The organism is Streptomyces sp. NPDC015131, from assembly GCF_043079975.1.
GTDB lineage: Bacteria > Actinomycetota > Actinomycetes > Streptomycetales > Streptomycetaceae > Streptomyces.
Window position 1 is genome coordinate 870,995 of the sequence record NZ_JBIBVB010000003.1, and the last position, 56,018, is coordinate 927,012.

At 72.5% G+C, this 56,018-nt stretch carries 54 protein-coding genes and 1 tRNA gene (1 of these 55 cut by a window edge); 18 read left to right on the forward strand and 37 right to left on the reverse strand.

Annotated features, from left to right (window positions below; genetic code table 11):
• The 3 genes in view from ACF08D_RS15245 to ACF08D_RS15255 are tightly spaced (at most 46 nt apart) and all read left to right on the forward strand, a layout consistent with a single transcriptional unit that may run on beyond the window.
• On the forward strand, window positions 1-600 hold the 3' portion of the coding sequence (locus ACF08D_RS15245; RefSeq protein WP_392223041.1) for an amidohydrolase family protein. 633 nt of this gene lie to the left of the window's left edge; 600 of the gene's 1,233 nt are visible here — the last part of the coding sequence; its start codon lies beyond the left edge, outside the window; it ends in the stop codon at window positions 598-600.
• Between the two features lie 46 nt (window positions 601-646).
• Entirely contained in the window at window positions 647-1,303 is a 657-nt protein-coding gene (locus ACF08D_RS15250; protein WP_392223042.1) for an SDR family oxidoreductase, read from the forward strand.
• A complete protein-coding gene (locus ACF08D_RS15255) occupies window positions 1,303-1,815 on the forward strand; it encodes a GyrI-like domain-containing protein (RefSeq protein WP_392223043.1) in 513 nt (170 codons plus the stop codon). Before ACF08D_RS15250 ends, ACF08D_RS15255 begins: the two co-directional genes overlap by 1 nt.
• Window positions 1,816-1,905: 90 nt before the next feature.
• On the opposite strand, the gene ACF08D_RS15260 is transcribed toward ACF08D_RS15255, so the two are convergent.
• Window positions 1,906-1,987 (reverse strand) — tRNA-Tyr (locus ACF08D_RS15260).
• Window positions 1,988-2,155: 168 nt separating this feature from the next.
• On the opposite strand from ACF08D_RS15260, the gene ACF08D_RS15265 reads away from it, so the two are divergent.
• From ACF08D_RS15265 to ACF08D_RS15275, 3 genes are all read left to right on the forward strand, one after another.
• The gene (locus ACF08D_RS15265; RefSeq protein WP_338677285.1) at window positions 2,156-2,644 is read left to right on the forward strand and encodes a YajQ family cyclic di-GMP-binding protein; all 489 of its coding nucleotides are present in this window, start codon (window positions 2,156-2,158) and stop codon (window positions 2,642-2,644) included.
• 145 nt (window positions 2,645-2,789) lie between these two features.
• A complete protein-coding gene (locus ACF08D_RS15270) occupies window positions 2,790-3,290 on the forward strand; it encodes a methylated-DNA--[protein]-cysteine S-methyltransferase (RefSeq protein WP_392223044.1) in 501 nt (166 codons plus the stop codon).
• Complete coding sequence (locus tag ACF08D_RS15275; RefSeq protein WP_392223045.1) at window positions 3,287-3,982, forward strand: alpha-ketoglutarate-dependent dioxygenase AlkB family protein; 696 nt, start codon at window positions 3,287-3,289, stop codon at window positions 3,980-3,982. The genes ACF08D_RS15270 and ACF08D_RS15275 overlap by 4 nt, the downstream gene beginning before the upstream one ends.
• Here the strand turns inward: ACF08D_RS15275 and ACF08D_RS15280 are convergent.
• From ACF08D_RS15280 to ACF08D_RS15350, 15 genes are all read right to left on the reverse strand, one after another.
• A complete protein-coding gene (locus tag ACF08D_RS15280) occupies window positions 3,974-4,243 on the reverse strand; it encodes a GlsB/YeaQ/YmgE family stress response membrane protein (RefSeq protein ID WP_392223046.1) in 270 nt (89 codons plus the stop codon). The two genes, ACF08D_RS15275 and ACF08D_RS15280, sit on opposite strands and share 9 nt — an antisense overlap.
• Before the next feature lie 222 nt (window positions 4,244-4,465).
• Window positions 4,466-5,623: a barstar family protein gene (locus ACF08D_RS15285; protein ID WP_392223047.1), complete on the reverse strand. Its 1,158-nt coding sequence runs from the start codon at window positions 5,621-5,623 to the stop codon at window positions 4,466-4,468.
• The gene (locus tag ACF08D_RS15290) at window positions 5,620-6,012 is read right to left on the reverse strand and encodes a YccF domain-containing protein (RefSeq protein ID WP_392223048.1); all 393 of its coding nucleotides are present in this window, start codon (window positions 6,010-6,012) and stop codon (window positions 5,620-5,622) included. Before ACF08D_RS15290 ends, ACF08D_RS15285 begins: the two co-directional genes overlap by 4 nt.
• Complete coding sequence (gene htpX / locus ACF08D_RS15295) at window positions 6,009-6,872, reverse strand: zinc metalloprotease HtpX (RefSeq protein ID WP_392223049.1); 864 nt, start codon at window positions 6,870-6,872, stop codon at window positions 6,009-6,011. Before htpX ends, ACF08D_RS15290 begins: the two co-directional genes overlap by 4 nt.
• Before the next feature lie 144 nt (window positions 6,873-7,016).
• On the reverse strand, window positions 7,017-7,472 hold the full coding sequence (gene mscL / locus ACF08D_RS15300; RefSeq protein WP_392223050.1) for a large conductance mechanosensitive channel protein MscL: 456 nt from the start codon (window positions 7,470-7,472) through the stop codon (window positions 7,017-7,019).
• A gap of 41 nt (window positions 7,473-7,513) precedes the next feature.
• Entirely contained in the window at window positions 7,514-9,085 is a 1,572-nt protein-coding gene (locus ACF08D_RS15305) for an NADH-quinone oxidoreductase subunit N (RefSeq protein ID WP_392223051.1), read from the reverse strand.
• Window positions 9,082-10,635, reverse strand: coding sequence for an NADH-quinone oxidoreductase subunit M (locus ACF08D_RS15310; RefSeq protein ID WP_392223204.1), 1,554 nt, complete (start codon window positions 10,633-10,635; stop codon window positions 9,082-9,084). Before ACF08D_RS15310 ends, ACF08D_RS15305 begins: the two co-directional genes overlap by 4 nt.
• 27 nt (window positions 10,636-10,662) lie before the next feature.
• Window positions 10,663-12,654, reverse strand: a complete 1,992-nt coding sequence (locus ACF08D_RS15315) for an NADH-quinone oxidoreductase subunit L (protein WP_392223052.1) — start codon at window positions 12,652-12,654, stop codon at window positions 10,663-10,665.
• The gene (gene nuoK / locus ACF08D_RS15320; protein ID WP_392223053.1) at window positions 12,651-13,046 is read right to left on the reverse strand and encodes an NADH-quinone oxidoreductase subunit NuoK; all 396 of its coding nucleotides are present in this window, start codon (window positions 13,044-13,046) and stop codon (window positions 12,651-12,653) included. The genes ACF08D_RS15315 and nuoK (ACF08D_RS15320) overlap by 4 nt, the downstream gene beginning before the upstream one ends.
• A complete protein-coding gene (locus ACF08D_RS15325; protein WP_392223054.1) occupies window positions 13,046-13,684 on the reverse strand; it encodes an NADH-quinone oxidoreductase subunit J in 639 nt (212 codons plus the stop codon). Before ACF08D_RS15325 ends, nuoK (ACF08D_RS15320) begins: the two co-directional genes overlap by 1 nt.
• Complete coding sequence (locus tag ACF08D_RS15330) at window positions 13,681-14,412, reverse strand: 4Fe-4S binding protein (protein WP_392223055.1); 732 nt, start codon at window positions 14,410-14,412, stop codon at window positions 13,681-13,683. The genes ACF08D_RS15325 and ACF08D_RS15330 overlap by 4 nt, the downstream gene beginning before the upstream one ends.
• Window positions 14,412-15,380, reverse strand: a complete 969-nt coding sequence (locus ACF08D_RS15335; protein WP_392223056.1) for an NADH-quinone oxidoreductase subunit H — start codon at window positions 15,378-15,380, stop codon at window positions 14,412-14,414. The genes ACF08D_RS15330 and ACF08D_RS15335 overlap by 1 nt, the downstream gene beginning before the upstream one ends.
• A complete protein-coding gene (locus tag ACF08D_RS15340) occupies window positions 15,377-16,513 on the reverse strand; it encodes an NADH-quinone oxidoreductase subunit C (protein WP_392223057.1) in 1,137 nt (378 codons plus the stop codon). Before ACF08D_RS15340 ends, ACF08D_RS15335 begins: the two co-directional genes overlap by 4 nt.
• On the reverse strand, window positions 16,510-17,088 hold the full coding sequence (locus ACF08D_RS15345; RefSeq protein WP_392223058.1) for an NADH-quinone oxidoreductase subunit B: 579 nt from the start codon (window positions 17,086-17,088) through the stop codon (window positions 16,510-16,512). Before ACF08D_RS15345 ends, ACF08D_RS15340 begins: the two co-directional genes overlap by 4 nt.
• Entirely contained in the window at window positions 17,079-17,489 is a 411-nt protein-coding gene (locus ACF08D_RS15350) for an NADH-quinone oxidoreductase subunit A (RefSeq protein ID WP_392223059.1), read from the reverse strand. The genes ACF08D_RS15345 and ACF08D_RS15350 overlap by 10 nt, the downstream gene beginning before the upstream one ends.
• Window positions 17,490-17,669: 180 nt before the next feature.
• Here ACF08D_RS15350 and ACF08D_RS15355 point away from each other — a divergent pair, with 180 nt between their 5' ends.
• The 6 genes from ACF08D_RS15355 (at window position 17,670) to rarD (ending at window position 25,906) form a co-directional block, all read left to right on the forward strand.
• Complete coding sequence (locus tag ACF08D_RS15355; RefSeq protein WP_392223060.1) at window positions 17,670-18,824, forward strand: sensor histidine kinase; 1,155 nt, start codon at window positions 17,670-17,672, stop codon at window positions 18,822-18,824.
• 301 nt (window positions 18,825-19,125) lie between these two features.
• The gene (locus ACF08D_RS15360) at window positions 19,126-20,439 is read left to right on the forward strand and encodes a sensor histidine kinase (RefSeq protein WP_392223061.1); all 1,314 of its coding nucleotides are present in this window, start codon (window positions 19,126-19,128) and stop codon (window positions 20,437-20,439) included.
• A 272-nt stretch (window positions 20,440-20,711) separates the two neighbouring features.
• Entirely contained in the window at window positions 20,712-21,371 is a 660-nt protein-coding gene (locus tag ACF08D_RS15365) for a LuxR C-terminal-related transcriptional regulator (protein ID WP_392223205.1), read from the forward strand.
• A 228-nt stretch (window positions 21,372-21,599) separates the two neighbouring features.
• A complete protein-coding gene (locus ACF08D_RS15370) occupies window positions 21,600-23,567 on the forward strand; it encodes a 2-oxoacid:acceptor oxidoreductase subunit alpha (protein WP_392223062.1) in 1,968 nt (655 codons plus the stop codon).
• On the forward strand, window positions 23,560-24,609 hold the full coding sequence (locus tag ACF08D_RS15375; protein WP_392223063.1) for a 2-oxoacid:ferredoxin oxidoreductase subunit beta: 1,050 nt from the start codon (window positions 23,560-23,562) through the stop codon (window positions 24,607-24,609). The genes ACF08D_RS15370 and ACF08D_RS15375 overlap by 8 nt, the downstream gene beginning before the upstream one ends.
• Before the next feature lie 310 nt (window positions 24,610-24,919).
• A complete protein-coding gene (gene rarD, locus ACF08D_RS15380) occupies window positions 24,920-25,906 on the forward strand; it encodes an EamA family transporter RarD (protein ID WP_392223064.1) in 987 nt (328 codons plus the stop codon).
• Between the two features lie 120 nt (window positions 25,907-26,026).
• Here rarD and ACF08D_RS15385 read toward each other — a convergent pair whose 3' ends face one another.
• Both ACF08D_RS15385 and ACF08D_RS15390 read right to left on the reverse strand, forming a co-directional pair.
• Window positions 26,027-26,419, reverse strand: a complete 393-nt coding sequence (locus tag ACF08D_RS15385) for an SRPBCC domain-containing protein (RefSeq protein ID WP_392223065.1) — start codon at window positions 26,417-26,419, stop codon at window positions 26,027-26,029.
• Window positions 26,419-27,036, reverse strand: a complete 618-nt coding sequence (locus ACF08D_RS15390) for a CGNR zinc finger domain-containing protein (protein WP_392223066.1) — start codon at window positions 27,034-27,036, stop codon at window positions 26,419-26,421. The genes ACF08D_RS15385 and ACF08D_RS15390 overlap by 1 nt, the downstream gene beginning before the upstream one ends.
• Before the next feature lie 21 nt (window positions 27,037-27,057).
• Between ACF08D_RS15390 and ACF08D_RS15395 the strand changes: the two genes are divergently transcribed.
• Window positions 27,058-27,510: a VOC family protein gene (locus ACF08D_RS15395; protein ID WP_392223067.1), complete on the forward strand. Its 453-nt coding sequence runs from the start codon at window positions 27,058-27,060 to the stop codon at window positions 27,508-27,510.
• A gap of 24 nt (window positions 27,511-27,534) precedes the next feature.
• Here ACF08D_RS15395 and ACF08D_RS15400 read toward each other — a convergent pair whose 3' ends face one another.
• Window positions 27,535-27,762, reverse strand: a complete 228-nt coding sequence (locus ACF08D_RS15400) for a hypothetical protein (RefSeq protein ID WP_392223068.1) — start codon at window positions 27,760-27,762, stop codon at window positions 27,535-27,537.
• A 362-nt stretch (window positions 27,763-28,124) separates the two neighbouring features.
• Here ACF08D_RS15400 and ACF08D_RS15405 point away from each other — a divergent pair, with 362 nt between their 5' ends.
• The gene (locus ACF08D_RS15405) at window positions 28,125-29,510 is read left to right on the forward strand and encodes a M28 family metallopeptidase (RefSeq protein WP_392223069.1); all 1,386 of its coding nucleotides are present in this window, start codon (window positions 28,125-28,127) and stop codon (window positions 29,508-29,510) included.
• Between the two features lie 102 nt (window positions 29,511-29,612).
• Here the strand turns inward: ACF08D_RS15405 and ACF08D_RS15410 are convergent, their stop codons facing one another.
• Together ACF08D_RS15410 and ACF08D_RS15415 are read right to left on the reverse strand one after the other, a co-directional pair.
• Complete coding sequence (locus tag ACF08D_RS15410; protein WP_392223070.1) at window positions 29,613-30,821, reverse strand: outer membrane lipoprotein carrier protein LolA; 1,209 nt, start codon at window positions 30,819-30,821, stop codon at window positions 29,613-29,615.
• 202 nt (window positions 30,822-31,023) lie between these two features.
• Window positions 31,024-32,034 carry a polyprenyl synthetase family protein gene (locus ACF08D_RS15415; protein WP_392223071.1) on the reverse strand — a complete coding sequence of 337 codons (1,011 nt, stop codon included), beginning with the start codon at window positions 32,032-32,034 and terminating at the stop codon, window positions 31,024-31,026.
• A gap of 156 nt (window positions 32,035-32,190) precedes the next feature.
• On the opposite strand from ACF08D_RS15415, the gene ACF08D_RS15420 reads away from it, so the two are divergent.
• From ACF08D_RS15420 to ACF08D_RS15435, 4 genes are all read left to right on the forward strand, one after another.
• Window positions 32,191-33,711 carry a peptide MFS transporter gene (locus tag ACF08D_RS15420; RefSeq protein WP_392223072.1) on the forward strand — a complete coding sequence of 507 codons (1,521 nt, stop codon included), beginning with the start codon at window positions 32,191-32,193 and terminating at the stop codon, window positions 33,709-33,711.
• Between the two features lie 42 nt (window positions 33,712-33,753).
• Window positions 33,754-35,778, forward strand: coding sequence for a CocE/NonD family hydrolase (locus ACF08D_RS15425; protein WP_392223073.1), 2,025 nt, complete (start codon window positions 33,754-33,756; stop codon window positions 35,776-35,778).
• A gap of 43 nt (window positions 35,779-35,821) precedes the next feature.
• A complete protein-coding gene (gene fahA, locus ACF08D_RS15430) occupies window positions 35,822-37,051 on the forward strand; it encodes a fumarylacetoacetase (RefSeq protein WP_392223074.1) in 1,230 nt (409 codons plus the stop codon).
• Window positions 37,052-37,194: 143 nt separating this feature from the next.
• Complete coding sequence (locus ACF08D_RS15435; protein ID WP_392223075.1) at window positions 37,195-37,737, forward strand: hypothetical protein; 543 nt, start codon at window positions 37,195-37,197, stop codon at window positions 37,735-37,737.
• A gap of 13 nt (window positions 37,738-37,750) precedes the next feature.
• Here ACF08D_RS15435 and ACF08D_RS15440 read toward each other — a convergent pair whose 3' ends face one another.
• From ACF08D_RS15440 to ACF08D_RS15515, 16 genes are all read right to left on the reverse strand, one after another.
• On the reverse strand, window positions 37,751-38,560 hold the full coding sequence (locus tag ACF08D_RS15440) for a carbohydrate-binding protein (protein WP_392223076.1): 810 nt from the start codon (window positions 38,558-38,560) through the stop codon (window positions 37,751-37,753).
• Window positions 38,561-38,600: 40 nt separating this feature from the next.
• Window positions 38,601-39,599 (reverse strand): AraC family transcriptional regulator, encoded by a 999-nt coding sequence (locus tag ACF08D_RS15445; protein ID WP_392223077.1) that lies wholly within the window; start codon window positions 39,597-39,599, stop codon window positions 38,601-38,603.
• 147 nt (window positions 39,600-39,746) lie between these two features.
• The gene (nuoN, locus tag ACF08D_RS15450; protein ID WP_392223078.1) at window positions 39,747-41,399 is read right to left on the reverse strand and encodes an NADH-quinone oxidoreductase subunit NuoN; all 1,653 of its coding nucleotides are present in this window, start codon (window positions 41,397-41,399) and stop codon (window positions 39,747-39,749) included.
• On the reverse strand, window positions 41,396-42,967 hold the full coding sequence (locus tag ACF08D_RS15455) for an NADH-quinone oxidoreductase subunit M (protein WP_392223079.1): 1,572 nt from the start codon (window positions 42,965-42,967) through the stop codon (window positions 41,396-41,398). The genes nuoN and ACF08D_RS15455 overlap by 4 nt, the downstream gene beginning before the upstream one ends.
• Window positions 42,968-42,972: 5 nt before the next feature.
• Window positions 42,973-44,913 carry an NADH-quinone oxidoreductase subunit L gene (nuoL, locus tag ACF08D_RS15460; protein WP_392223080.1) on the reverse strand — a complete coding sequence of 647 codons (1,941 nt, stop codon included), beginning with the start codon at window positions 44,911-44,913 and terminating at the stop codon, window positions 42,973-42,975.
• A gap of 11 nt (window positions 44,914-44,924) precedes the next feature.
• Window positions 44,925-45,224: an NADH-quinone oxidoreductase subunit NuoK gene (nuoK, locus tag ACF08D_RS15465; RefSeq protein WP_392223081.1), complete on the reverse strand. Its 300-nt coding sequence runs from the start codon at window positions 45,222-45,224 to the stop codon at window positions 44,925-44,927.
• A complete protein-coding gene (locus ACF08D_RS15470) occupies window positions 45,221-46,069 on the reverse strand; it encodes an NADH-quinone oxidoreductase subunit J (RefSeq protein WP_392223082.1) in 849 nt (282 codons plus the stop codon). The genes nuoK (ACF08D_RS15465) and ACF08D_RS15470 overlap by 4 nt, the downstream gene beginning before the upstream one ends.
• Window positions 46,066-46,710, reverse strand: a complete 645-nt coding sequence (nuoI, locus tag ACF08D_RS15475) for an NADH-quinone oxidoreductase subunit NuoI (protein WP_392223083.1) — start codon at window positions 46,708-46,710, stop codon at window positions 46,066-46,068. The genes ACF08D_RS15470 and nuoI overlap by 4 nt, the downstream gene beginning before the upstream one ends.
• Window positions 46,685-48,043: an NADH-quinone oxidoreductase subunit NuoH gene (nuoH, locus tag ACF08D_RS15480; RefSeq protein WP_392223084.1), complete on the reverse strand. Its 1,359-nt coding sequence runs from the start codon at window positions 48,041-48,043 to the stop codon at window positions 46,685-46,687. Before nuoH ends, nuoI begins: the two co-directional genes overlap by 26 nt.
• Window positions 48,040-50,538 carry an NADH-quinone oxidoreductase subunit G gene (locus ACF08D_RS15485; RefSeq protein WP_392223085.1) on the reverse strand — a complete coding sequence of 833 codons (2,499 nt, stop codon included), beginning with the start codon at window positions 50,536-50,538 and terminating at the stop codon, window positions 48,040-48,042. Before ACF08D_RS15485 ends, nuoH begins: the two co-directional genes overlap by 4 nt.
• Window positions 50,535-51,878 (reverse strand): NADH-quinone oxidoreductase subunit NuoF, encoded by a 1,344-nt coding sequence (nuoF, locus tag ACF08D_RS15490; RefSeq protein WP_392223086.1) that lies wholly within the window; start codon window positions 51,876-51,878, stop codon window positions 50,535-50,537. The genes ACF08D_RS15485 and nuoF overlap by 4 nt, the downstream gene beginning before the upstream one ends.
• A complete protein-coding gene (gene nuoE / locus ACF08D_RS15495; RefSeq protein WP_392223087.1) occupies window positions 51,878-52,738 on the reverse strand; it encodes an NADH-quinone oxidoreductase subunit NuoE in 861 nt (286 codons plus the stop codon). The genes nuoF and nuoE overlap by 1 nt, the downstream gene beginning before the upstream one ends.
• Window positions 52,738-54,078, reverse strand: coding sequence for an NADH-quinone oxidoreductase subunit D (locus ACF08D_RS15500; protein ID WP_392223088.1), 1,341 nt, complete (start codon window positions 54,076-54,078; stop codon window positions 52,738-52,740). The genes nuoE and ACF08D_RS15500 overlap by 1 nt, the downstream gene beginning before the upstream one ends.
• Complete coding sequence (locus ACF08D_RS15505) at window positions 54,075-54,806, reverse strand: NADH-quinone oxidoreductase subunit C (RefSeq protein ID WP_392223089.1); 732 nt, start codon at window positions 54,804-54,806, stop codon at window positions 54,075-54,077. Before ACF08D_RS15505 ends, ACF08D_RS15500 begins: the two co-directional genes overlap by 4 nt.
• The gene (locus ACF08D_RS15510) at window positions 54,803-55,357 is read right to left on the reverse strand and encodes a NuoB/complex I 20 kDa subunit family protein (protein ID WP_392223090.1); all 555 of its coding nucleotides are present in this window, start codon (window positions 55,355-55,357) and stop codon (window positions 54,803-54,805) included. The genes ACF08D_RS15505 and ACF08D_RS15510 overlap by 4 nt, the downstream gene beginning before the upstream one ends.
• An 18-nt stretch (window positions 55,358-55,375) precedes the next feature.
• A complete protein-coding gene (locus ACF08D_RS15515; RefSeq protein ID WP_064070021.1) occupies window positions 55,376-55,735 on the reverse strand; it encodes an NADH-quinone oxidoreductase subunit A in 360 nt (119 codons plus the stop codon).
• Window positions 55,736-56,018 lie beyond the last annotated feature (283 nt).

Below are 56,018 nucleotides of genomic sequence, written 5' to 3' on the forward strand. Positions count from 1 at the left end.
GGCGACGACCCGGCGCGCCTCGCACGGCTGGCCGCCATGGCCGGCGGGCTGCGCCCCGGGGTGGCCATCGGGCCCTGCGGGGCGCTGGGGCGGCTGCCGGGGGACGCGGCGGGGCGGGCGGCCGACCAGCTCGCGGCGGCGGGCGTGACGGTCGTGTGCCTGCCGCAGGGCGGCTGCGGCGGGACCGGGGTGCGGGGCGTCACCCCGGTACGGCTGCTGCGCTCGGCGGGCGTACGGGTCGCGGCCGGCAGCGGCACCCTGCGGGACGTCGCCAACCCGGTCGGGCGGGGCGACCCGCTGGAGGCGGCGTACCTGCTGGCCTCGCAGGGCGGGCTGCGCCCGGCGGAGGCGTACGAGGCGGTGAGCGGGGCCGCCCGGGAGGCGATGGGCCTGCCCCCTGTGCGGGTGGAGGCCGGGTTCCCGGCGGAGCTGCTGGCCGTGCGCGGGGAGCGGCTGTCGGGCGTGCTGTCCCTCGCGTACAGCCGGATCGTGGTGCACCGCGGGCGGGTGGTGGCGCGGACCAGCGCCGTACGGGAGTACTGCGACTCGGCGGCGGCGCTCGAACTTCCGCGCCAGGGGCGGCCCGACGCCCGTCCGTGACGCCGATACTGCGCGCTTTCGGCCCCGGCGTCGTACGGTCGGGAGCATGCGCATTGTCATCGCAGGTGGACACGGTCAGATCGCCCTGCGGCTGGAGCGGCTGCTCTCGGCCGGCGGGCACGAGGTCGCGGGCGTCATCCGCAATCCCGAGCAGGAGGACGCCCTGCGGGAGGCCGGTGCCGAACCGGTCGTGCTGGACCTGGAGTCGGCGACCGAGGAGGCGCTGGCGGAGGTGCTGGCGGGCGCCGGCGCGGTGGTCTTCGCGGCGGGCGCCGGCCCCGGCAGCGAAGTGGGGCGCAAGGACACGGTGGACCGGGGCGCGGCGGTGCTGTGCGCGGACGCGGCGGAGCGCGCGGGCGTACGGCGCTATGTCGTCGTGTCGGCGATGGGCGCCGACGCCGGGCGCGAAGGGGACGAGGTGTTCGACGCGTACCTGCGGGCCAAGGGCGCGGCGGACGACCATGTGCGCGCCAAGCGCGGGCTGGACTGGACGATCCTGAAGCCCGGCATCCTGACGAACGACGCCGGCACCGGGCTGGTCCGCCTGGAGGCGGAGACCGGGCGCGGTCCGGTGCCGCGCGACGACGTGGCGGCCGTGCTGGCCGAGCTGGTGGAGACCCCGGCTACGGCGGGGCTGACGCTGGAGCTGGTCAGCGGCTCGGTGCCGGTGACGGTGGCCGTCAAGGCCGTGGCGGGGCAGTGATGTTCGCCGACCCGGTGGTCGTGGAGCGCGCCGAGCAGCCGTACGTCTTCATGCGGCGCTCGGTGCGGATGGACGGCTTCGCGGAGATCGCGGACCGGCTCCCCGAGCTGATCGGCTGGCTGGCGGCGCGGGACCTGGCGATCGCGGACGCGCCCTTCTTCCGCTACGTCACCGTCGACATGGCGAGCGAGTCGCTGGTGGAGGCGGGGGTGCCGGTCGCCGCGTCCTCCGCCCCGCCGGAGCCGGAGGGCGATGTCGGCGTCGCCCTGCTCCCGGCCGGCCGCTACGCCACCCTCACCCATGTCGGCCACCCGGACCGGCTGCTCGCGGCGGCGCAGTGGCTGCGCGAGTGGGCCGGCGAGAAGGGCCTGGAGTGGGACATGCGGGAGGTGGACGGCGTCGAGCGGTGGGGCTGCCGGCTGGAGTCGTACCGCACGGACCCGCGCGTGGAGCCCGACCCGTCGCGCTGGGAGACGGAGCTGGCGTTCCGCCTGGCCGACCGGGCGCCCTGAGCCGCCGCGCCCGTCCCCCGGCCCGGCGGGCGCCCCTGACGAAGATGGCCCCTGATCCGCGTTTCCGCAGATCAGGGGCCATTCAACGTGTGGCGGCGGCAGGATTCGAACCTGCGTAGGCTAAGCCGACGGATTTACAGTCCGCTCCCATTGGCCGCTCGGGCACACCGCCATGGGTTGTCGCCGGGGACGTGGCCGCTTTCGCGGTGCTCCTTGGCAACGACGTAAACGATACCCGATGTCCGGGGGTGCTCCGCCACCGGATTGATCAGCGCCGGGGGTGGGTGGGATGGCTAGGCTAGGACGACCCCTCAGCACGCGACCCAAGGAGCCACAGGACATGGCCGACTCCAGTTTCGACATCGTCTCGAAGGTCGAGCGGCAGGAGGTCGACAACGCCCTCAACCAGGCGGCGAAGGAGATCTCCCAGCGCTACGACTTCAAGAACGTCGGGGCGTCCATCAGCTGGTCCGGCGAGAAGATCCTGATGCAGGCGAACTCCGAGGAGCGGGTCACCGCCATCCTCGACGTCTTCCAGTCCAAGCTGATCAAGCGCGGTATCTCGCTGAAGGCGCTGGACGCCGGTGAGCCGCAGCTGTCCGGCAAGGAGTACAAGATCTTCGCCTCCATCGAGGAGGGCATCTCCCAGGAGAACGCCAAGAAGGTGGCGAAGGTCATCCGCGACGAGGGCCCCAAGGGCGTCAAGGCGCAGGTGCAGGGCGACGAGCTGCGGGTCAGCTCCAAGAGCCGTGACGATCTCCAGGCCGTGATCGCGCTGCTGAAGGGGCAGGACTTCGACTTCGCCCTCCAGTTCGTGAACTACCGGTAGGTCCCGGGGGCCCGTGCGGGACGGGCCGGTGCGTGACCGCCCCGGCCCGTCCGTCCGTCCGTGGCGGATCGTCGTGTCGGAAAGCCGCCGGACGCCCGGGCGGCGCTGCCGGAGACTGGTGGGGACGCGACGAAGGGAACGGATCATGACGGTGTACGCGTACGTCGACGGCCCGCTGGGCGACATGCTCCTGGTCGGCGAGGAGTCCGCGGACGGCCGCACCGCGCTCGCCTCGCTGTCCCTGCCCGGCCAGAAGGGCGCCGCGGTCGTACGGGACGGGTGGCGCCACGCCCCCGGGGCGTTCGAGGACGTCGCGGCGCAGCTGCGGCGGTACTTCGACGGCGGGCTGACCCGTTTCGACGTCGCGTACGCCGGCGGGGTCGGCACCGACTTCCAGCGGCGTGTGTGGCGGGCGCTGGACGACCTGCCGTACGGCTCGACCGTGTCGTACGGCGAGATCGCGGCCCGGGTCGGCGCCCCGGGGGCCGGTGTGCGGGCGGTGGGGACGGCGATCGGGCGCAATCCGCTCCTGGTCGTGCGCCCCTGCCACCGGGTGATCGGCGCGGACGGGGCCCTGCGCGGCTACGCGGGCGGGCTGGAGCGCAAGGAGCGGCTGCTCGCGCTGGAAGGCGCGCTCGTACGGTGACGGACGGGCTCTTCGTGGCGGCGCGCGACCGGGCGGAGGTCGCGCCCGGCGCGGTGCACGTGCCGGGGTGGCTGCCGATCGGCAGGCAGCGGGAGCTGGTCGAGGCGTGCCGGGAGTGGGCGCGGGGGCCGGTGCCGATGCGCCACACGGTGCTGCCGGGCGGCGGTGTGATGTCCGTGCGGACGGTGTGCCTGGGCTGGCACTGGCAGCCGTACCGCTACACCCGGACGGCCGGGGACGTGAACGGCGCACGGGTGGCTCCCTTTCCCGGCTGGCTGGCGGACCTGGGGCGGGCGGCGCTGGTGGCGGCGTACGGCGAGGAGGACGGCCGTGCCGCCGGGTACGCCCCGGACGCGGCGCTGGTCAACTTCTATGACGGGGACGCCCGGATGGGCATGCACCAGGACAAGGAGGAGCGGTCCTCCGCCCCGGTGGTGTCGCTGAGCATCGGGGACAGCTGTGTCTTCCGCTTCGGCAACACCCGGACGCGGGGCCGCCCTTACACGGACGTGGAGCTGCTGTCGGGCGATCTCTTCGTCTTCGGCGGTCCGTCGCGCTTCGCCCACCACGGTGTGCCCAGGATCTTCCCGGGGACGGCGGACCCGGCGGTGGGGATGAGCGCGGGGCGGCTGAACATCACGCTCCGGGAGACCGGACTCACCGGCGGGGCGGGGCCCTCCCGTTCAGCGTGAGCGGGAGTGGCCGAAGAGTATGCGGTACGCGATCAGCAGCACCAGCGCGCCGCCTATGGCCGCGAGCCAGGTGGGGCCGTCGTAGAACTCGTTGCTGATCGGCCGGTCCAGGAAGCGCGCCGAGATCCAGCCGCCGACGAAGGCGCCCGCGATGCCGATGAGGGTGGTGCCGATCAGTCCGCCGGGGTCGCGGCCGGGGAGCAGCACCTTGGCGACGACTCCGGCCACCAGCCCCAGAATGATCCAGCTCAGGACGTCCATGCCGTGAACCTGCCTTTCGTACGCTGTCGTCGGGTAAGACGCCCCGGGTGGCGCGGGTGGTTGCGGCGGGGCGTGGGGCGCGGCGGCAACGTGCCCCGCCGCGCGCCTCATATGCCCGGGCGGGCAGGCGGGCGGGACGGGCGCCCGGGGCCGGGGCGCGACGGCGGGTTCGCGGTCATGGGTTCATGCTGCACCACGGCACTGACAACGACGTGAGGATCATCACGCGAGGACGACGCGGACGCCCTCCCGGGCCAGGAACGCGGTGAGTTCCTCGAAGGTGGGCGCCGCGTCCACGAGCGGGCCGGCGCCGAGGCATCGCCGCGCCACGCCGGAGTCGTGCCAGACGAGGGTGAACGGCCGGCGCGGGCCGAAACCGCCGCTGAGGCAGTCGCTCAGCGCTCCGAGGTTCCCGCCGTAGTACCCGCCCGGGCCGTTGAGGGTTTCCCCCAGGGCGCAGTAGAAGCTCGCGAGGTCGGTGACGTGGCGGCCGTCGAGGTGGTGGGTGTCCGTGTCCGCCGGGGCGGGCCGGACGCGCCCGCCGTGGTTGCCCAGGGCCAGCCGCAGCCAGGCCCACCGCCCTTCGGGGCAGAGCTCCGTCCACCGGTCCTTCTCCGGGGGCGGGCCGTCCGCCCACAGTTCGTGGGCCCGGCGGGCGGCGGGCCGGGGCCGGTCGTCGCCGTCCCACGCGACCATCAGGTCCACCAGGCCGGGGCCGTACGGCGACGGCTGCCAGGAGGTGACGTACCAGGAGGCGAGCGCGGACCACATCGGGCGGCCGGTCCGGTCGAGCAGCTCCAGCCCGGCGCGCAGCGTGAAGTCGTCGTCCCGCGCCAGGGCGGTGAGCAGCGCCGTGCCGGGTGCTCCGCCGAGCAGGTGCACCGGCTCGGCCGCCGCGGGGGCGGCCGGGCCGGGTGGCTCGATCAGCACGACGTCCTTGGCCGTGCCCAGCGGCACCGTCGACCAGCCGGTCGACAGGCGGTAGCCGGGCGAGAGCGGGGGCTTGGCGGGGAGGTCGGGCGTCGCCTCGTCCCACCGCACGGCCTCCAGCGAGAGGTCGAGCAGGGACAGGTCGCGGGCGCAGGGGCGTACACCGGTGACGCGTACGTCCCGCAGGTCCCACTCGGACGTCACGACGTCACCGCCGCGTCGGAGGCTCTCCAGGGTGAGCAGGCCCACGGGCCCCGATCCCGTGGCGCGCGCGGTGGCGACGGCCGTCTGGAGGGGGCCTTCGGGGGCGCAGCCGAGCAGTTCCCAGCGTTCGCGCGGGGGCGGCGGGGGCGGGTCGGCGAACAGCCGGTCCACGGCGGGCCCTTCGGCGAGGACGGAATCGTCCTCGTCGTCGACCAGGCGCCAGGCGAAGGTGGTGCCCCGGGTCACCGGGCCGTGAAGGGGCGGTCGGTGGGGACGATCTCCTTGCCCAGCGGGAGCAGGGAGACCGGGATGAGCTTGAAGTTCGCGATGCCCAGCGGGATGCCGATGATGGTGACGCAGAGGGCGATGCCGGTGGCGATGTGGCCGAGGGCGAGCCACCAGCCGGCGAGGATCAGCCACAGCACGTTGCCGACGCAGGAGGCGGCGCCCGCGTCGCGCCGGTCGACGACGGTCTGGCCGAAGGGCCACAGGGCGTAGAGGCCGATGCGGAAGGCGGCCAGCCCGAAGGGGATGCCGATGATCGTGACGCAGAGCAGCAGGCCCGCGAGGATGTAGCCGACGAACAGCCAGAAGCCGCCCAGGACGAGCCATATGACGTTGAGGATTGCTTTCATGGGCGGCGACCTGCCATCTGTTCGAGTCGGGCGATGCGTTCCGCCATCGGCGGGTGGGTCGAGAACATCTTGGCGAAGCCCTGGCCGGGGCGGAACGGGTTGGCGATCATCATGTGGCTCGCGGTCTCGATCCTCGGTTCCGGCGGCAGCGGCAGCCTCTTGGTGCCCGCCTCCAGTTTGCGCAGGGCGGAGGCCAGGGCGAGCGGGTCCCCGGTGAGCTGCGCGCCGGAGGCGTCCGCCTCGTACTCCCGGGAGCGGCTGATGGCGAGCTGGATCACGGAGGCGGCCAGCGGCCCCAGGAGCATGATCAGCAGCATGCCCAGCAGGCCGGGTCCGTCGTCGTCGTCGGACCTGCCGATGGGGATCAGCCAGGCGAAGTTGACCAGGAACATGATCACGGAGGCGAGGGCTCCGGCGACCGAGGAAATCAGGATGTCGCGGTTGTAGACATGGCTCAGCTCGTGGCTGATCACTCCGCGCAGCTCGCGCTCATCGAGGAGCTGGAGGATCCCCTCGGTGCAGCACACGGCGGCGTTGCGCGGGTTGCGGCCGGTGGCGAAGGCGTTGGGGGCCTGAGTGGGCGAGATGTAGAGCCGCGGCATCGGCTGGCGGGCCTGCGTGGACAGCTCGCGGACCATCCGGTACAGCTGCGGCGCCTGGAACTCGCTGACGGGGCGCGCCCGCATGGCGCGCAGGGCGAGCTTGTCGCTGTTCCAGTACGCGTACGCGTTGGTGCCCAGCGCCACGACGAGCGCGACGACGAGGCCCGTACGGCCGAAGAAGCTGCCGATCAGGATGATGAGTGCGGACAGTCCCCCGAGGAGTACGGCGGTCTTCAGCCCGTTGTGCCGGCGGTGCACGGTACGCCCTCCAAGTGGTGCGGCGGGGGACCCTTTGCCTGGTGCTGGTCCACTGCTCAGTGGACCCTCCCGTACTGGTCAACGCCAGGCGGGCATGGCGGGTTCCCTTGCGCCCCGGGGGCGGGGATGGGCCGTACGGGTGACTCAGCGCGGGGCGGGCAGCCCGGCCTTCTCCAGCGCCTCGGGGACCGGTTCGACGTCGCTGGTGCAGTGGGCGCAGCGGCTGGCCACGGCCGGGATCCCGGTGTAGCAGCGGGGGCAGTCGCGCATGGCGGCCTTGATGTCGAAGGGCTCGTCGCGCTTGAACCGGGTCTGGATCCTCATCATCGGCACGACGACGCAGAAGTAGAGCACCGCGGCGGTGATCACGAAGGCGAGGGCGGCACTGATGAAGAGGCCGTAGGGGAACTTGGCGTCCCTGACCGTGAAGTAGGAGTGGCTGAAGTCCCCGACGGTGCCGGTGGCCATCCCGATGAGCGGGGTGATGAAGGCATTGCTGAAGGCGGTGACGACGGCGGTGAAGGCGGCGCCGACGGCCAGACCGATCGCCATGGAGATGACGTTCCCCCGGAGGAGGAAGTCCTTGAATCCGTTCAGCACGGTGGTGCTCCTAGGTAGTGCGTGAGGGGCGGCCGAGGGGCTCAGAAGAGGGTGTCGGCGGCGAAGCGCAGCACCAGCTGGGGGTAGCCGGAGAGCACCACGCCCGCGACGGCCGTGAGGACGATGGCGGTGGTGAGGGGGACGGGTGCGCGGACGCCCCGGGCGGCGCCGGACCGCGCGGCCGGTGCCTCGGTGGTGTCCCGCGTCGCGCCCTCCGGCGCGCGGAACAGTACCGCCGTCCAGCGCAGGTAGTAGTAGAGCGCGATCACGACGTTGACGCCCATGACGACGGCGAGCCAGCCCAGCCCCGCGTCGACCGCCGCCGAGAAGACCACGACCTTGGCGAACAGGCCGATGATGCCGGGCGGCAGGCCGGCCAGGCAGAGCAGGAAGAAGGCCAGCACGAGGGCGGCGGCGGGGCTCTCGGCGTACAGGCCCCGGTAGTCGGAGATCCGGTTCAGCGGGTGCCGTCGGGCCACCAGGGCGGCCACCGCGAAGGCTCCGAGGTTCACCACGGCGTACATCAGGGCGTACGCGACGGTGGCACCGATCTGGTCGTCGCCGGACCAGGCGGCGGCCGCGATGGGCACCAGGAGGTACCCCGCCTGGGCCACCGACGACCAGGCGAGGAGCCGTACGGCGCTCCACGCGCGCGTGGCGCCCTGCCGGAGCGCGGCCACATTGCCGGCGGTCATGGTGAGCGCGGCCAGGACCGCCAGGGCCGGGCCCCAGACGTCCGCGTACGTGGGGAAGGCGACGACGGTGACCAGGATCAGCCCGGTGAAGCCGACGGCCTTGCCGACGACGGACAGGTAGGCGGCGACGGGCAGCGGCGCGCCGACGTAGGTGTCGGGCACCCAGAAGTGGAAGGGCGCGGCGGCCGTCTTGAAGGCGAAGCCGACGAGGGTGAGGGCGACGCCCGCCTCGGCGAGGGTCTCCAGCCGGCCCGGCACGTCGTCCAGGCTCTGGGCGATCTCGGTGAGGTGGAGGGAGCCCGTCGCGGCGTACACGAAGCTCACCCCGAGCAGGGTGACGGCCGTGGCGGTGACGGAGGACAGGAAGAACTTGAGCGCCGCCTCGCCGGACATGCGGTCGCCGCGCTTGAGGCCGACGAGCGCGAAGGCGGGCAGCGAGGCGACCTCCAGGGCGACGACCAGCGTCGCCAGGTCCCGGGACGCGGGCAGCAGCGCGGCGCCCGCGGCGGAGGACAGCAGCAGGAACCAGAACTCCCCGGCGGGAAGCTCCTCCTCGGTGTCGCGCAGCGACAGCAGGGCCGTCACGAGCGCGCCGCCCAGCACCAGGAACTGGACGACCAGGGTGAAGTGGTCGGCGGTGTAGCTGCACGCGGCGGCGTCGGTGGTGAGGCAGAAGGTGGACCGGTCGCCCTCGCGCAGCGGTACGAGGGTGAGGACCGCGGCGGCCAGTCCGGCGATCGCCGCCCGGCCGAGGTACCGCTTGCGTCCCTTCGGTACGAGGAGGTCGGCGACCAGGACGGCCAGGGCGGTCACCGCGGCGAGCACCGGGGGCGCGATGGCGGCCCAGTCGACGGACTGGACGAGGTCGCCCGCGGTCGGGGCGTCGCCGGCGGCGGCGCTCAGGGCGGCGAGGGTCACGACTTTCCTCCTGCGAGGAGCTTCTGCACGGCCGGGTCGGTCAGGCCGAGGAGGACCGCGGGCCAGAGGCCGGCGACGACGGTGAGGACGGCCAGGGGCGTCCAGGCGGCGTACTCGTACCCCTGGATGTCGGGGAGGGCCGGCTGGTCGTCCGCGGGCCTGGCGCCCATGCAGACGCGGCGTACGACGACCAGCAGGTACGCGGCGGTGAGCAGCGTGCCGAACGCGCCGGCCGCCATGAAGGTGAGGAACGCGGGACGGCTGAGGCCCTCGGCGGGCCGGAAGGCGCCGAACAGTGCGAGCATCTCGCCCCAGAACCCTGCGAGGCCGGGCAGTCCGAGCGAGGCGACGGCGGCGAAGGCGAGGAGGCCGCCGAGGCGGGGGGCGCGGCCGTAGAGCGCCGCGCCGGTGGCCCCGGCGAGGGTGTCGAGGTCGGCGGTGCCGTACCGGTCCTTGATCGCGCCGACCAGGAAGAACAGCAGGCCGGTGATGAGGCCGTGGGCGATGTTGGCGAACAGCGCGCCGTTGACCCCGGTGGGGGTCATGGTGGCGATGCCGAGCAGGACGAAGCCCATGTGGCCCACGGAGGAGTAGGCGATCAGGCGCTTGAGGTCGCCCTTGGCGCCGGTGCGGGCGAGGGCCAGGCAGGCGAGGGATCCGTAGATGATGCCGGCGGCGGCGAACGCGGCGAGGTACGGCGCGAGCGCGTGCATGCCGTCCGGGGCGATCGGCAGGGCGATCCGGACGAATCCGTACGTACCCATCTTCAGCAGGACGCCGGCGAGGAGGACGGAGCCGACGGTCGGGGCCGCGGTGTGGGCGTCCGGGAGCCAGCTGTGCAGCGGCCACATCGGGGTCTTCACCGCGAGCCCGGCGGCGATCGCGAGAACGGCGATGACCTGCACGGACGTCGTGATGCCACGGCCGTTGTCAGTGGCGAGTGCCACCATGTCGAATGTGCCGGCCTTCAGCCCGATGAGCAGCAGGCCGAGCAGCATCACGACCGAGCCGAGCAGTGTGTAGAGGATGAACCGCCAGGCGGCGGGCCCGCGCCCCTCGCCGCCCCAGCGGGCGATGAGGAAGTACATCGGGATGAGCACCATCTCGAAGGCCAGGAAGAACAGCAGCAGGTCGAGGACGGCGAAGGTCGCCAGCGTGCCGCCCTCCAGGACGAGCAGCAGGGCGACGAAGGCCCGGGGCGAGGGGCCTTCGGGCATCTTGACGTAGCTGTACAGCGCGCAGAGGAAGCTCAGCAGCGCGGTCAGGACGAGGAGGGGGAGGGAAATGCCGTCGACGCCGAGGTGGATCCGCACGTCCAGCGCGGGGATCCAGCTGATGTCCGTGGTGGCCTGCATCCTGGACGGCTGGTCGTGGTCGAAGCCCAGCGCGAGGACGACCACGGCGGCGAGGATCGCGCCGGTGACCGTCACACCGTGGCGGAGCACGGCCTGGTCGGGGGACTTCCCCTTCAGCCCGGGCGGGGCGGGCAGGAGGGCGGTCGCGGCCCCGATGAGCGGGCCCACGACGATGAACGCGAGAAGGAACTGCATCACGGATTCGCTGATATCGATCACGGCTCACGCTCCGGCGGCGACGAGTACGGCGGCGATCGCCAGGACGACGGAGCCGGCGAGCAGGGTGCTGAGGTAGGTCTGCACATTGCCCGTCTGCGCCCGCCGGACGGCCCGGCCCAGCAGGTGGGTGCCGGTGCCCGCGCCGCGGACGTAGGTCTCGACGACCTCGCGGTCGAGGAAGGCGACCAGGGAGGCCGCGGCCCTGACGGGGCGCACGAAGAGGGCGGAGTACACGGCGTCGAGGTGGAAGCCCGCGGCGGCGTGGCGGTGCAGCGGGCCGAGCAGCAGCCGTCCGGGGTCGCCGGGGTCGGGAGCGGAGGCGATGTCGCCGTAGGCGGGGGTGTGGCCGGCGATGGCCTCCGCCTCGGAGACGGCGGGGGCCGCCCCGGGGTGGGCGGCGACCGCGCCCAGGGGGTGCCGGGCGGTGGCGGCGGTGGTGTGGCGCCAGGCGGCGTAGGTGACCAGGCCGCCGACGAGCGCGACCCCGGTGCCCAGGACGGCCGTGGTGACGGTCGGCGTCAGGGCGTGGCCGTCGAACCAGTCGCCGAGCACGCCCACGGCCAGGCCGAAGGCGAGCGAGGGCAGGGCCAGCACCCACAGCACGGCGTTCATGACCAGCGGCGTCCGGCCGTGGTCGGGGGCCTCGGTGCCCCGGCCGCGGAAGGCCAGCAGCCACAGCCGGGTCGCGTACCCGGCCGTGAGGAGGGCGGTGAGCAGACCGGCGACGAGGACGACCCAGCCGGCCCCGGCGGGCGCCACGGACCGGTCGCCGAGGGCGGTGTGCTCGGCGGCCACCAGGACGGCTTCCTTGGAGAAGAAGCCGGCGAAGGGCGGGATCGCGGCCAGCGCCAGCAGCGCGACGGTCATCGTCCAGTACGCGTCGGGGACGCGCGCGGCGAGGCCCCGCATCCGGGACATGGCGGCCAGCGAGTTGGTGCCGGCGGCGTGGATGATCACCCCGGCCGCGAGGAACAGCAGCGCCTTGAAGGCGCCGTGGGACAGGAGGTGGAAGACGGCGGCGCCGCGGTCGCCCACGGCCAGCGCGCCCGCCATGTAGCCGAGCTGGCCGATGGTCGAGTAGGCGAGGACCCGCTTGATGTCGTCCTGGGCGAGGGCGGCCAGTCCCGAGCCGACCATGGTGACGGCCGCCATCACGGCGAGCACGGTCATCGCGGCGGCGGAGGCGGCGAAGACGGGGAGGAGCCGGGCCACGAAGTACACACCGGCGGCGACCATGGTGGCGGCGTGGATGAGGGCCGAGACCGGCGTCGGGCCGGCCATGGCGTCGGGAAGCCAGGTGTGCAGCGGGAACTGCGCCGACTTGCCGGCCACACCGGCGAGGAGGAGCAGCGCGACCAGGGTGGGGTGCTCGATGCCCCCGGCGGCGACGGCGCCCAGGATTCCGGTGATCCGGAACGTGCCGGCGTCGGCGGCCAGCGCGAACAGACCGATCAGGAAGGGGACGTCGCCGAGCTTGGTGACCAGGAACGCCTTGAGGGAGGCGGCCCGTGCCTCGGGCGTCTCCCAGTAGTGGCCGACGAGGAAGTACGAGCAGATGCCCATGATCTCCCAGCCGACCAGCAGCACCATCAGGTCGCCGGTGTAGACGACGAGCAGCATGGCGGAGGTGAACAGGGAGACGAGCGCCGCGTAGGACGGGTAGCGGGCGTCGTCGCGGAGGTACGCGGTCGAGTACAGCTGCACGCACGAGGCGACCACGCCCACCAGCACGGCCGTCAGGGCGGCGAAGCCGTCCAGGTGCAGGGCCAGGTCGATCGGCACGGACCCGGTCGGGGTGAGGCGGGTCGACGCGTCGATCGCCGCGCCGCCGCCCTGGCGTACGGCGACGAGGACGGCCAGCACCAGGGCGGCGAGCGTCGGCAGCACGGCGAGCGGGCGCACGAACCCGGGTGCGGTACGGCCCAGCAGCAGTCCGGTGACGGCGCCGAGGAACGGGAGGAGGGGTACGAGGACGGCCAGGGTCGTGGTGGTCACGCGGTGGCCTCGGCCTTCTCGTCGGGACCCGGGGTGTCGTCGGCGCCCGCGGCCCGGTCCGGGTCCGCGGTCGGGTCCGGGCCCGCGCCCTCGGCGTTGTCGCGGAGCTTGTCGATGTCCGAGGTGCCGCGGTTGCGGTACACCATCAGGACGATCGCCAGGCCGATGCCGATCTCGGCGGCGGCGATGGCGATGGTGAAGAGGGTCAGCGCCTGGCCGGCGTGCAGGGTGTCGCGGAGCCAGACGTCGAAGGCGACCAGGTTGAGGTTGACGGCGTTGAGCATCAGCTCGACGGACATCAGGACCAGGATCGCGTTGCGGCGGGCGAGGACTCCGCACAGCCCGGTGCAGAACAGCAGGACGGCGAGGACCGCCGGGTAGGCGAGGTGCATCAGTTCCCGCCCTCCCGCTCGCGGGTCGCACGGTTCTCCCGCGCACGGTTCTCCCGCGCACGGTTGTTCCGCTCACCGTTCTTCCGCTCACCGGCGGGGCTGTCGTCGCCGTTCCTGCGGGACAGCACGATGGCACCGACCAGCGCGGCCAGGAGCAGGACGGACAGCGCCTCGAAGGGCAGGACCCAGTGCCGGAAGAGGATCGCGCCCGACACGGCGGTGGAGCCCTGCGCCGGGCCGTCCAGGTCGATCCAGGTGGCGCGGAACGCGTCGACGACCACCCAGACGAGCGCGGCGGCGGCTGCGACGGCCACCACCAGCGCGGCCGGGCGGTTGCCGGAGTCCGCGTCCGGGGAGCGGCCGATGGGCGCCTTGGTGAGCATCAGGCCGAAGAGGAGGAGCACGACGACGGAACCGACGTAGATCAGCACCTGGACCCAGGCGATGAACTCGGCGGTGAGCAGCAGGTACTCGACGGCGACCCCGCCGAGCGCCACGACCAGCCACAGGGCGGCGTGCACCAGCTGCCGGGTGGTGACGGTGACGACGGCGGCGCCGAGGGTGACGACACCGACGAGGAGGAAGGCGATCTCGACGCCGGTCGGCGACAGGAAGCCATGAGTGGCGGCGAGCGTCACGCGGTCCCTCCCTCGGCGGGCGGATCCGGCTCACCGTCACCGGGCGCTCCGGGTGGGCGGCTGGTGGGGCCGGGGGTGCCGGGCGCTTCGGGCGCGGGGCCGGGGGTGCCGGTTGCTTCGGCGGTGGGGCCGGGCGCGGGGCCGGTTGCTTCGGCGGTGGGGCCGGTTGCCTCCGCGGTGGTGGCTTCGGCGGCCTCGGCCGCCCGGGCCGCGGCGAGCTTGTCCGCCGCCTTGCGGGCGGCGGCGATCTCCTTCGGCTCCTCGGCCCCCGGGTCGAGCGCGGGCGGTTCCGGGACCGTCCACATCCACTCGCGGAGCTTGTCCCGCTCATGGGTCAGTTCGTGGATGTCCGTCTCCGCGTACTCGAACTCCGGCGACCAGAACAGCGCGTCGAAAGGACAGACCTCGATGCAGATACCGCAGTACATGCACAGGGCGAAGTCGATGGCGAACCGGTCGAGGACGTTGCGGCTGCGCTCACGGCCACCGGGGGCGGCGGCCGGGACCGTCTCCTTGTGGGAGTCGATGTAGATGCACCAGTCGGGGCACTCACGGGCGCAGAGCATGCAGACCGTGCAGTTCTCCTCGAACAGGCCGATCACCCCGCGGGTGCGCGGCGGGAGTTCGGGCTGGGCGTCGGGGTACTGCGCGGTGTGGCTCTTCCTGGTCATCGTGCGGAGGGTGACGGCCAGGCCCTTCGCCAGGCCGGATCCGGGGATCGGGGGCATTACTGGATCACCACCTTGACGATGCCGGTGAGGGCGATCTGGGCGAGGGCGAGCGGGACGAGGGTGGTCCAGGCGAGCCGCTGGAGCTGGTCCTCGCGCAGCCGCGGGTAGCTCACGCGCAGCCAGATCACGAGGAAGGCGAGCACGGCGGTCTTGAGCAGGGTCCACACCCAGCCGAGGCCCTCGGCCCCGAAGGGACCGTGCCAGCCGCCGAGGAACAGGACGGTGGTCAGACCGCACAGGACGACGATGCCGGCGTACTCGGCCAGCAGGAACAGCGCGAACCGCAGACCGGTGTACTCGGTGTACGCGCCGAAGATGATCTCGGAGTCGGCCACCGGCATGTCGAAGGGCGGGCGCTGGAGTTCGGCGAGGCCGGCGACGAAGAACACCAGCGCGCCGACGATCTGCCACGGCACCCACCACCACTCGAAGGCGTCGAGGATGCCGGGGAGCGACACCGTGCCGGCCGCCATGGCCACGGAGGCGGCGGTGAGCAGCATGGGCAGCTCGTACGCGAGGAGCTGGGCGGCGGTGCGCAGGCCGCCGAGGAGGGAGAACTTGTTGGCGGACGCCCAGCCCGCCATCAGGGAGCCGAGCACGCCCACGCCCATCACGGCGAGGACGAAGAAGATGCCCGCGTCGACGACCTCGCCGACGGCTCCCTCGCCCGGACCGACCGGGATCGCGACGAGGACGACGAGGTACGGGAGGAGGGCGATGGCGGGGGCGAGCTGGAAGATGCGGCGGTCGGCGTTGGCCGGGACCACGTCCTCCTTCTGCGCGAACTTCACCCCGTCGGCCACGAGCTGCGCCCAGCCGTGGAAGCCGCCGGCGTACATGGGTCCGAGGCGGCCCTGCATATGGGCCATGACCTTGTGCTCGGTCTGGCCCACCACCAGGGGGAGGACCAGGAACACGGCGAAGACGACGAGCAGCCGGAGGGCGACGTCGAGTACGTCGTTCACGCGTCTCCTTCGTTCTTCGTCTTCTTCGTCGGTCGTGGTGCGGTGCCGTCGGCCGGGTCGGTCGGCTCGGTCTCGTCCGGCGCGTCGGTCGAGCCGGTCGAGCCGGTCGAGCCGGTCGAATCGGTCGGCTCGGTCGGCTCAGTCGCGTCCGGCGCGTCGGCGGCGTCCGGTGCCCGCGTGGGCTCGGGCTCGGGCTTCGGCTCGGGCCGGGGCTCCGGCTTCGGTTCCGGGCGCTCCGGGGCGGGAGCCTCGGGGGCGGCGGGGGCATCGAACGCGGGGACCGGGTTGTTCCAGGGGGCGTCCGCGCTGCGGGTGCGGGGCGGGGGCCCCGAGGGCTCCTGGGCCGCCGGGGAGGCGGACTGGCTCGCCGAACCCTCCGAGGCGCTGCGCGTACGGCGGGGGCGGGGCGCGGCCTCCGGGGCGGTGCCCTCCGGTGTCGCGGGGGCCGCCTGGCTCGCCGAGCCCTCGCCCACGGTGCGCGTGCGGCGGACGGGGCGCTCGCCGGCGGGGCGCGCGGCGCGGGCGGGGCGGGCCGGGGCGGGCGGTAGCTGGCCCTTGAGCGGGCCCCAGTCGTTGGGGTCGGGCACACCGGGCGGCAGCATCTGGCGCCGCTTGGGGCCGCCGTGCGCGGCACCCGCCGCGGACTCGCCCGGCTCCTTCGCGCCCGGCCACGCCTTGGCCACGCGCGCGGCCAGCACGAAGTCCTTGCGCAGCGGGTGGCCCTCGAAGCCCTCCGGCAGCAGCAGCGGCACCAGGTGGGGGTGGCCGGTGAACGTCACGCCGAACATCTCGTACGTCTCGCGCTCGTGCCAGGCGGCGCCCGCGTACACGCCGACGGCGGTCGGCAGGGCCGGGGCGTCGTGCGGCACGGTCGTACGCAGCAGCAGGCGCCGTACCCGGTCGCCTCCCAGGGCGACGACGTGGGCGCAGACGCGGAAGCCGGTGCCGGGCTCGTCGACCGCGCTCAGCCAGTCGAAGTAGGTGCAGGCCAGCTCGTCGCGGGCGGTCTCCAGCGCGGCGGTCCAGGACGCGGCGGGGACGTCCACCGTGAGGAGGTCGTGGGCCAGCTCGGCGGTGGCGCCCTCGCCGAAGAGTTCGGCGGCGGCGTCGGGCAGCCTGTCGTACGCGGTCACACCGTACCTCCCGGCGGGGGCACCAGGCCGCTGCGCAGCTGGCCGGCCGAGGGGCCGCGGCCGCGGCCGTAGCGCTCACTCAGCGACTCGCGGGCGATCTTCTCCTGGAGCTTGAGGATGCCCTGGAGGAGCGCCTCGGGGCGGGGCGGGCAGCCGGGTACGTACACGTCGACGGGGATGATCTGGTCGACGCCCTTGGTGACGGAGTACGAATCCCAGTAGGGCCCGCCGCAGTTGGAGCAGGCGCCGAAGGAGATGACGTACTTGGGCTCGGGCATCTGCTCGTAGAGCCGCTTCACGGCGGGCGCCATCTTGTCCGTGACCGTGCCGGACACGACCATGAGGTCGGCCTGGCGCGGTCCGGGGGCGAAGGGGATCACGCCGAGCCGGATGAAGTCGTGCCGCGCCATCGACGCCGCGATGAACTCGATGGCGCAGCAGGCGAGCCCGAAGTTGAAGACCCACAGGCTGTAGCGGCGGCCCCAGTTGAGGACCACCTTCATCGGCTCGGGCGCGAGCCGGGCGAGGGCTCCGAGCCGCTGCGGCTCGGGAAGATCGACTGGGGTCACGTCCATGTCAGGACGCCCTTCTTGTACGCGTAGAGCAGTCCTACGGCCAGGAAGCCGAGGAAGATGAACATCTCGACCAGCGTCGTGGCGCCGTAGCCGGGTGCGGCGAAGACGGTCGCCCACGGGAAGAGGAAGATCGAGTCCACCGCGAAGATGACGTACAGAAAAGCGTAGACGTAATAGCGGACCTGGGTGTGGGCCCAGCCCTCCCCCACCGGGTCGACGCCGCACTCGTAGGTCAGCAGCTTCTCCGGCGTCGGGACGACGGGCCGCAGCAGCCGTCCGGCGCCGAAGGCGACCGCGACGAACAGCACGCCGATCACGGCGATCAGGCCGACGACCGAATAGCTCTGGAAGTAGTCGGCGGCGAGTTCCGTCGGTACGGTCCGAACGGTCGGTTCCGGCACGTCCGTGTCCTCGCTCCCTGCCCTCGTGGCGATCCTTATGCGTTCTGTACGCACGGGAGTCTAGGCCCTGGCCCCGAGCCGGTACTCAGCCGTGCCGCACTTCAGGTGGGGTTACCCCTACTCCCGGTCCTCCCACGAGCACCATGGTGCGGGTGGCCCGGGCCCGGCAGGCTGGTCGGCATGACCGCACGCATCGCATTCGACCGGCACGTCTGGAAGGAAGTCGCCCACCTTCTGGCCAATCTCCCGATCGCCGTGATCGGGTTTGTCTACGTGGTGTTCATGGTTTCGGCGGGCGCGGGGCTGTCGGTGACCGTCGTCGGTCTCCCGCTGCTGGCCGCCGGGCTGGTGGGCGCGCGGTGGCTGGGCCGGGCCGAGCGGGCCCGCGCGCGGGTGCTTCTGGGGATACGGGTCGAGGAGCCGGCTCCGCTGCCGCGGCGGCGGGACGGGGCGCTGCTGGCCCGGTTGTGGGCGGTGCTGCGGGACCCGGTGGCCTGGCGAGCGATGCTGTACGGCTTCATACGGCTGCCGTGGGGGGTGCTGACGTTCTCGGTCATCCTGGTGTGCCTGATCGTCCCCTGGCCGGCGCTCCCGCTGGTCGCCCGGGGGCTGGCCAACGCCGACCGGGCGATGGTGCGGGGCCTGCTGTCGGGCTCCGGCGACCTGCGGCTGCGGATCGCGGAGCTGGAGTCCGACCGGGGCGTGGTGGTCGACACCGCCGCCGCCGACCTCCGGCGCATCGAGCGGGACCTGCACGACGGCGCCCAGGCCCGGCTGGTCGCCCTCGCCATGGGGCTCGGTCTGGCCAAGGAGAAGCTGCTGGAGGACCCGGAAGCGGCGGCGGCCATGGTCGACGAGGCCCACGGAGAGGTGAAGCTCGCCCTCCAGGAGCTGCGCGACCTGGCCCGGGGCATCCACCCCGCCATCCTCACCGACCGCGGCCTGGACGCCGCCCTCTCCTCCGTCGCCTCCCGCTGCACCGTCCCGGTCACGGTCACGGTCGATCTGCGGGAGCGGCCGGCGGAGGCGATCGAGGGCATCGCCTACTTCACCGTCTCGGAGCTCCTCCAGAACGTCTCCAAGCACTCGGGGGCGCGCCGGGCGGTGGTGGACGTGTGGCGGGCGGACGACCGGCTGCTGGTCCAGGTGACGGACGACGGCGGTGGCGGGGCCCGGCTCGATCACGGCTCGGGCATGGCCGGGCTGGCGGAGCGCCTGGGTTCGGTGGACGGGCTGTTCCTGCTGGATTCGCCCGCCGGGGGGCCGACGACGGCCACCGCCGAGCTGCCCTGGCGCGACCGGGGCGCCGCGCGACCGGCCCGGCAGGGGGGATAACCCCCGGTCGAAGACGGATACGAGCCCCATGGTGTCCGTCCGGCCGAGCGAGGACGCTTGAGGTACCGCACGGGGCCTTCGCCCAGGCACTCGCCCCGCCTGCGGCGCTGAGCCCCACCACTTCCGACACCCACGCCCGCCGGCGCCCACGACCACGGCCGCCGACGCCCATGGCCTCGCCCACCGCCGGCGGCCGCGAACAACGCCGCCCGCGCACGACGACGCCCAGGCACAACAACGCCCACGCACGACGACGCCCGCGCACGACCACGACGATCACGAGAAACGGACGGACCATCCGATGGCACTGGCCCATGAAACGGAGACCCGGCACCACCGCCTCCCCGCGGTGCTGCGGGCCCCCTTCGAAGCCCGCACCTGGCGCGAGTTCGGCTATCTGCTGATCGGTCTGCCGCTGAGCGTCCTCTATTTCTCGTTGTCCATATCCCTGGTGTCGCTGGGCGTCGGCCTGGTGGTGACCTTCCTGGGCGTTCCGGTGCTCGCGGCGGCCCTGGCCATGTGCCGCGGCTTCGGGACGCTGGAGCGGGCACGGGCGCGGGGCCTGCTGGGGATGCGGGTGTCCGACCCCGCGCCGGTGCGGGGCCGTGAGGGCAAGGGCCTGATGGGCTGGGTGGGCGCCGTCCTCAAGAGCGGCGAGTCCTGGCGCCACTTCCTCTACGCGGTGCTGCACATGCCCTGGGCGGTCTTCGCCTTCAGCGTGGCGGTGTCCTTCTGGGTGTACGGCTGGGGGTTCTTCACCTATCCGCTGTGGCGCTGGGTCTTCCCGGTGTTCGCGGGGGTGGACGGTCTGCAGCTGTACGGCGACCGGACCCACTCGGTGTACCTGGACTCGCCGGTGGAGCTGGCCGGCACCAGTGCGGTGGGGCTGTTCCTGGTGCTCGTCACGCCGTGGGTGATACGCGCGCTGGTCTCGGTCGACCGGCTGCTGGTGGCGGGACTGCTGAGCCCGTCCCGGCTCGCACACCGGGTCTCGGAGCTGGAGTCCGACCGGGGCGTGGTGGTCGACACCGCCGCCGCCGACCTCCGGCGCATCGAGCGGGACCTGCACGACGGCGCCCAGGCCCGGCTGGTCGCGCTCGCCATGGACCTGGGCCTGGCCAAGGAGAAGCTGCTGGAGGACCCGGAGGCGGCGGCGGCCATGGTGGACGAGGCCCACGGAGAGGTGAAGCTCGCCCTCCAGGAGCTGCGCGACCTGGCCCGGGGCATCCACCCCGCCATCCTCACCGACCGCGGCCTGGACGCCGCCCTCTCCTCCGTCGCCTCCCGCTGCACCGTCCCGGTGACCGTCGAGGTGGACCTGCCGTCCCGGCCGGCCCCGGCGATCGAGGGCATCGCCTACTTCACCGTCTCGGAGCTCCTCCAGAACGTCTCCAAGCACTCACGAGCCGGGCGTGCCACGGTCGACGTATGGCGAGTGGAGGACAGGCTGATGCTCCAGGTGACGGACGACGGGCGTGGCGGCGCGGACGTCTCCCGGGGCGGGGGCCTCTCGGGGCTGACGGAGCGGCTGGACGCGGTGGACGGCATCCTCGCCGTGCACTCGCCGGCCGGCGGGCCGACGACCGTCACCGCCGAGCTGCCCTGGCGGGGCTGACCCGGCCCGCCGGCCGGCCCGGCACCTCCCGTGCTCACGGCACCTCCCGTGCTTACGGCACCTCCCGTGCTTACGGCGCCTCCCGCACCCCTGACACCTCCGGTGCTTCCGGCAGCGCCCGTGACCCCGCCGCCCCGGGCGTTCCCTCGCGTCGACGAGTTGTCCACAGGCCGGCCCGCCGGCGTCCCGATACTGGGAGGCTGGGGCAGGGACGCGGACGTCGCGTCGTGCACATCGATACATGGGGGATGCGGCTCGTGGCGGAGGACAGGGTGCGGGTGGTCATCGCGGAGGATTCCGTGCTGCTCCGGGAGGGCCTGACCCGGTTGCTGACCGACCGGGGACATGACGTCGTGGCGGGCGTCGGCGACGGTGACGCGCTGGTCAAGACGGTGGGTGAGCTGGCGGACGAGGGGGCGCTGCCGGACGTGGTGGTGGCCGACGTACGGATGCCGCCGACCCATACGGACGAGGGGGTGCGGGCGGCGGTGCGGCTGCGGGAGCGGTACCCGGGGATCGGGGTGCTGGTGCTGTCGCAGTACGTGGAGGAGCGGTACGCGACGGAGCTGCTGGCGGGCAGCAGCCGGGGTGTGGGCTATCTGCTGAAGGACCGGGTCGCCGAGGTCCGGGAGTTCGTGGACGCGGTGGTGCGGGTGGCTGGGGGCGGCACCGCGCTGGACCCGGAGGTGGTGGCGCAGCTGCTGGGCCGCAGCCGCAAGCAGGACGTGCTCACGGGGCTGACGCCCCGTGAGCGGGAGGTCCTCGGCCTGATGGCGGAGGGCAGGACCAACTCGGCGATCGCCCGCCAGTTGCAGGTGAGCGAGGGGGCGGTGGAGAAGCACGTGAGCAACATCTTCCTGAAGCTCGGGCTGTCCCCGAGCGACGGCGACCACCGGCGGGTGCTCGCGGTGCTGACGTATCTGAACGGCTGAGCGGGGTGCGCCGGGGAGCGTCGTTACCGAGCGGCGCGGGGGGAGACAGAGCATGATGATCCAGGGCGAAAGGGCGTTCCAGAGCGACGTCCATCATGTGAGCGGTCCACGGAGGGCGACCCTTGCGGACGTAGGGTGGGCCTTGGGACGGCCGGTGGGCCGGCTGTCTCCCGAGCGTTCCCCCGCCGACGGCGGGGAGGCCCCTTGTCTCGAGGGAGGTCCAGTTCAGTGACCAGCCAGGTCAGTAGCCCAGCCGATCGGGCCGACGGGTCCGGTGGGACCCAGCAGGCCGGTGAGGCCGTCGTCGGGGAACAGCGAGGCGGCCCCGGCGAACGGGGCACGGAGAAGGAAGTACGCCGTCTGGACCGGGTGATCATCCGCTTCGCGGGTGACTCGGGTGACGGTATGCAGCTCACGGGTGACCGGTTCACGTCGGAGACGGCGTCGTTCGGCAACGACCTGTCGACCCTGCCGAACTTCCCGGCCGAGATCCGGGCCCCCGCCGGCACCCTGCCGGGTGTCTCCTCGTTCCAGCTCCACTTCGCCGACCACGACATCCTCACCCCGGGCGACGCGCCGAACGTCCTGGTGGCCATGAACCCGGCCGCGCTGAGGGCGAACATCGGCGACGTGCCGCGCGGCGGCGAGATCATCGTCAACACGGACGAGTTCGCCAAGCGGGCGATGGCGAAGGTGGGGTACGAGACCTCACCGCTGGAGGACGGCTCCCTCGACGGGTACCGGGTCCACCCGGTACCGCTGACGACGCTGACGATCGAGGCCCTCAAGGACTTCGGCCTGTCCCGCAAGGAGGCTGAGCGTTCGAAGAACATGTTCGCGCTGGGGCTGCTGAGCTGGATGTACCACCGGCCGACCGAGGGCACGGAAAAGTTCCTCCGGCAGAAGTTCGCGAGGAAGCCGGAGATCGCCGAGGCGAACGTGGCGGCGTTCCGGGCCGGCTGGAACTTCGGGGAGACCACCGAGGACTTCGCGGTCTCCTACGAGGTGGCCCCCGCGACCCGGGCGTTCCCCGCCGGCACGTACCGCAACATCTCCGGGAACCTGGCCCTGGCCTACGGCCTGATCGCCGCGTCCCGGCAGGCGGACCTGCCGCTGTACCTGGGGTCGTACCCGATCACCCCGGCGTCGGACATCCTGCACGAGCTGTCCCGGCACAAGAACTTCGGGGTGCGGACGTTCCAGGCCGAGGACGAGATCGCGGGCATCGGCGCCGCGTTGGGCGCCGCGTTCGGCGGGGCGCTGGCGGTGACCACCACGTCGGGCCCGGGTGTGGCGCTGAAGTCCGAGACGATCGGCCTGGCGGTCTCGCTGGAGCTGCCGCTGCTGATCGTCGACATCCAGCGGGGCGGTCCGTCGACGGGGCTGCCGACCAAGACGGAGCAAGCGGATCTGCTCCAGGCGATGTACGGGCGCAATGGCGAGGCCCCGGTGCCGGTGGTGGCGCCGAGGACCCCGGCGGACTGCTTCGACGCGACGCTGGAGGCGGCGCGCATCGCGCTGACGTACCGCACTCCGGTGTTCCTGCTGTCCGACGGGTACCTGGCCAACGGTTCGGAGCCGTGGCGCGTCCCGGACCTGGAGGAGCTGCCGGACCTGGCGGTCCGGTTCGCCCGGGGGCCGAACCACACGCTGGACGACGGCACCGAGGTGTTCTGGCCGTACAAGCGCGACCCGCTGACCCTGGCCCGCCCGTGGGCGCTGCCCGGCACGCCGGGCCTGGAGCACCGCATCGGCGGCATCGAGAAGCAGGACGGCACGGGCAACATCTCGTACGACCCGGCCAACCACGACTTCATGGTCCGCACGCGCCAGGCCAAGGTGGACGGCATCGAGGTCCCCGACCTGGAGGTGGACGACCCGGACACCGCGCGCACGCTGGTGCTGGGGTGGGGTTCGACCTATGGGCCGGTCACGGCCGCCGTGCGGCGGCTGCGGGCGGCGGGCGAGCCGATCGCGCAGGCGCACCTGCGCCACCTCAACCCCTTCCCGAAGAACCTCGGGGACGTGCTGAAGCGGTACGACAAGGTGGTCGTCCCGGAGATGAACCTGGGCCAGCTCGCCACGCTGATCCGGGCGAGATATCTGGTCGACGCGCACAGCTACAACCAGGTGAACGGCATGCCGTTCAAGGCCGAGCAGCTCGCCACGGCTCTCAAGGAGGCCATCCATGACTGAGGCGCTGAAGCTGGTGCCCAAGGCCGAGGCCAAGCAGTCCATGAAGGATTTCAAGTCCGACCAGGAGGTGCGCTGGTGCCCGGGCTGCGGTGACTACGCGATCCTCGCCGCCGTGCAGGGCTTCATGCCCGAGCTCGGTCTGGCGAAGGAGAACATCGTCTTCGTCTCCGGCATCGGCTGCTCCTCCCGCTTCCCGTACTACATGAACACCTACGGGATGCACTCGATCCACGGCCGTGCGCCCGCGATCGCGACCGGTCTGGCCTCCTCGCGCACCGACCTCTCCGTCTGGGTCGTCACCGGCGACGGTGACGCGCTGTCGATCGGCGGCAACCACCTGATCCACGCCCTCCGGCGGAACGTCAACCTCAAGATCCTGCTGTTCAACAACCGGATCTACGGCCTGACCAAGGGGCAGTACTCGCCGACGTCCGAGGTCGGCAAGGTCACCAAGTCGACCCCGATGGGTTCGCTCGACGCGCCCTTCAACCCGGTGTCGCTGGCGATCGGGGCGGAGGCGTCGTTCGTGGCGCGGACCGTCGACTCGGACCGCAAGCACCTCACCGAGGTCCTGCGGCAGGCGGCGGCCCACCCCGGCACGGCGCTGGTGGAGATCTACCAGAACTGCAACATCTTCAACGACGGCGCCTTCGAGGTCCTCAAGGACAACGAGCAGGCGCAGGAGGCCGTGATCCGCCTGGAGCACGGCCGGCCGATCCGCTTCGGCGCGGACGGCGGCAAGGGGGTCGTACGGGACGAGGTCACCGGCGACCTGAAGGTGGTCGCGGTGACGCCGGAGAACGAGAGCCGCGTCCTGGTCCACGACGCGCACACCGCGAGCCCCACCACGGCGTTCGCGCTGTCCCGGCTCGCGGACCCGGAGACGCTGCACCACACGCCGATCGGGGTGTTCCGGGCGGTGCGGCGGCCGGTGTACGACACGCTCATGGCGGACCAGCTCGACGCCGCCGTGGAGCAGAACGGCAAGGGCGACCTGGCGGCGCTGCTCGCGGGCAACGACACCTGGACGGTCGTCGGCTGACGTCCCGCCCGCCCGCCACACCCGCAGCCCGGGTTCCGCCGAGGGACCCGGGCTTCGTCGTGCCCGGACGGCGGGCGCGGGGGCCCGCTGCGGCGGCCCGGGTCCGGGCGGCGGGTGCGGCGGTCCGGGTGCAGCGGCCCAGGTCCGGCGGCCCAGGTCCGGGGGTCCGGACCCGGCGGTCCGAGGCCCGTCCCGCCCCGGGCTGTGACGCAGCCGTCATGACCGTATCGCGGAACGGACATGACACCGGTGCCCGCCCGGCGCTACCTTCGTCCGCAGGCGAGCAGGGCAGGCGGAAAGGCGGCGGCCGATGGCGGCGAAGAGCGGCGGCGAGCAGCGGGCGGGACTTCTCTACGGTGTGGGTGCGTACGGCATGTGGGGGCTCGTGCCGCTGTTCTGGCCGCTGCTCAAGCCGGCCGGGGCGATCGAGATCCTGGCCCACCGCATGGTGTGGTCCCTGGTGCTCGTGGCGGCGGCACTGCTCGTCCTGCGCCGCTGGGGGTGGATACGCGAGCTGCTGCGGCAGCCGCGCAAGCTGGGGCTGATCGCGGTCGCCGCGACCGTGATCACCGTCAACTGGGGCCTGTACATCTGGGCCGTGAACGCCGGGCAGGTCGTGGAGGCCTCCCTCGGCTACTTCATCAACCCGCTGGTCACCATCGCCATGGGCGTCCTGCTGCTGAAGGAGCGGCTGCGCCCCGCGCAGTGGGCGGCCGTGGGAACCGGCTTCGCGGCGGTGGTGGTCCTGGCCGTGGGGTACGGCCGGCCGCCGTGGATCTCGCTGGTGCTGGCGTTCTCCTTCGCGATCTACGGCCTGGTGAAGAAGAAGGTCAACATCGGCGGGCTGGAGTCGCTGGCGGCGGAGACGGCCGTCCAGTTCCTGCCGGCCCTGGCGTATCTGCTGTGGCTGGGGGCCCAGGGCTCGGGCCACTTCGGCACCCAGGGCGCCGGTCACGCGGCGCTGCTCGCCGCGACGGGCGTGGTCACGGCCGTGCCGCTGGTCTGCTTCGGCGCGGCGGCGATCCGGGTGCCGCTGTCGACGCTGGGCCTGCTCCAGTACCTGGCGCCGGTGTTCCAGTTCCTGCTGGGCGTCGTCTACTTCCACGAGGCGATGCCGCCCGAGCGGTGGGCGGGCTTCTCGCTCGTCTGGCTGGCGCTGACGCTCCTCACCTGGGACGCCCTGCGCACGGCCCGCCGCACCCGCGCGGAAGCACTCGCGCTGCGCGCCTCCGCCGGCGCGGCCCCCACCACCGGCGCGCCCATGGCCGTCGGCGGCCGCCCCTCGGACGGGCGGTAGACACCGAACGGCGGCAGGCCCGGGCGGTAGGGACACACCCCTGCGGGAAAGGGCCTCCCCCGCATAACGAGCCCCCGCATACGAGCCCCCGCATATACGCTCCCGCACACGCGCCACGGCTCAGGCGGTGAGGGCCGCCTCCATGCGGGACAGCACGGCCTTCCAGTGGGTGCGGCGGGCGGCGCGGGCGGCGGCGTCCGGGAGGTGTTCCTCGTGGAAGGCGAGCACCGCCCTGGCCGGGCCCGAGGCGGAGACCGTGACCTGGACGGTGGTCGTCCCGTGGGTGAGGCGGACGCGGTCGCCGGGGCGGTAGCCGCGCACCTCTCCGGTGACGCCGGCCTCGGTCTCGTAACGGGCGCCCTTCTCCGTGGGGAGGGGGCCCCTGGTGCCGCCGAGCCAGATGCCGACGCCCTCGGGGCTCACGACGAAGTCCCAGAGGGTGCCGGCCGGCAGCGGCAGGGTCTTCGACACGCCGATCTCCCAGCCCGCGTCGCGGGTCAGTCCGGTGGGCATCACGCTTCTCCTTCGCTCGGGGTACGAGCGCGGTGGGCCCGGACCTTGTGGCGGTTCCCGCACCGTTCCATCGCGCACCAGCGGCGGCGCCCGGGGCGGGAGGTGTCGACGAAGAGCAGGTAGCAGTCGTGGGCGCCGCACTCGCGTATCCGGCCCTCCCGGGCGTACGGGCCCGTGAACAGGTCGATCGCGTCCCGGGCGACCGTCGACAGCAGCCCGGTCACGGTCGCGCCCGGCGCCCAGGCGCGCTCCCCCGCCGCCGTCATGCGCGTGGCCAGCGGGGGCGCGGCCGCCGCCGCGTTCACCACCGCGAGGTCCCCGGCGCCCGGGGGCCGGCCCTGCGCCCACGCGCGCCCCACCCCCAGCAGCGCGTCCCGCAGCTCCCGTACCGCCGCCAGCTCGGGCTCCCCGGGCGGTGGCAGCCGCAGCGCCGGGGGCGTGAGGCGGCCGGCGGCCACCCAGTCGAGCAGCCCCTCGGGGGTGTCGAGCACCTCGTAGCGCGCGAGCCGGCCCGGGCCGCCCGTGGGCAGCAGCTCCAGGCAGAGCGCACCGGCGTCGAACCGGTAGGTGCGCCCTTCCGGCGTACGCAGGGTCAGTCCTCTTGCCTTCTCGCTCACGTAACCAATATAACTGGTTACATGACACCGCTCCACTGGAAGCTCGTGATCGACGCCGCCGACCCGCACGCCCAGGCCGACTTCTGGGCCGGGGCCCTGGGCTACGAGGTCGAGGACAACAGCGCCCACATCGCCCGGCTGATGTCCCTCGGGTACGTGGCGGACACGGACACCGTCGAGGCGCACGGCCGCCGGGCGTTCCGCGATCTGGTCGCCGTCCGGCATCCGGACGATCCGTACGACGAGGAGACCGGCACCGGGCTCGGCCGGCGGGTGCTGTTCCAGCGCGTGCCGGAGGCCAAGTCGGGGAAGAACCGGCTCCACCTCGACCTGCACGCCGGCCCCGGGCGGCGGGAGGCGGAGGTGGCGCGCCTGGAGGGGCTGGGCGCGTCCTCCCTGCGCCACGTCAAGGAGCCGGGCGGCGAGTGGACCGTGATGGCCGACCCCGAGGGCAACGAGTTCTGCGTGCAGTAGGGAGAGGACGCCCGGGCGGCGGCCCTACCGCTCGTCGCCCTCCTCCACCCACCGGAAGCCGCGCAGGCCGACGTCCTCCCCCGCCCCGGCCCGGGGCCCGGCGCCCGCCCCGGCGAACCGCCGCCAGGAGACGACCGCGGCGGCCACCAGGGCGCACCCGCACAGCACCACCAGCGCGAAGTTCACCGCGATGCGCAGGGCCAGACCGGCCAGCCAGGCCAGCGCGTACAGCGGGTCGACGTGCACGGCCACGCACCTCCTCCGGTCGACGACGAGAGCCCGGGGCGCGCCGTGCGCCCCCGGTGGCAGCACCCCCCGCCCGGGGCGCGCCGCGCGCCCTCGGTGGCAGCATCCCCCGCCCGGGCACCCGGTGACGCGCGCATGCCCGAAAAGCGTTGTGGCGGTGTCCATTCCGCGACCGTTCTCGGACGAGATCGTCCGTTATCCGAACGCTACTGACCGGATTACGCCCTTGACGGCACGTCAAACTCTCGCTGAACATTCAGCACGCACTGCGCACCACACGCTCCATCAGCTCCAGCGCCCCGCGTCGACGACGACCGGGGCGTCTCGCACGTTCCGTCCCATCCCCGCACGGAATCCGGAGCCCCCACATGAACGTCTCCGCGCACCACCGCATACCCAGACGCACCGCCGCCGTCGCCGCGCTGGCCCTCGCCGGGCTGCTGGCCACCGCCGCCCCGGCCGCCACCGCCGCGACCACAGAAACCGCAGCGACCACAGACACCGCAGCAGCCACCGGCACCACCGCGACCACCACCACGCGCACCGCCGCCGCGGCGCCCGACATCCCCCTGGCCAACGTCAAGGCGCACCTCACCCAGTTCCAGTCCATAGCCGGCGCCAACGGCGGCAACCGCGCCCACGGCCGCCCCGGCTACAAGGCGTCGATCGACTACGTGAAGGCCAAGCTGGACGCGGCCGGATTCACCACCACCGTGCAGCAGTTCACCACCAGCGGCGCCACCGGCTACAACCTGATCGCCGACTGGCCCGGCGGCGACGCCAACCAGGTCCTGATGGCCGGCGCGCACCTGGACTCGGTCTCCTCCGGCGCCGGCATCAACGACAACGGCTCCGGCTCCGCCGCCGTCCTGGAGACCGCGCTCGCCGTCTCCCGCGCGCAGCTCAAGCCCGCCAAGCACCTGCGGTTCGCCTGGTGGGGCGCCGAGGAGCTGGGCCTGGTGGGGTCCAAGTACTACGTCAACAACCTGCCTTCCGCCGAGCGCGCCAAGGTCTCCGGCTACCTCAACTTCGACATGATCGGCTCGCCCAACCCCGGTTACTTCGTCTACGACGACGACCCGGTGATCGAGAAGACCTTCAAGGACTACTTCGCCGGTCTGGGCGTGGCGACCGAGATCGAGACCGAGGGCGACGGCCGCTCCGACCACGCCTCGTTCAAGAACGTGGGCATCCCGGTCGGCGGCCTCTTCACCGGCGCCAGCCGTACGAAGTCCAGCGCCCAGGCGCAGAAGTGGGGCGGCACGGCGGGCCAGGCGTTCGACCGCTGCTACCACTCCTCGTGCGACACCACGTCCAACATCAACGACACCGCGCTCGACCGGAACAGCGACGCGGTGGCGCACGCCGTCTGGACGCTCTCCGCCGGGACGACGGAGCCGCCCACCGGTGACACGTACGAGAACACGGCCGACGTCGCCATCCCCGACAACGGCGCGGCGGTGACGTCCACGGTCACCGTCTCCGGGCGCACCGGCAACGCCCCGGCCGCGCTCAAGGTCGGCGTCGACATCGTGCACACCTGGCGCGGCGACGTGGTCGTCGACCTGGTGGCGCCCGACGGCACGGCGTACCGGCTGAAGAACTCCAGCGGCAACGACTCGGCCGACAACGTCCAGACCACCTACACGGTCAACGCGTCGAGCGAGGCGGCCAACGGGGCCTGGAAGCTGCGCGTCCAGGACGTGGCGGCCCAGGACACCGGGTACATCAACGCCTTCCGCCTCACCTTCTGACCCACCGCGCCCGCGAGGGCCGCGACACAGACGGGTGCCCCGCCCGGAGAGTCACCCTCTCCCGGCGGGGCACCAGCCATCCCCGGGGCCGGGGGCGGCCCGCTACTTCGCGCCGCTCGCGGCGGCGACCAGGGCCTCGGGGGTCACCGCGCCCACGTAGACCCTGCCGTCGTCGGTCATCAGGGCGTTGACCAGGCGGGTCTTGAAGACGGTGCCCGAGCCGAACTTCCCGGTGACCTTGTCGCCGAGGGCGTCCAGGAACTGCTGGGCCTCCGCCGGGGCGTCGGACGGCAGCTCCGACGGAACGCCGCCGCCGGGGGCCTTCAGCTCGGCGATGGACGTCCAGCCCTCGCCGATGACGTTCAGCCCCTCCGGGCCGCCCGGGAGCACACCGGCGCCCGGGAGGTCCTTGGCGCCCTTGTCGCCCTTGTCGCCCTTGCCGTGACCGGCGTCCCCGGACGCCGGCTCCTCCGTCACCCTGGTGCCCCGGGGCAGGGTGAACGTGGAGGCGTCGGGCCTGCCGAAGTCGACCTTGGTGAACCCGGCGTCGACGGCGGCCTTGCCGCCCCCGCTCGGGGTGAGCGTGAACTTCAGCGGTACGCCGTTGTCCGCGTCCACCGCGATCGTGATCGAGCCGATGGTCGAGCCGCTCTGCTTCGGCTTGATCACCAGTTGGTACGCGTCCCGTCCGGCGACCCGCGCCGTCCCGTCGACCGTGACCGACGTGGTGGGGTCGACGGCCTTGAGCGCCTCCTGGGCGAGGTCCTTGGGGGTGGCGTCGAGGGGGCCGCCCGGCAGCCCGGGCTTCCCGGTGTCCCCGTCCGCACCGGCCGCCTCGCCGCGCTCGGTCGAGTGGACGGCCTCCTTGGCGGCGCCGTCGTACGCCCAGACGTCGTCCCCGTCGCGGATGAGGCTGTACTCGGCGGAGGCGTCGTCCACCAGGGTCAGCCGCTGCTTGTCCGGGCCGTCGGCCGCGACGCGCAGGGTGTGGCTGCCCGAGGCCAGCTCCAGGAGCTTGCCGGGGCCCTCCTCGCCCGCCTCGCCGCCCAGGCCGCCGCCGAGCCCGGCGATCGCCGGGAGCCCCAGGTCGGCCGTCACCTTCACCGTGCCGGACATCTGCTGCACGTCCGACGCGGCGATCTTCTCCACCAGCTGTTGCGCCGTGATCTCCGGCAGGTCGGGGTCCCCGGACGCGGCGAGTGCCGGGACGAGCCCGATCGTCGCCGCCGCCACCCCGGCCACCGCGACCGGGACCGCGTACCGTGCCATGCTCCGGCGCCCGGTGCCGTCGTTCGGTGCCTTCGGTGCCATGTGTGCCTACCTCCGTGGTCAGCGAGCCGTCTCCTCGACGTGCTTCCATCTGACCAAGCCGGCACCCCCCGGGTCGTCAGCCCCCGGGCTCAACCTCCGTACTGCTGGAGGATGACACCGCCCCCGACTCCCCCGGGCCCGCGCCCCCACCGGAAGCCCCACCGGAAGCCCCGACCGGAAGCCCCGAGGAGGCGCCCGGCGCTCAGCCGGCCCGGTGCACCACCAGGTCGCACAGCTCCTCCAGCGCGGCCTTGGCGTAGCAGTCCGGCAGCGGCGCCAGCGTCGCACGGGCCTCCTGGGCGTACCGGACGGTGTCCCGCCGGGCGCGCTCCAGGGCCGGGTGGACCCGCAGCCGCCGCAGCGCCTCCGCGTGCCGGGCGTCGTCGGTGAGGTCGCCGTCCAGCAGGGCCACCAGCTCCAGGTCCTCCGCCGCCCCGCCGGCGGCGGCCTGGGCGCGCAGGTGCAGGACCGGCAGGGTGGGGATGCCCTCCCGCAGGTCGGTGCCCGGGGTCTTGCCGGACTCGTGGGAGTCGGAGGCGATGTCCAGGACGTCGTCGGCGAGCTGGAAGGCGACGCCGAGCCGCTCCCCGTACTGGGTGAGGATGTCCACGACCCGCTCGTCGGCGCCGGACATCATCGCGCCGAAGCGCCCCGAGACGGCGATCAGCGAGCCGGTCTTGCCGGCGATGACGTCGAGGTAGTGCTCGGCCGGGTCGCGGCCGTCGCGCGGGCCGGCCGTTTCGAGGATCTGTCCCGTGACCAGGCGTTCGAACGCCTCCGCCTGGATGCGCACGGCCTCGGGGCCGAGGTCCGCCAGGATGTGGGAGGCGCGGGCGAAGAGAAAGTCACCCGTGAGGACGGCCACCGAGTTGCCCCAGCGCGCGTTGGCGCTCTCGACCCCCCTGCGGACGTCGGCCTCGTCCATGACATCGTCGTGGTACAGGGTGGCCAGGTGCGTGAGCTCCACGACCACCGCGGAGGGCACGACTCCTGGTGCGTGCGGGTCGCCGAACTGGGCGGCGAGCATCACCAGCAGGGGACGGAAGCGCTTGCCCCCAGCCCTCACCAGGTGCTGTGCCGCTTCCGTGATGAACGGCACCTCGCTCTTGGTGGCATCGAGGAGCCCTGCCTCGACGGCCGCCAATCCGGTCTGGACATCGGCCTCGAGAGCCTGGTTCCGCACGCTCAGCCCGAACGGCCCGACTGCGGTCACGAGGGGTTCTCCTGTCTGCTGACGATCACACGGATTGTCGATGTGTCGCTGGATTCACTCAAGTCAGCGTATCCGGTCCCCTTTCGATCACCGTGGGCGCCTGCGGCCGACCCCCGGTATGTTCAAGAACAGCTCATATGATCAGGAGTACGACCTTTGTCCGGTACCACCAGCGACACTCACGCGACCGGCGGCGGAGGCGGCGAGGAGCAGCCGCCCCCGCAGGACGATCATGCCTTCCTGGGCCAGCCCCGGGGCCTGCTGACCCTCTCCGGCCTGGAGGTCTGGGAGCGCTTCTCGTTCCTGGGGATGCAGGCGATCCTCGTCCTCTACTTCGCCGACCGGGTGGCGGACGGCGGCCTCGGGATGGACCCGGCGACCGCCGCCTCGGTGTCCGCCGCCTACGGCACCCTCGTCTACCTGGTCTCCGTCGCGGGCGGCTGGCTGGCCGACCGCATCCTCGGCTCCTACCGGGCCGTGCTGTGGGGAGGCGTCCTGATCGCCTGCGGCCACTACGCGATGGCCGTCCCGACCGCGGGCATGACCTGGGCCGGCCTCGGGCTGATCAGCGCGGGCACCGGCCTGCTCAAGCCGAACGTCGCCACCATGGTCGGCAAGCTGTACCGCACCGACGACGACCGCCGGGACGCCGGGTTCGCCCTCTACTACATGGGCATCAACATCGGCGCCTTCCTCGGCCCGCTGATCACCGGCTGGCTCGGCGAGAACCAGGGCTGGCACTGGGGCTTCTCGGCGGCGGCCTTCGGGATGACGCTGGGCCTGATCCAGTACGTGGCCGGGCGCCGCCACCTGGCGGGGCGCAAGCACGCCGCCGAGTTCGCCCTGGCCCCGGACGCGATGCGCCGGGCGGTGCTGCTGATCGCCGCCGGGCTGGTCGGGGCGGCGGCGCTGGGCGGGCTGCTGGCCGGCGCCGGGTGGCTCACCATGGACCGCTTCGTGGACCTGCTGACGCTGGTGTCGGTGATCGCGCCGGTCGTCTACTTCGCCGTGATGTTCGCCAGCCCCCGGGTGACCCCCGAGGAGCGGGGCCGGCTGCGGCCGTACGTGGTGCTGTTCCTGGCGTCGGTGGTCTTCAACTTCATCCTCTTCCAGGCGTACTCCACGATGATGCTGCTCGCCTCCACCAACGCCGAGACGACGATCCTCGGCTTCGACTTCCCCGCGAGCTGGTACGCCTCCGCGCTCGGCGCCTTCGAGGTGGCGCTGGCACCGGTGGTGGCGGCGGTGTGGGCCCGGATGGGGCACCGCCAGCCGCACGCCTCCAACAAGATCGCCTTCGGGGTGGTGCTGGGCGGGCTGTCCTTCCTGCTGATGGTGCTGCCCACCTCCGGCTACGCCGGCGACACCTACCGGATGGCGGCCTGGTGGATCGTGGGCTCGTACCTGCTGCTCGGGCTGGGCGACGTCCTGCTGGAGACCTCCGGGATGTCCGCCACCACCAAGCTCGCGCCGCGCGCCTTCGCCAGCCAGACCATGGCGCTGTGGTTCCTCTCCCTCGCCCTCGCCAACGGCATCCAGGCGCAGATCGTGAAGCTGTACGGGGAGGTCTCCCACCCCGTGTACTTCGGGCTCAACGGCGCCGTCGCGGTCGCCGCCGGCCTCGTCGTCGTCGTCCTCGCCCCCTGGCTGCGCCGCACCATGCACCCCGTCCACTGACCACGCCTCCCCCAGCACCCCCACGTCCGCCGAGGTCCCCCCATGAAGATCCGCACCTCCTTCCCGTACGAGACCACCCACGAGGACGTCCGCATCCCGCTCCCCGACGGGACCCGGCTCTACGCCCGCGTCTGGCGCCCGCTCACCGACGAGCCGGTCCCGGCGCTGCTGGAGTACCTGCCGTACCGGCTGACCGACTGGACCGCGCCCCGCGACCGGCAGCGCCACCCCTGGTACGCGGGCCACGGCTACGTCTCGGTACGGGTGGACGTGCGCGGGCACGGCAACAGCGAGGGGCTGCCGGGCGACGAGTACTCCGCGCAGGAGCTGGCCGACGGGGTCGCGGTGGTCCACTGGCTGGCCGCCCAGCCGTGGTGCGACGGCAAGGTCGGGATGTTCGGCATCTCCTGGGGCGGCTTCAACTCGCTCCAGATCGCCGCCCTCGCCCCCGAGCCGCTCAAGGCCGTGGTCACCGTCTGCTCCACCGACGACCGGTACGACAACGACGTCCACTACATGGGCGGCTCCGTCCTCGCCGTCGACATGCACGCCTGGGCGGCGACCATGCTCGCCTTCGTCTCCCGGCCGCCCGACCCGCTGTACGCGGGGGACGCCTGGCGCGAGATGTGGCTGACGAGGCTGGAGGCGGTGGAGCCGTTCCTCCACACCTGGCTCGGCCACCAGACCCGCGACGCCTACTGGCGGCACGGCAGCGTCTGCGAGGACTACGGCGCGATCCGGGCGGCCGTCCTCGCCGTGGGCGGCTGGCACGACCCGTACCGCGACACCGTCCTGCGGCTGGTGGAGCACCTCCCGGCCGACCGGGTGCGGGGCATCATCGGGCCCTGGTCGCACCAGTACCCCGACCGGGGGCTGCCGCCCGGCCCGGCGATCGGCTTCCTCCAGGAGACGCTGCGCTGGTGGGACCAGCACCTCAAGGGCCGGGACACCGGGGTGATGGCCGAGCCGCTGCTCCGCTCCTGGATCAGCGGCTCCCACCCGCCCGCGACCGTGTACCCCGAGCTGCCCGGCCGCTGGGCCGGCGACACGACCTGGCCGTCGGCGAACGTCACCCCCGTCACGTACGCCCTCCAGGGCCCGCCCGTCACCGTCCGCTCCCCGCAGCACACCGGGCTGGACGCCGGGCGCTTCTTCCCCTTCGGCAACGACGCCGACCTGCCGCCCGACCAGCGCGCCGAGGACGCCCACTCGGCCTGCTTCGACTTCCCCGTCCCGGCCGGCGCCGCGCCCATCGAGATCCTCGGCCGCCCCCGGGTCGCCCTCACCCTGCGCCCCGGCGCGCCCACCGGGCAGGTGATCGCCCGCCTCTGCGACGTCGCGCCCGACGGCTCCTCCACCCTGGTCACGCGCGGGGCGCTGAACCTCGCCGCCCGCCACGGCCGCGACCGGGCCGTCGGCGCCGAGCCCGGTGAGCCCACCGAGTGCGTCTTCGAGCTGAACGGCATCGGCCACACCTTCCCGCCCGGCCACCGCGTCCGGCTCGCGGTCTCCTCCGCGTACTGGCCCTGGATCTGGCCCCGCCCCGACGCCGCCGGGTTCACCCTCGAACCGGACGCCAGCGCCCTGCGGCTCCCGGTCCGCGCCCCCGGGGACGACGCCGCCCGCGCCGTGGACGACGCCGTGGTCTTCGAGGAGCCCGAGCAGTCCGAGCCGCTCGGGGTGACCGTCCCGGCCACCCTCGGCGACGACGGCCTGCGCCCCGAGCGGCTGGTGGTCCGCGACGTGGCCCGGGGCGAGTGGCGCCTGGAGGTGGACCCCCGCTACGGCGGCACCCGGGTCTACCCGGACGGGCTGGAGTTCACCGAGGACGCCGTCGAGACGTACACGATCACCGAGGACGACCCGCTGTCGGCCCGCACCCGCTCGGACTGGACGATCCGGCTGCACCGCCCCGAGCTGTCCTGGGACGTCACCGTGGAGACCCGCTCCGAGATCGCCTGCGACGCCACGCACTTCCTCACCTCCGACGAGGTGATCTGCAAGGAGGGCTCCGAGGTCGTGTTCCACCGCACGTGGGAGAAGCGCATCGCCCGTACGGCGGGCTGATCTAACGTGTCCCCCACACACGTGGAAAGCGAGGCAAGCACCGATGCCCGAGCAGAGCCCGCTCGACCTGACCGAGGGCGACCCCTTCGGCCCGCACAACCTTCCGTACGGCGTCTTCACCACCGCCGACGAGCCCGGCCGCCGCCGGCTCGGCGTGCGAATCGGCGACCACGTCCTGGACGCGGGGGCGGCCGCGCACGCGCTGGGCTCGCCGTACGCCAGGCTGCTGGCGCAGCCGAGCCTCAACCCGCTGCTCGCGGCCGGCCGCACCGCCTGGCGCGACGTGCGCCGGGCACTGACCGCCTGGGTGACCGTCCCGGCCCACCGCCCGGACATAGAGCCGCTGCTGCACCCCCTGTCCGCCGTGACGCTCCACCTGCCGTACGAGGTGGCGGACTACGTCGACTTCTACGCCTCCGAGCACCACGCCACCAACGTCGGCAGGATCTTCCGCCCGGACGGCGAGCCGCTCACCCCCAACTGGAAGCACCTGCCGATCGGCTACCACGGCCGCTCCGGCACGGTCGTCGTCTCCGGCACGGACGTCGTCCGGCCCTCGGGGCAGCGCAAGGCGCCCACCGACGCGGCGCCCGTCTTCGGCCCGTCGGTGAAGCTCGACATCGAGGCGGAGGTCGGCTTCCTCGTCGGTACGCCGTCGGAGCCCGGCCGCCCGGTCGGGCTGTCGTCCTTCCGGGACCACGTCTTCGGGCTCACCCTGCTGAACGACTGGTCGGCCCGGGACGTCCAGGCGTGGGAGTACGTGCCCCTCGGCCCGTTCCTCGGCAAGTCGTTCGCCACCTCGGTGTCGGCCTGGGTGACCCCGCTGGAGGCGCTGGACGCCGCCCGGGTCGCCCCGCCGGCCCGCGACGTGCCGCTCCTGCCGTACCTGGACGACAGCGCCGACGACGAGCCCGGCGGCTTCGACCTGCACATCACGGTGCGGATCAACGGCGAGACGGTCGCCGAGCCGCCGTTCTCCACCATGTACTGGACGGCCGCCCAGCAGCTCGCCCACATGACCGTCAACGGCGCCTCCCTGCGCACCGGCGACCTCTTCGGCTCCGGCACGGTCAGCGGCCCGGAGGTCCACCAGCGCGGCTCGCTGCTGGAGCTGACCTGGAACGGGCAGGAGCCGGTCGAACTGTCCACCGGCAAGCGGACGTTCCTGGAGGACGGCGACGAGGTCACGCTCACCGCGTGGGCGCCCGGCCCGGACGGCACCAAGGTCGGCCTCGGCGAGGTGACGGGCCGGATCGCCCCCGCCGCGGGCTGACCCCGCGCGCGGGCGTCAGCCCGATGGACGCCCCGGGCGTGCGGAACCGCCCGGGGCGTCACATGCTGCTGGTGGTGGCTGTGGGGGGAGCCCGCACCGGACCCGGCGCGTCCACCGCGCCTCCCCCCACCCCAGGAGTCGGCATGCGTACGCGACCGCTCATATCCGCCCTCGCCCTGACCGCCCTCGCCGCCCTGTCGCTGGGCACCGCACCGGCCGCGCCGAGCGCGCCCCCGGGTGACGACGAGGTCCGGGCCGACCTGGCCCGGGCGTACCGCGCGACCGCCAAGTACCACTCGGTCGAGCGGGCCGTGGCCGACGGCTACAAGCCGATGCGGGGCTGCATCGACCGCCCCGAGGGCGGCATGGGCTACCACTACGTCAACACGGCCCGGAACAACTCCACCGATCCCGCGAAGCCCGCCGCCCTGATGTACGAGGACACCGCGAACGGCGGGAAGCGGCTGGTGGGGATCGAGTTCTTCGTCGAGGACCGCGACCAGAAGGTCAGCACGGACGACGACCGGCCGAGGATGTTCGGGCAGCCGTTCCTCGGCCCGACACCGGGCGTCGAGGCGGGGGTGAAGGTCCACTACGACCTGCACGTGTGGATCTACAAGCACAACCCCCGGGGCATGTTCACCGAGTGGAACCCGAACGTCCGCTGCCCCGCGGACGCCTCCTGACGCGCGCCGCCGGTCACCCGGCCCGCCACAGGGCCGGGGCCCTCGGCGGTTCCCAGCCCGGCTGGGCGGTGTGGCTCTGGAGGCAGGTGTAGGCGCCCGCCCCGTACGTGGCCCGGTCGCCCGGCCGGTACGCCGTGCCCGCCGCCCAGGCCGCGCCGCCGGGCGGCGGGGTGGGGTCCGGGCCCGGCCCCGGGTTCTGCGGGACGGCCAGGACGAAGTCGAACGCCGCCTCCCGGGCGCCGCCGGTGCCCCGCACGGTCATCAGCAGCCGGGGGTCGAAGAGCGGGTCGGTGTTGTTGCGGGGCTCGCCGGGGAAGTAGAGCTGCGTCGTCAGCACCGGGCGGCCGGGCGCCTGCAGCTTGACGTGCAGGTGCCGGGTGCGGCCGGGGTACAGCCCCGGCACGACGGTGGTCAGGGTGAACGCGCCGTTCGCGCCGGTGAACTGGTGCCCCCGGAAGCGGAACCCGGTGTTGTCGTACGCCCCGTTGACGTCCGCCTGCCAGAAGTCCAGCAGGACGCCGTCCAGCGGGCGGCAGGCGAGCCCGAAGACGTAGCCGCTGACGGTGAGGCGGGTGCCGGGGGTGCCGGGCTCCAGCAGCGAGGTGCGCCGGGGCGAGTTCGGTTTGAAGTACGGGCCCTCCATCTGCGGCGGGGTGGGGTCGTCGCCGTCGTCGCAGGCCGGGGTGGGCTCGGGCGCGGTGCCGGTCGGCGCGACCGTACGGGCCAGGGCGGGCACGCCCATCAGCAGGGCGGGTGCGGTGACTCCGGCGGCGAGCGCGGCGCGTAACACGTTCTTGCGGCTGGGGTGCCTGTGCCGTTCCATGCCTGTCCTCCTGAGGGGGGCGTCGGGATCGGCATCGAACCTAGGCGGCGGGGCCCCGGCGGGCGATGGACGCGATCCGGTGGTCGTGGTGCATTCCCCCGCCGCGCCGGAACTCCCCCGGGCTCAGCCCGGTCTCGCGCCGGAAGAAGCGGCAGAAGTACGCCGGGTCGGCGAGGCCCACCCGGTCCGCGATCTGGCGCACCGTCAGGTCGGTGTGCACCAGCAGCCGTTTGGCCTCGTGGACCCGGGCCTCCTGGACGTGCCGGCCTGGGGTGCGGCCGGTGGCCGCCTTGACGGCCTCGGTGAGGTAGCCGGGGGTGACGCCGATCCGTTCGGCGCAGGCGCCGACCGACCACAGGGCCGGGTCGGTACGGGCGAGCAGGCGGGCGAAGGCGTCGGCGACCGCGCCGGGGCGGTTGGCACCGGGGCGGTGCGTCCCGGCGCGGTGCGTCCCGGCGCGGTGCGTCCCGGCCGGGGCGGACGGGCGGGGCGCGGGGCCCGGGAGGCGGGAGGTGCGGACGACGAGGACGTGCAGCAGGGCCCGCAGGACGCTGTCGAACCCGTCGGCCCCGCGCCCGTACTCCTCGTGCAGCTCCGCCATCAGGCGGCCGATCCAGGCCCGTTCCTCCTCGCCCGGGGTGAGCCAGGGGCGCCGCTCGGCGAGGTGCCGCAGCAGGTCGCGGTCGGCGGGATGGTCGAGCAGGAAGTCCTCGGTGAACAGCACCACGGAGCCGTCCAGGCCCACCGCGTCCTCCCAGTGGTGGACCTGGCCGGGCGCGATGACGCACAGGTGCGGCGGGCGCAGCTCCCAGCGGGCCAGGTCCAGCACATGGGTGCCGGTGCCGGCGGTGATGTGGACGATCTCGTAGAAGGTGTGCCGGTGCGGGAAGTCGGCGCGGGACATCGGGCCGATGGTGTCGAAGGTGCCGACCGCGAACGGCAGGGCGTTGGGCATCGGTACTTCGAGGCGGTGCATGGGCAGCACACCCTCTCGGGGTGCCTCGCAGGGCGTGCCGGGTGGCACGGTGGTGCCGCGCATCGTCCGTTCCCCTTCCGTTCCCGTCAGGTCCAGCCATCCGGTCCAGACCACTTGGCCGCTGTCACGATGGCACGCGTGCGCGGGGCCCGGCACCCCCTCCTCGGGTGCCGGGCCCCGCGGCGCCTGCCGCTTCCTGGTGTGGGTGGGTCAGCGGACGAACACGCCCGCCTGTCCGGCGAGATCGAGGAAGTACTGCGGCGCCACACCGAGCACCAGCGTGACCGCCACGCCCACCGCGATCGTCGTCATCGTCAGCGGCGACGGCACGGCGACCGTGGGGCCCTCCGGCTTGGGCTCGCTGAAGAACATCAGCACGATGACCCGGATGTAGAAGAACGCGGCGATCGCCGAGGAGAGCACACCGATCACCACCAGCGCCCCGGCGCCTCCCTCGGCCGCCGCCTTGAAGACGGCGAACTTGCCCGAGAACCCGGAGGTCAGCGGGATGCCGGCGAAGGCCAGCAGGAACACCGCGAAGACGGCGGCCACCAGGGGCGAACGCCGCCCGAGACCGGCCCACTTGGACAGGTGGGTCGCCTCGCCGCCCGCGTCCCGCACCAGGGTCACCACCGCGAAGGCGCCGACCGTCACGAAGGAGTACGCGCCCAGGTAGAAGAGCACCGACGAGACGCCGTCGGGCGTGGCCGCGACGACACCGGCGAGGATGAATCCGGCGTGGGCGATCGACGAGTAGGCGAGGAGCCGCTTGATGTCGGTCTGGGTGATGGCCACGATCGCGCCCGCCAGCATGGTGACGATGGCGACGCCCCACATCACGGGCCGCCAGTCCCAGCGCAGGCCGGGCAGCACCACGTACAGCAGGCGCAGCATCGCGCCGAACGCGGCGACCTTGGTGGCCGCCGCCATGAAGCCGGTGACCGGCGTGGGGGCGCCCTGGTAGACGTCCGGGGTCCACATGTGGAAGGGCACCGCGCCGACCTTGAACAGCAGGCCCATCAGCACCATGGCGAAGCCGATGAGCAGCAGCACGTCATTGCCCATGGTCTGGGCGAGCGCCGGGGTGATGTCGGCGACCGACCCGTCCACCACGTCGGCGATGCGGGCGTACGAGACGGAGCCCGCGTAGCCGTACATCAGGGCGATGCCGAACAGCAGGAACGCCGACGAGAAGGCGCCCAGCAGGAAGTACTTCACCGCGGCCTCCTGCGACATCAGCCGCTTGCGGCGGGCGACGGCGCACAGCAGGTACAGCGGCAGGGAGAAGACCTCCAGCGCGATGAACAGCGTCAGCAGGTCGTTGGCGGCCGGGAAGACGAGCATCCCGGCCACCGCGAACAGCATCAGCGGGAAGACCTCGGTGGTGGTGAACCCGGCCTTCACAGCGGCCTTCTCGTGGTCGCTGCCGGGGACGGCGGCGGCCTCGGCGGCGAACGAGTCGACCCGGTGCCCGTGGTGGGCCGGGTCGAGCCGCCGCTCGGCGAAGGTGAAGACGGCGACCATCGAGGTCAGCAGGATGGTGCCCTGGAGGAACAGGGCGGGTCCGTCGACGGCGATGGCGCCCATGGCGACGATGCCGGACTTCGTGGTGGCGCGCCCGCCGGCCGCCAGGGCGACGACCGCCGCGAAGGAGGCGGCCAGGGCGACGACCGTGAGGAAGAGCTGCGCGTGGTAGCGGCCCCGGCGGGGGACGAAGCCCTCCAGCAGGATGCCGACGACCGCGGCGCCCACCACGATCAGTACGGGTGCGAGCTGGCCGTACTCGATGGCCGGGGCCCCGATCTTGCCGGCGGCCGGTTCGGCCGCTGTCGTCCACAGGCTGTGGACAGCACTTGTGTTCACTTGGCCGCCTCCACCTCGGGCCGGGGGTCCTTCTGCTGGACGTCGGACATCGTGTGCCGCACGGCCGGGTCGACGATCTCGGTCAGCGGCTTGGGGTAGACGCCCAGGAACAGCAGCAGGGCGATCAGCGGGGCGACCACCGCCAGTTCACGCGCCTTGAGGTCGGGCATGGCCCGTACCTCCTCCTTCACCGGGCCGGTCATCGTCCGCTGGTAGAGCACCAGCGTGTAGAGCGCGGCGAGCACGATGCCGGTGGTGGCGACGATCCCCGCCACCGGGTACCGGGCGAACGTCCCCACCAGCACCAGGAACTCCGAGACGAAGGGGGCGAGACCCGGCAGCGAGAGCGTCGCCAGGCCGCCGATCAGGAACGTCCCGGCGAGCACCGGCGCCACCTTCTGCACCCCGCCGTAGTCGGCGATGAGCCGCGACCCGCGCCGGCTGATCAGGAAGCCGGCCACCAGCATCAGCGCGGCCGTGGAGATCCCGTGGTTGACCATGTACAGCGTGGCGCCGGACTGGCCCTGGCTGGTCATCGCGAAGATGCCCAGGATGATGAAGCCGAAGTGGGAGATGGACGCGTAGGCGACCAGCCGTTTGATGTCCCGCTGGCCGACCGCGAGCAGCGCCCCGTACACAATGCTGATCAGCGCCAGCACGATGATCGCGGGGGTGGCCCACTTCGACGCCTCGGGGAACAGCTGGAGGCAGAAGCGGAGCATCGCGAAGGTGCCCACCTTGTCGACGACGGCGGTGATGAGCACCGCGACCGGCGCGGTGGCCTCCCCCATCGCGTTGGGCAGCCAGGTGTGCAGCGGCCACAGCGGGGCCTTCACCGCGAAGGCGAAGAAGAAGCCGAGGAAGAGCAGCCGCTCGGTGTTGGTGGCCATCTCCAGCTCGCCGCTCGCCCGCGCGGCGGTGATCTCGGTGAGGGAGAAGTTCCCCGCGACGACGTACAGCCCGATGACGGCGGCCAGCATGATGAGCCCGCCGACCAGGTTGTAGAGGAGGAACTTCACCGCCGCGTACGACCGCTGGGCCGCCGCGTGGTCGTCGGTGCCCGCGTGGGCGCGGTCCCCGAAGCCACCGATGAGGAAGTACATCGGGATGAGCATGGCTTCGAAGAGGATGTAGAAGAGGAAGACGTCGGTGGCCTCGAAGGAGAGGATCACCATCGCCTCGACCATCAGGATCAGGGCGAAGAAGCCCTGGGTCGGCCGCCACCGCTTCGTCTGGGTCCCCTGGGGATCGGCGTCGTGCCAGCCGGCCACGACGATGAAGGGGATCAGCAGCGCGGTGAGCGCGATCAGCGCCACCCCGATGCCGTCCACGCCCAGTTCGTACCGGACGCCGAAGTCGGCGATCCAGGCGTGCGACTCGGTGAGCTGGTAGCGGGCGCCGCCCGGGTCGAACCGGACGGCCACCACGGCGGCCAGTCCCAGGGTGGCCAGGGAGAACAGCAGCGCCAGCCACTTGGCGGCGGTGCGGCGGGCGGCCGGGACGGCGGCGGTGAGGATCGCGCCGGCGGCCGGGACCGCGGCCGTCAGGGTCAGGAGGGGGAACGACATACCGGTCACACCCCCCTCATCAGCAGGGTCGCGGCGATCAGCACCGCCGTACCTCCGAACATCGAGACCGCGTAGGAGCGGGCGAAGCCGTTCTGCGTCCTGCGCAGCCGGCCGGACAGTCCGCCGACCGAGGCGGCGGTCCCGTTGACCACACCGTCGACCAGGCTGTGGTCCACGTACACCAGGGAGCGGGTGAGGTGCTCGCCGCCGCGGACCAGGACGACATGGTTGAAGTCGTCCTGGAGCAGGTCGCGCCGGGCGGCGCGGGTGAGCAGCGAGCCGCGCGGGGCGACCACCGGCACGGGCCTGCGGCCGTACTGCGCGTACGCGATGCCGACGCCGATCAGCAGGACGACGACCGTGGAGGCGGTCACCGCGCCGGCGCTGATGGGCGGGTGGCCGTGCTCGTACGAGGTGACCGGCTTCAGCCAGTTGACGAACGCGCTGTTGAGCGAGAACAGCCCGCCCGCGAGGACCGACCCGAAGGCCAGCACGATCATCGGGATCGTCATGGACCGGGGCGACTCGTGCGGGTGCGGCATCCGGCCGGCGTGCTCCTCTGCGGCGGGCTCGGCGCTGGGCACCGCGTCCGGGTCGGGCGCCGGCTGCCAGCGCTTCTCGCCGAAGAAGGTCATGATCATCACGCGGGTCATGTAGTACGCGGTGATGCCCGCGCCCAGCAGGGTGACCGCGCCGAGGATCCAGCCCTCCGTGCCGCCCTTGGCGAAGGCCGCCTCGATGATCTTGTCCTTGGACCAGAAGCCGGACAGCCCCGGGAAGCCGATGATCGCCAGGTAGCCGAGGCCGAAGGTCACGAAGGTGACCGGCATGTACTTCCGCAGGCCGCCGTACTTGCGCATGTCGACCTCGTCGTTCATGCCGTGCATCACCGAACCGGCACCGAGGAACAGCCCGGCCTTGAAGAAGCCGTGCGTCACCAGGTGCATGATGGCGAAGGCGTACCCGATCGGGCCGAGGCCGGCCGCCAGGATCATGTAGCCGATCTGCGACATCGTCGAACCGGCCAGTGCCTTCTTGATGTCGTCCTTGGCGCAACCGACGATCGCACCGAACAGCAGCGTGACCGCGCCGACCACCACGACCGCGAGCTGCGCGTCCGGGGCGGCGTTGAAGAGGGCGCCCGACCTGGTGATCAGGTAGACGCCCGCGGTGACCATGGTGGCCGCGTGGATCAGGGCGGAGACCGGGGTCGGGCCCTCCATCGCGTCACCCAGCCAGGACTGGAGCGGCACCTGCGCCGACTTGCCGCACGCGGCGAGCAGCAGCATCAGCCCGATGGCCGTGAGCGTCCCCTCCGACGTCTCGCCCGCCGACGCCAGCACCGGCCCGAAGGCGAAGGTCCCGAAGGTGGTGAACATCAGCATGATGGCGATGGACAGCCCGATGTCGCCGACCCGGTTGACCAGGAACGCCTTCTTGGCGGCCGTGGCGGCGCTGGGCTTGTGCTGCCAGAAGCCGATCAGGAGGTAGGAGGCGAGGCCCACGCCCTCCCAGCCGAAGTACAGCAGGAGGTAGTTGTCGGCGAGGACCAGCAGCAGCATCGCCGCGAGGAAGAGATTGAGGTAGCCGAAGAAGCGGCGCCTGCGCTCGTCGTGCTCCATGTACCCGATGGAGTACACATGGATGAGCGTGCCGACGCCGGTGATCAGCAGCACGAAGGTCATCGAGAGCTGGTCGAGCTGGAAGGCGATGTCCGCCTGGAAGCTCTCCACCGGCACCCAGCTGAACAGGTGCTGGCGCAGCGTCCGGTCCTCGGCGCCCCTGCCCAGCATCCCGGCGAAGAGCACCGCCCCGATGACGAACGAGGCGGCGGCGAGCAGGGTGCCGAGCCAGTGGCCGGCGCGGTCGAGGCGCCGGCCGCCGCACAGCAGGACGGCGGCTCCCAGCAGAGGCGCCGCGACGAGCAGCGCGATCAGGTTTTCCACGTTTCAGCCCCTCACAGCTTCATCAGGCTGGCGTCGTCGACCGAGGCCGAATGGCGGGAACGGAACAGCGACACGATGATCGCGAGCCCGACCACGACCTCCGCGGCGGCGACGACCATCGTGAAGAACGCGATGATCTGGCCGTCCAGGTTGCCGTGCAGCCGGGAGAAGGCGACGAGCGCGAGGTTGCAGGCGTTGAGCATCAGCTCGATGCACATGAACACCACGATCGCGTTCCGCCGGATCAGCACCCCGGCCGCGCCGATGGTGAACAACAGGGCGGCCAGGTACAGGTAGTTGACCGGATTCACTGGGCGTTCTCCTCCTCGCGGTCCTGCGGGCGGGACGCCTCCGGCCCGGACGGACCGCGCCCGAGACGCTCCTCGGAGCGCTGCTCCAGCGCCTTGAGGTCGTCGAGCGCCTGCCGCGACACGTCACGGATCTGACCGCGCGCCCGCAGCGTCTTGTTGACCGTCAGCTCGGACGGGGTGCCGTCGGGCAGCAGGCCGGCGATGTCCACGGCGTTGTGCCGGGCGTAGACACCGGGGGCCGGCAGCGGCGGCAGGTGCTTCCCCTCCCGTACGCGCTGCTCGGCCAGCTCCCGCTGGGTGCGGGCCCGCTCGGTGCGCTCGCGGTGGGTCAGCAGCATCGCGCCGACGGTCGCGGTGATCAGCAGCGCGCCGGTGATCTCGAAGGCGAAGACATAGGTGGTGAAGATCAGGGCGGCGAGCCCCTCCACATTGCCCCCGGCGTTCGCCGTGCCCAGGCCCTCGAAGGTGCCGAGCGAGGCCCTCCCGATCCCGCTGACCAGCAGGATGCCGAAGCCCAGGCCGCAGGCGGCGGCCAGCCACCGCTGGCCCTTGAGGGTCTCCTTCAGGGAGTCGGCGGCGGTGACACCGACCAGCATGACCACGAAGAGGAACAGCATCATGATCGCGCCGGTGTAGACGATGATCTGCACGACCCCGAGGAAGTACGCCCCATTGGCGAGGTAGAACACCGCCAGGATGATCATGGTGGCGGCCAGGCTCAGCGCGCTGTGCACGGCCTTCTTCATCAGGATGGTGGCCAGCGCGCCGAGGACGGCGACGGTGCCCAGCACCCAGAACTGCACGGCCTCACCGGTGGAGGTCGCGGTGGCGGCGAGTGCGCTCATGTGCCGATCACCTTCTTCGACGCGGGCTCGTCCTCTCCGAAGTCCGAGGCGGCCTCCTGGGGCTTCTCGTCGCCCTTGCTCACCGCCGCCTGCGGGACCGTGCCGGGAGCGGCCTCGGTGACCAGGCCCCGGTAGTAGTCCTGCTCGGTCATGCCGGGGTGGATGGCGTGCGGGGAGTCGACCATGCCCTCCTCCAGGCCCGCGAGGAGCTGCTCCTTGGTGTAGATCAGGTTCTCGCGGGAGCTGTCGGCCAGCTCGAACTCGTTGGTCATCGTCAGCGCCCGGGTCGGGCACGCCTCGATGCACAGCCCGCACAGGATGCAGCGGGCGTAGTTGATCTGGTAGACGCGGCCGTACCGCTCGCCGGGCGAGTACCGCTCCTCGTCCGTGTTGTCCGCGCCCTCCACATAGATGGCGTCGGCCGGGCAGGCCCAGGCGCACAGCTCGCAGCCGACGCACTTCTCCAGGCCGTCCGGATGGCGGTTGAGCTGGTGCCGGCCGTGGAAGCGCGGCGCCGTCGTCTTCGGCTGCTCCGGGTACTGCTCGGTGAGCCGCTTCTTGAACATGGCCTTGAAGGTCACGCCGAAGCCGGCGACCGGATTCTGGAAGTTGCCCTCAGACACCGTCAGCCTCCTTTCCATCACGCTCAGTATCGGCGCCACCACTGACAATCAACTGGCCCTCGCGGCGCGGCCGGCGGCGGGGCACCGGCGGGAGCGTCTGGCCGGGCAGCGGCGGTACGGGGAATCCCCCGGCCATCGGGTCGAACTCGGCGGGCCGTTCGGCCGCCGCCTCCTCGCGTTTCGCCTTCTTGTCGCGGAAGACGTCGGCGACGAAGGACAGCAGGAGCACCGCGATCACCGCGCCCGCGACGTACAGCACGATCTGCTGGAAGTCGTAGTTCTCGTTGCGCAGCGCCCGCACGGTGGCCACCAGCATCAGCCAGACGACCGAGACGGGGATGAGGACCTTCCAGCCGAGCTTCATCAGCTGGTCGTAGCGGACCCGGGGCAGCGTGCCGCGCAGCCAGATGAAGAAGAACAGCAGCAGCTGCACCTTGACGACGAACCAGAGCATCGGCCACCAGCCGTGGTTCGCGCCCTCCCAGAACGTGGAGACCGGGTACGGGGCGCGCCAGCCGCCGAGGAACAGCGTCACCGACACCGCCGAGACGGTCACCATGTTCACGTACTCGGCGAGCATGAACATCGCGAACTTGATGGAGCTGTACTCGGTGTTGAAGCCGCCGACCAGGTCGCCCTCGGACTCGGGCATGTCGAACGGGGCGCGGTTGGTCTCGCCGACCATGGTGATGACGTAGATGAGGAACGACACCGGCAGCAGGATGATGTACCAGCGGTCCGCCTGCGCCTCGACGATCGCCGAGGTCGACATCGACCCGGAGTAGAGGAAGACCGACGCGAAGGCGGCGCCCATCGCGATCTCGTAGGAGATCATCTGCGCGCAGGAGCGCAGGCCGCCCAGCAGCGGGTACGTCGAGCCGGACGACCAGCCGGCGAGGACGATGCCGTAGATGCCGACCGAGGCGACCGCGAGGATGTAGAGCATCGCGATCGGCAGGTCGGTCAGCTGCATCGTGGTGCGCTGCCCGAAGATCGACACCTCGTTGCCGGCCGGGCCGAAGGGGATCACCGCGATGGCCATGAAGGCGGGGATGGCGGCGACGATCGGCGCGAGGATGTAGACGACCTTGTCGGCCCGCTTGACGACCACGTCCTCCTTGAGCATCAGCTTGACGCCGTCCGCGAGGGACTGGAGGAGGCCCCAGGGGCCGTGCCGGTTGGGGCCGATGCGCAGCTGCATCCAGGCGACGACCTTGCGCTCCCACACGATGGAGAAGAGCACGGTGACCATCAGGAAGGCGAAGCAGAAGACCGCCTTGACCACCACGAGCCACCAGGGGTCGCGGCCGAACATGGACAGGTCCTCGGCCGCCAGGGTGTACGGGATCATGCCTCCACCTCCGTGGGGGCCGCGGCGGTCGGGGTGGACGGGGCGAGGCGCACCAGCTGCCCCGGGACGGCGCCCAGGGCGGACGGCACGCCGCCGGGCGTGGAGTTCAGCGGCAGCCACACCACCCGGTCGGGCATGTCGGTGACCCGCAGCGGCAGTTCGGCCGAGCCGGCCGGCCCGGTCACCGTCAGCGGGTCGCCGTCCTTGACGCCCGTCTCCGCGGCCGTGGCCGCCGACAGGCGGGCCACCGCGGCGTGCCGGGTGCCGGCCAGGGCCTCGTCGCCCTCCTGGAGGACGCCCAGGTCCAGCAGCATCCGGTGGCCGGCCAGCACCGCCTCGCCCTCGCCCGCGCGGGGCAGCGGCACCGCGGTCTCCACCGGGTCGCCGGCCGGGGCGCCGTCCCAGGCGCCCAGCCGGTCCAGCTCGGCGCGCACCGCCCGTACGTCCGGCAGCGCGAAGTGCACGTCGGCGGCGTCGGCCAGCATGTGCAGCACCCGGGCGTCGGCCGGGGCGAGCGTGCGCGTCATGTGCTCCGGCTTCAGCGCGGCCTCGAACATCCGCACCCGGCCCTCCCAGTTGAGGAAGGTCCCGGGCTTCTCGGCGACCGCGGCCACCGGGAACACCACGTCCGCCCGCTCGGTCACCTCGCTGGGCCGCAGCTCCAGCGACACCACGAACGCCGCGTCCAGCGCCTCACGCGCGCGTGCCGGGTCCGGCAGGTCGGCGACCTCCACGCCGCCGACGAGCAGCGCGCCCAGCTCGCCGGTCGCCGCGGCCTCCACGATCTGGCCGGTGTCGCGGCCGTAGCCGTGTGGCAGTTCCCGTTCGCCCCAGGCGGCGGCGACCTCGTCACGCGCGCGGGGATCGGTCGCGGGCCGCCCGCCGGGCAGCAGCGACGGGATCGCGCCCGCCCACACCGCCCCGCGCTCCCCGGCCCGGCGCGGGATCCACACCAGCTCCGCCCCCGTCGCCGCCGCGGCGCGCACCGCCGCGGTCAGCGCGCCCGGCACTCCCGCCAGCCGCTCGCCGGCGACCAGGACCGCGCCGGGCTCCCGCAGCGCCCGGGAGGCGGCGGTCCCGTCCGCGTCCAGCCCCGTCCCCGAGGCCAGCGCGTCCAGCCACTCCACCTCGGTGCCGGGCGCGGCCGGCAGCAGGGTGCCGCCCGCCTTGGCCAGGCCCCGGGTGGCGTGCGAGGCGAGCGCGTAGGTGCGCTGCCCGTGCTTCCGCCACGCCTTGCGCAGCCGCAGGAAGACGCCCGGGGCCTCCTCCTCCGCCTCCAGCCCGGCGAGCAGCACCGCGGGCGCCTTCTCCAGGGAGGCGTAGGTGACGCCCGTGCCGTCGAGGTCTCGGCCGTGGCGGGCGACCCGGGCGGCCAGGAAGTCGGCCTCCTCGCTGCTGTGGACGCGGGCGCGGAAGTCGACGTCGTTGGTGTCGAGGGCGACCCGGGCGAACTTGGCGTACGCGTAGGCGTCCTCGACGGTCAGCCGCCCGCCGGCCAGGACGCCGGTGCGGCCGCGGACCAGGCCGCGCGCCGCCGCCTCCAGCGCCTCGGGCCAGGACGCGGGCTCCAGCTCACCGGTCTCGGCGCTGCGCACCAGGGGGGTGGTGAGCCGGTCGCGCGTCTGCGCGTAGCGGAACGCGAAGCGCCCCTTGTCGCACATCCACTCCTCGTTGACCTCCGGGTCGTTGGCGGCGAGCCGCCGCATGACCTTGCCGCGCCGGTGGTCGGTGCGGGTGGCGCAGCCGCCGGCGCAGTGCTCGCACACCGACGGGCTGGAGACCAGGTCGAAGGGGCGGGAGCGGAACCGGTAGGCGGCCGAGGTCAGCGCGCCCACCGGGCAGATCTGGATGGTGTTGCCGGAGAAGTACGACTCGAAGGGGTCGCCCTCGCCGGTGCCGACCTGCTGGAGCGCGCCGCGCTCGATCAGCTCGATCATCGGGTCGCCGGCGACCTGGTTGGAGAACCGGGTGCAGCGGGCGCAGAGCACGCACCGCTCGCGGTCGAGCAGCACCTGGGTGGAGATGGGCACCGGCTTCTCGTAGGTGCGCTTGCGCCCCTCGAAGCGGGAGTCGGCCTGTCCGTGCGACATGGCCTGGTTCTGCAGCGGGCACTCGCCGCCCTTGTCGCAGACCGGGCAGTCCAGGGGGTGGTTGATGAGCAGCAGCTCCATCACCCCGACCTGGGCCTTCTCGGCGACGGGCGAGGTGAGCTGCGACTTGACGACCATGCCGTCGGTGCAGGTGATGGTGCAGGAGGCCATCGGCTTGCGCTGGCCCTCGACCTCGACGATGCACTGGCGGCAGGCGCCGGCCGGGTCGAGGAGGGGGTGGTCGCAGAACCGGGGGATCTCGATGCCGAGCTGCTCGGCGGCCCGGATGACCAGCGTCCCCTTGGGGACGGAGATCTCGATCCCGTCGATGGTCAGGGTGACCAGGTCCTCGGGCGGGACGGCCGCGCCGCCGCCCCGGGCGGGGCCGGATGCCATGACGGTCACGCCGTCACCTCCACGTGGTTGTCCGCCCAGGCGGTCGACTTGGCCGGGTCGAAGGGGCAGCCCTTGCCGGTGATGTGCTGCTCGTACTCCCCGCGGAAGTACTTCAGCGAGGAGAAGATCGGCGAGGCGGCGCCGTCGCCGAGGGCGCAGAACGACTTGCCGTTGATGTTGTCGGCGATGTCGTTCAGCTTGTCGAGGTCGCCGAGGGTGCCCTTGCCGGCCTCGATGTCGCGGAGCAGCTGCACCAGCCAGTAGGTGCCTTCGCGGCAGGGGGTGCACTTGCCGCAGGACTCGTGGGCGTAGAACTCGGTCCAGCGGGTGACGGCCCGCACCACGCAGGTGGTCTCGTCGAAGCACTGGAGGGCCTTGGTGCCGAGCATGGAGCCGGCCGCGCCGACGCCCTCGTAGTCGAGGGGGACGTCGAGGTGCTCGTCGGTGAACATCGGGGTCGACGAGCCGCCGGGCGTCCAGAACTTCAGCCGGTGGCCGGGCCGCATCCCGCCGCTCATGTCGAGGAGCTGGCGCAGGGTGATGCCGAGCGGCGCCTCGTACTGGCCGGGCGAGGCGACATGGCCGCTGAGCGAGTAGAGCGTGAAGCCGGGGGACTTCTCGCTGCCCATGGAGCGGAACCAGTCCTTGCCCCGGTTGAGGATCGCGGGAACCGACGCGATGGACTCCACGTTGTTCACCACGGTGGGGCACGCGTACAGACCGGCGACGGCGGGGAAGGGGGGACGCAGCCGGGGCTGGCCGCGGCGCCCTTCGAGCGAGTCGAGCAGCGCGGTCTCCTCACCGCAGATGTACGCGCCGGCGCCGGCGTGCACGGTGAGTTCGAGGTCGAGTCCGCTGCCCAGGATGTCCCTGCCGAGGTAGCCCGCGGCGTACGCCTCGCGCACGGCCTCGTGCAGCCGGCGCAGCACGGGCACGACCTCGCCGCGCAGGTAGATGAAGGCGTGGTTCGACCGGATCGCGTAGCAGGCGATCACGATGCCCTCGATCAGGGAGTGCGGATTGGCGAACAGCAGCGGGATGTCCTTGCAGGTCCCCGGCTCCGACTCGTCGGCGTTGACGACGAGGTAGTGGGGCTTGCCGTCGCCCTGCGGGATGAACTGCCACTTCATCCCGGTGGGGAAGCCGGCGCCGCCCCGGCCGCGCAGGCCGGAGTCCTTGACGTACGCGATGAGGTCGTCGGGGGTCATCGCGAGGGCCTTCTTGAGGCCCTCGTAGCCCTCGTGGCGCTTGTAGGTCTCCAGCGTCCAGGAGTGCGGCTGGTCCCAGAACGCGGACAGGACCGGCGCGAGCAGCTTCTCCGGGCTGGTCATCTCGGTCACCACCGTCATCACTCCCCCTCCTCGGTGGCCGGGCCGCCCGGGCCGACCGGGCCGGACGGGTGCTGCGGGTCGGAGGCGGACGTCGCCTGGGGCGCGTCGTGCGCGCTGAGGTGCTCCGAGCCGGGCTCGCCGGACGGGGCGTCGTGCGGGGCCTCGCCGCGCGGGTGGACGACCCGGGCGCCCGGTTGGGCCTCGCCCTTGGCGAGCCGCAGCCCGATCAGCGAGGCGGGGCCGGCGCCGCCGGTCGCCTCGACCGCGCCGGGGCGCTCGTCGGGGAAGCCGGCCAGGATGCGGGCGGTCTCCTTGTACGTGCACAGGGGCGCGCCGCGGGTGGGGGCGACGGGGCGGCCGGCCCGCAGGTCGTCGACGAGCCGCTTCGCGGTCTCGGGGGTCTGGTTGTCGAAGAACTCCCAGTTGACCATCACGACCGGCGCGAAGTCGCAGGCCGCGTTGCACTCGATGTGCTCGAGGGTGACCTTGCCGTCGGGGGTGGTCTCGCTGTTGCCGACGCCGAGGTGCCGCTGGAGCTCCTCGAAGATGGCGTCGCCGCCCATGACCGCGCACAGGGTGTTGGTGCACACCCCGACCTGGTAGTCGCCCGAGGGCTTGCGCCGGTACATGGAGTAGAAGGTGGCGACGGCGGTGACCTCGGCGGTGGTCAGTCCCAGCACCTCGGCGCAGAACCGCATGCCGGTGCGGGTGACGTACCCCTCCTCGGACTGCACCAGGTGCAGCAGCGGCAGCAGCGCGGAGCGGCTGTCGGGGTAGCGGGCGATCACCTCCCGGGCGTCCGCTTCGAGCCGGGCGCGCACATCGGCCGGGTAATCGGGGGCGGGGAGCTGCGGCATCCCCAGGCTGACGTCTGTCATTACCGGTCGACGCCTCCCATCACGGGGTCGATGGACGCGACGGCGACGATGACGTCGGCGACCTGGCCGCCCTCGCACATCGCCGCCATGGCCTGAAGGTTGGTGAACGAGGGGTCGCGGAAGTGGACCCGGTAGGGGCGGGTGCCGCCGTCGCTGACGACGTGCACGCCGAGCTCGCCCTTGGGCGACTCGACCGCCGTGTAGGACTGGCCGGGCGGGACCCGAAAGCCCTCGGTGACCAGCTTGAAGTGGTGGATCAGGGCCTCCATGGAGGTGCCCATGATCTTCTTGATGTGGTCGAGGGAGTTGCCGAGGCCGTCGGGGCCGAGCGCGAGCTGCGCGGGCCAGGCGATCTTCTTGTCGGCGACCATCACCGGGCCGGGCTCCAGCCGGTCCAGGCACTGCTCGACGATCCGCAGCGACTGGCGCATCTCCTCCAGCCGGATGAGGAAGCGGCCGTAGGCGTCGCAGGTGTCGGCGGTGGGGACGTCGAAGTCGTACGTCTCGTAGCCGCAGTACGGGTCGGTCTTGCGCAGGTCGTGCGGGAGGCCCGCGGAGCGCAGGATCGGCCCCGTCGCGCCGAGGGCCATGCAGCCGGCCAGGTCGAGGTAGCCGATGTCCTGCATACGGGCCTTGAAGATCGGGTTGCCGGTGGCGAGCTTGTCGTACTCCGGCATGTTCTTCTTCATGGTCTTCACGAACTCGCGGAGCTGGTCGACCGCGCCGGGCGGCAGGTCCTGCGCGAGGCCGCCGGGGCGGATGAACGCGTGGTTCATGCGCAGCCCGGTGATCAGTTCGTAGAGGTCCAGGATCAGTTCGCGGTCCCGGAAGCCGTAGATCATGATGGTGGTGGCGCCCAGCTCCATGCCGCCGGTGGCGATGCACACCAGGTGCGAGGAGAGCCGGTTGAGCTCCATCAGCAGCACGCGGACGATCGTCGCCCGGTCGGGGATCTGGTCCTCGATGCCGAGGAGCTTCTCCACGCCCAGGCAGTACGCCGCCTCGTTGAAGAAGGGCGTCAGGTAGTCCATGCGCGTGACGAAGGTGGTGCCCTGCGTCCAGGTCCGGTACTCGAGGTTCTTCTCGATGCCGGTGTGGAGGTAGCCGATGCCGCAGCGGGCCTCGGTGACGGTCTCGCCGTCGATCTCCAGGATGAGCCGGAGCACGCCGTGCGTGGACGGGTGCTGGGGGCCCATGTTGACGACGATGCGCTCGTCGTCGGTCTCGGCCGCGGACCGGGCGACCTCGTCCCAGTCGCCGCCGGTGACGGTGTAGACGGTGCCCTCGGTGGTCTCGCGGGCGTCGGCCCGGGGAGCGTGGGGGGCGTGTGGGGTGGTCACGAGTACGACCTCCGCTGGTCCGGAGCCGGGATCTGGGCGCCCTTGTACTCGACGGCGATGCCGCCGAGGGGGTAGTCCTTGCGCTGCGGGAAGCCCTGCCAGTCGTCCGGCATCATGATCCGGGTCAGGGCGGGGTGGCCGTCGAAGATCAGCCCGAAGAAGTCGTACGTCTCGCGCTCGTGCCAGTCGTTGGTCGGGTAGACCGGGACGAGCGAGGGGACGTGCGGATCGGCGTCCGGGGCGGTGACCTCCAGCCGGATCAGCCGGCCGTGGGTGAGCGAGCGCAGGTGGTACACGGCGTGCAGCTCGCGCCCCTTGTCGCCCTCGTAGTGGACGCCGCTGACCCCGGTGCACAGCTCGAAGCGCAGGGCGGGGTCGTCGCGCAGGGTGCGGGCGACGCGCACCAGGTGCTCGCGCGCGATGTGGAAGGTCAGCTCGCCCCGGTCGACGACCGTCTTCTCGATGGCGTTCTCGGGCAGGAGGCCCTGTTCCTCCAGGGCACCCTCCAGCTCGTCGGCGACCTCGTCGAACCAGCCGCCGTAGGGGCGGGTGGCCGGGCCGGGCAGGCGTACGGAGCGGACGAGGCCGCCGTACCCGGAGGTGTCGCCGCCGCCGTCGGCGCCGAACATGCCGCGCTGGACGCGGACCTCCTCGCCGTGGTCGCCGCGCTGGCCGGGGAGGTTCTGGGCGCTGAGGTCCTTGTCGGGGTTGGGCCGGTCGTCGCTCATCGCAGCAGCCCCTTCATCTCGATCGTGGGCAGTGCCTTGAGCGCGGCCTCCTCGGCCTCGCGGGCCGCCTCGCGGGCGTTGACGCCGAGCTTGGAGCCCTGGATCTTCTGGTGGAGCTTGAGGATGGCGTCCATCAGCATCTCCGGGCGCGGCGGGCAGCCGGGCAGGTAGATGTCGACCGGTACGACGTGGTCGACGCCCTGGACGATCGCGTAGTTGTTGAACATGCCGCCCGAGGAGGCGCACACCCCCATGGAGATGACCCACTTGGGGTTGGGCATCTGGTCGTAGACCTGGCGCAGGACGGGCGCCATCTTCTGGCTCACCCGGCCCGCCACGATCATCAGGTCGGCCTGGCGCGGCGAGCCGCGGAAGACCTCCATGCCGAAGCGCGCCAGGTCGTAGCGCCCGGCGCCGGTCGTCATCATCTCGATGGCGCAGCAGGCGAGGCCGAAGGTCGCGGGGAAGACGGACGCCTTGCGCACCCAGCCCGCGGCCTGTTCGACGGTCGTCAGCAGAAAACCGCTCGGCAGTTTCTCTTCGAGTCCCATTGGTGGCCCCTCAGCCCCTCAGTCCCATTCCAGGCCGCCGCGCCGCCACACGTACGCGTAGGCGACGAAGACGGTGAGCACGAAGAGCAGCATCTCCACGAGCCCGAAAAGCCCCAGGGCGTCGAAGCTGACGGCCCAGGGGTAGAGGAAGACGATCTCGATGTCGAAGACGATGAAGAGCATCGCCGTCAGGTAGTACTTGATGGGGAAGCGGCCCCCTCCGGCCGGAGTGGGCGTCGGCTCGATGCCGCACTCGTATGCCTGAAGCTTCGCCCGGTTGTACCTCTTTGGGCCGATAAGCGTGGCCATGACCACGGAAAAGATCGCAAACCCTGCCCCGAGGGCGCCGAGCACGAGGATGGGCGCGTAGGCATTCACGCTCCTCGCTCCTTCCAGTCGTCCTTGACCGATGGACCGCACCGGGCACCGTCTCGCCGCCTCGCGAAGATCGTGCACATGTGAGGCAGTTCACAAGCCCGACTGCTCGCATCCTATGCCCGTCGATCTGTGATCTGCGACACGGGGTACAGCAACGTCCTTGTGATCTCCACCACCCGACGAAGGATCATGAACCCACGGCAGATGTGATCTTCACACCGCGTGTGTCCAGACGGCTGCAAGACGTGACATTTCCAGGGTTCGGGGCAGGCCAGAGGGGGGT

Bases quoted from the DNA above. Each gene is read 5' to 3' on its own strand.
- ACF08D_RS15250 (WP_392223042.1), top strand. From the start codon at position 647: ATGCGCATTGTCATCGCAGGTGGACACGGTCAGATCGCCCTGCGGCTG.
- ACF08D_RS15255 (WP_392223043.1), top strand. From the start codon at position 1,303: ATGTTCGCCGACCCGGTGGTCGTGGAGCGCGCCGAGCAGCCGTACGTC.
- ACF08D_RS15265 (WP_338677285.1), top strand. From the start codon at position 2,156: ATGGCCGACTCCAGTTTCGACATCGTCTCGAAGGTCGAGCGGCAGGAG.
- ACF08D_RS15270 (WP_392223044.1), top strand. From the start codon at position 2,790: ATGACGGTGTACGCGTACGTCGACGGCCCGCTGGGCGACATGCTCCTG.
- ACF08D_RS15280 (WP_392223046.1), bottom strand. From the start codon at position 4,243: ATGGACGTCCTGAGCTGGATCATTCTGGGGCTGGTGGCCGGAGTCGTC.
- ACF08D_RS15290 (WP_392223048.1), bottom strand. From the start codon at position 6,012: ATGAAAGCAATCCTCAACGTCATATGGCTCGTCCTGGGCGGCTTCTGG.
- ACF08D_RS15310 (WP_392223204.1), bottom strand. From the start codon at position 10,635: ATGCAGTTCCTTCTCGCGTTCATCGTCGTGGGCCCGCTCATCGGGGCC.
- nuoK (WP_392223053.1), bottom strand. From the start codon at position 13,046: ATGCACCTCGCCTACCCGGCGGTCCTCGCCGTCCTGCTGTTCTGCACC.
- ACF08D_RS15330 (WP_392223055.1), bottom strand. From the start codon at position 14,412: ATGCCCCCGATCCCCGGATCCGGCCTGGCGAAGGGCCTGGCCGTCACC.
- ACF08D_RS15345 (WP_392223058.1), bottom strand. From the start codon at position 17,088: ATGGACGTGACCCCAGTCGATCTTCCCGAGCCGCAGCGGCTCGGAGCC.
- ACF08D_RS15355 (WP_392223060.1), top strand. From the start codon at position 17,670: ATGACCGCACGCATCGCATTCGACCGGCACGTCTGGAAGGAAGTCGCC.
- ACF08D_RS15360 (WP_392223061.1), top strand. From the start codon at position 19,126: ATGGCACTGGCCCATGAAACGGAGACCCGGCACCACCGCCTCCCCGCG.
- ACF08D_RS15375 (WP_392223063.1), top strand. From the start codon at position 23,560: ATGACTGAGGCGCTGAAGCTGGTGCCCAAGGCCGAGGCCAAGCAGTCC.
- rarD (WP_392223064.1), top strand. From the start codon at position 24,920: ATGGCGGCGAAGAGCGGCGGCGAGCAGCGGGCGGGACTTCTCTACGGT.
- ACF08D_RS15385 (WP_392223065.1), bottom strand. From the start codon at position 26,419: ATGCCCACCGGACTGACCCGCGACGCGGGCTGGGAGATCGGCGTGTCG.
- ACF08D_RS15395 (WP_392223067.1), top strand. From the start codon at position 27,058: ATGACACCGCTCCACTGGAAGCTCGTGATCGACGCCGCCGACCCGCAC.
- ACF08D_RS15405 (WP_392223069.1), top strand. From the start codon at position 28,125: ATGAACGTCTCCGCGCACCACCGCATACCCAGACGCACCGCCGCCGTC.
- ACF08D_RS15410 (WP_392223070.1), bottom strand. From the start codon at position 30,821: ATGGCACCGAAGGCACCGAACGACGGCACCGGGCGCCGGAGCATGGCA.
- ACF08D_RS15425 (WP_392223073.1), top strand. From the start codon at position 33,754: ATGAAGATCCGCACCTCCTTCCCGTACGAGACCACCCACGAGGACGTC.
- fahA (WP_392223074.1), top strand. From the start codon at position 35,822: ATGCCCGAGCAGAGCCCGCTCGACCTGACCGAGGGCGACCCCTTCGGC.
- ACF08D_RS15435 (WP_392223075.1), top strand. From the start codon at position 37,195: ATGCGTACGCGACCGCTCATATCCGCCCTCGCCCTGACCGCCCTCGCC.
- ACF08D_RS15440 (WP_392223076.1), bottom strand. From the start codon at position 38,560: ATGGAACGGCACAGGCACCCCAGCCGCAAGAACGTGTTACGCGCCGCG.
- ACF08D_RS15445 (WP_392223077.1), bottom strand. From the start codon at position 39,599: ATGCGCGGCACCACCGTGCCACCCGGCACGCCCTGCGAGGCACCCCGA.
- ACF08D_RS15455 (WP_392223079.1), bottom strand. From the start codon at position 42,967: ATGTCGTTCCCCCTCCTGACCCTGACGGCCGCGGTCCCGGCCGCCGGC.
- ACF08D_RS15470 (WP_392223082.1), bottom strand. From the start codon at position 46,069: ATGAGCGCACTCGCCGCCACCGCGACCTCCACCGGTGAGGCCGTGCAG.
- nuoI (WP_392223083.1), bottom strand. From the start codon at position 46,710: ATGGAAAGGAGGCTGACGGTGTCTGAGGGCAACTTCCAGAATCCGGTC.
- nuoH (WP_392223084.1), bottom strand. From the start codon at position 48,043: ATGATCCCGTACACCCTGGCGGCCGAGGACCTGTCCATGTTCGGCCGC.
- nuoF (WP_392223086.1), bottom strand. From the start codon at position 51,878: ATGACGGTGGTGACCGAGATGACCAGCCCGGAGAAGCTGCTCGCGCCG.
- nuoE (WP_392223087.1), bottom strand. From the start codon at position 52,738: ATGACAGACGTCAGCCTGGGGATGCCGCAGCTCCCCGCCCCCGATTAC.
- ACF08D_RS15505 (WP_392223089.1), bottom strand. From the start codon at position 54,806: ATGAGCGACGACCGGCCCAACCCCGACAAGGACCTCAGCGCCCAGAAC.
- ACF08D_RS15510 (WP_392223090.1), bottom strand. From the start codon at position 55,357: ATGGGACTCGAAGAGAAACTGCCGAGCGGTTTTCTGCTGACGACCGTC.